This window comes from Gilliamella sp. X-60 (genome assembly GCF_057063585.1).
The window spans coordinates 1-57,671 of record NZ_JBXSQJ010000017.1 but is presented as its reverse complement, the minus strand read 5'-3'; the positions used below and the strand labels follow the sequence as shown (position 1 = coordinate 57,671).

The window sequence follows — 57,671 nt, the reverse complement described above, 5'->3', positions numbered from 1 at the left end:
GCATTAGATCGTCCCGCACAATTTGCTGGAGTTCGAACTGATAAGGATTTTAATATTATTGAAGAACCTCTAGTTATATATTGTCATCAATCCCCAGATTATCTACCCAATCCTGAAGCCGTACTAATAACGGGAATTACCCCTCAAGAAGCTAATCAAAAAGGTGTTTGTGAAGCAGAATTTACTCGCCTAATTCATCAAGCTTTTAGTGAACCAAATACATGTATTCTTGGCTATAATAATATTCGTTTTGATGATGAAGTTACTCGTAATATTTTATATCGTAATTTTTATGATCCTTACGCCTATAGTTGGAAAAATGGAAATTCCAGATGGGATCTGCTTGATGTAGTGCGAGCTTGTTATGCACTAAGACCAGAAGGAATTAATTGGCCAACAAATGATGCAGGCTTACCAAGTTTTCGTTTGGAGCATTTAACAAAAGTGAACAATATTAAGCATGAACATGCACATGATGCGATGTCTGATGTTTATGCGACTATTGCAATGGCTAAATTAATAAAAGCAAAGCAGCCTAAATTATTTGATTATTTTTTCCAATTACGTAAAAAAAATAGAGTTGCTGAACTTATTGATGTGGTTAATATCACGCCACTAGTTCACGTATCTGGCATGTTAGGTAGTCACCGTGGAAATCTATCTGTAGTTGCACCTATAACTTGGCATCCAGTACAAAATAATGCCGCTATTATTTGTGATTTAACTGGAGATATTGATCTCTTAATTGAATTACCTGTCGAGCAAATAAAAGAAAAATTGTACACAAAAACTGAAGATCTCCAACTGGGCGAAGCACGAATACCTTTAAAATTGGTTCATACCAATAAATGCCCTATTATTGCACCATTAAAAACCTTATTACCTGAAAACGCCGAACGATTTAACATTGATATAAAGCAATGCTTAATCAACCAACAAAAACTATTACAAAATCAAAAATTATTACAAGATAAAATGCAGGCGTTATTTAATATCGATGATAATAACCCTATTAATACTATTAATTCTGATGTTGATGCTCAAATTTACGGGAAATTTTTTAATAATCAGGATAAGTTACGCTGTGATACTGTGCGAACAACCCCTGTTCATTTATTAGATAGTTTATCAATAACATTTGATGATCCGCGTTTAGCAACACTATTTTTTCGATACAAAGCACGAAATTATCCACAGACATTAACAGAACATGAACAGATTATCTGGAAGAATTATTGTCGTGATAAACTTCATGTTCAAAAAATCCAAGATTACTTATTAACATTGGAACAATATGCAGAAACTTATATTCAACAGTCAGAGAAACTTGCAATCATTAAACAACTTTATCATTATTGCCATTATTTAGTTGGTAATTAATTTTGACGGGCGTATCATATATGCAAATAAACCTACTTTCACACTAACTATAGGCATAATAATCATAATTTTAAATTAAGATTAAATTTACGTTATGAAACATTTTCTAGCTAAGCACGCCACCATCAAACATCGATTATATTCATTGTACTATACACTTTTCAGTTATGGTCGAGGATTGGTCATATTAACTCTCTGTCTATGGGGCGGTGATATTATTTCTAAAATATTACCTATAATGATTCCTGGCAGTATTATCGGTTTGTTAATTCTATTCTTCTTACTTGCCTTTCAACTAATTCCCACCTGTTGGATCAAAAATAGCTGTAATCTATTCATGCGTTACATGACATTACTTTTCATTCCTGCTGCAATGGGAATAATGGATAATTATTCACTTTTATTGCAAAATTGGATACCGATAATATTTGGCTGTGTTGGTGGATCATTCATCGTATTACTTGTAACTGCTTTTTTAACGGAACAATGTCATAAGGTCGTACCAAAAAGAAAAGATGAGGAATATCAACCATGATATGGATGCTACCATTAACGCTTTGTGTTTTTCTCGTTATTCGAAAAATATCGTTTAAAATAAAAAATCCGTTATTTAACCCTTTAGTGATTTCGGTCATAGTTTTAATTCCAATACTACTCATCACCAACACAAGCTATATACAATACGTTGATAACGTGCAAATCATTAATGATTTATTGCCTTATTCTGTTGTTGCCCTCGCCTATCCTTTATATGAACTTATTCCACAAATTAAAGCACGTTGGAAGTCAATTATGATCATTACTTTTATCGCTTCGCTTTCTTCAATGATGACAGGTGTTTGTATTGTATTTTGGCTAGGTGGAAATACTGAAATTGCTGCATCGGTTTTACCGAAATCGGTGACCACAGCTATTGCTGTAACAATTGCGGATAATCAAGGAGGAATACCATCTATCGCTGCACTTTGTGTGATACTAGTTGGTACGCTAGGTGGCATATTTGGCCATCAAATATTGAATTTGGTAAAAATAAAATCAGCACCAGCGAGAGGATTATCAATTGGTGCGATCTCACATGCTGTTGGAACCGCTCGTTGTATCGAAGTTGATTATAATGAAGGTGCATATAGTTCGTTATCCTTGGTTTTATGTGGCATCATGACATCATTGACAGCACCGTTTTTATTTCCAATAATGGTATTTATTTTTAACTGGTTTTAGCATGAAATTAAAAAAGCTTATTGCTTATATAGCTAGTTTCTGTTTGGTTTCAATAATGGCAATTGCCAGTTTAGATTATTGGATCAGCTATAAAACAGCCCCTTATATTTATCATGATGAAAACCAATTGCCCTATCGAGCAATTGGCGTTGTGCTTGGTACCTCAAAGTATGTTCGAGGTGGTGGCTTAAATGATTTTTACCGTAATCGCATTAATGGAGCAATTGATCTTTATTGGCAAAACAAAGTTGATTATCTATTACTAAGTGGTGATAACGCCCTTTTGAGTTACAATGAACCCATTACTATGAAGAAAGATTTGATAAAAGCAGGTATTCCTAGTAATTCAATTGTTTTAGATTATGCTGGATTCCGAACTTTTGATTCTGTTATTCGAGCCAATAAAGTATTTGATGCAAATGATTTTACGATTATTACTCAAGAGTTTCATTGTGAACGAGCGATTTTTATTGCTCTAGCACAAGATATACAAGCACAATGTTTTGCTGTTCCTTCCCCTAAAAGTATGAAGTTAGTCAGAATTCGTGAGATGTTTGCTCGAGTTGGTGCTTTTATTGATCTTTATGTTCTGAAAAAAGAACCTAAATATCTTGGTCCTACAATTCCCATCCTCTCTAATGCCCAGTAGTCATCCTTAGGGATAAAATTACGTCAAAAAGTTTCAGAAAAGCATACGTTTTAGTATAAAAAGAAAGCAAAAAACTAATGGTCTAATAAATTAGATTGCATTATTATGCAAAAAAATGTAATATTTAATCAATTATCGCTTTAAAAAAATGTATAACTAACAATGAATATTGAATTAAACCATATTAACTGTTTTTATGGTAAGCACCAGGCCTTAAATGATGTTTCTCTCTGCTATCCACTTGGTGAGACCATTGTATTACTTGGTCAGAGTGGCGCTGGAAAAAGCTCTTTATTAAAAGTTTTTAATTTACTTGAAATACCGACATCAGGACAGATGACTATTGCCAATTCACATTTTGATTTTTCTGAAAAAATCAGTGAATCAACAATTCGTCATCTTCGTAAAAATGTAGGAATGGTGTTTCAAAACTACAATTTATGGCCACATTTGACGGTGCTAGAAAATTTGATTGAAGCACCTTGCCAAATATTAAAGTTATCTAAAAAAGAAGCTAGCGATAAAGCGATGGCTATTTTAAACAGATTACAAATTGATGATATGGCAAAACGTTATCCTCTTCATCTTTCGGGCGGTCAACAGCAACGTGTCGCTATTGCTAGGGCATTAATGATGGAACCTCAAATATTATTATTTGATGAGCCAACAGCAGCATTAGATCCTGCAATCACATCACAAATTGCTGAAATTATTAATGAACTTTCTGAAACGGGAATTACACAAATTATTGTTACACATGAAGTCGATTTTGCTCGTAAAGTTGCTTCACAAGTCATTTATATGGAGCACGGTAAGATTATTGAGCAAGGACAACTGGAGTGTTTTGCTCATCCTCAAACTGAAGAGTTTAAAGCTTATTTGTCACATTAATTAAAATAAATTTAGGTGGATATATGAAAAAAACGTTACTAGCCATTTTTCTTGCAGGAACAGCGTTTGTAGCTCAAGCAACAGATACTTTAACAATTGGCACAGAAGCAACTTATGCGCCTTTTGAATTTACTAATGAAAAAAATGAAATCATTGGTTTCGATATTGATGTGATTAATAAAGTTTGTGATGAGATAAAAGTCTCATGCAAAATTGTCAATCAATCATTTGATGGCTTGATTCCAAGCTTAAGAACTCGTCGAATTGACGCTGCTATAGCTGGAATTGATATTACGCCAGAACGTCAAAAGCAAGTTGATTTTACCAACATTTATTATGATGATAGCTCAATTCAATTCATTACATTAAAAGATACATTAACTGACCTTCAGCAATTAAAAGGTAAAACTGTTGGCATTCAAAAAGGAACAACTTATCCAAAATATCTGAATGAAAAATTCCCAGATATTAAACAAGTCAGTTACGATAGTTATCAATTTGCTTTTTTAGATTTAAAGGCTAAACGAATTGATGCAATCGTATCAAGTTCAATTGTCGCTGGTGAATGGCTAGGTAAAGATTCTGATATTGTCCCATTAAGTGATAAAATCACTGATCATGAATTTTTTGGTGAAGGTTTAGGTATTGCTGTTCGTAAAGGCAATGATCAATTACTAAATCAATTTAACCAAGCTCTGGATAAACTCAAAGCAAATGGTGAATTAGATGCTATTTATAAAAAATGGTTTAACAAATAATTTTTAAACAGTAAAACTCGACTTCGCTATGATCTCGCCGCATACTTTGCGGCGAGTTTATTTTTTAATTTAACAACGGTTTTTTTATGTCAGACTTTCTAACAAATGGAACAAACTGGATCCTACCTTTGATGGATGGATATATCTTGCCACTAACGCAAGCTACATCAATTACATTATCATTAGCATTGGTATCGTTAGTTATAGGTATGTTTTTTGCCTTTATTTTTACTCTATTAGAATCGGCTCCATTCAAACCAATTGCATGGTTAATGTCTCTGTTTAATTTAACGATTCGAGCTTTACCTGAACTATTAATTGTCGTCGCCATTTATAATGGGTTACCCTTATTGCTCATATTATTAAATGATGGATTTACAATTAATTTTTACTTCGCCTCATTAACAATACAACTCGATATTCAAAATTTTAATATTAACCCTTTTTTATGTGGTGTAGCTGCACTTTCACTATTATATGCAGTCTATGCGTCACAAACGCTTCGCGGTGCATTCAAGGCAATTCCCAACGGACAAAGACAAGCTGCCCAAGTACTTGGACTTAGTAAATCACGCACATTCTTCCGTATTATAATGCCACAAATGTGGCGTCATGCCTTACCTGGATTAAGTAATCAGTGGTTAATTTTGTTAAAAGATACCGCACTGGTTTCGACCATCGCAATTAATGATTTAATGATGCAAACTAAAACCATTATTGCTCGAACAAACCAACCTTTTTTATGGTATATCATCGCAATGATTATTTATCTCATCATCTCTATTTTAAGCAAAAAAGTAATATCACGAATTGAAAAACGTTCAACTTATTTTGAACAACCAACATCAGCAAAAAGTTAATAAGGTCGTATTATGTCTGATAATTTTGTTTATTACCTTAAAATCATACTACAAGGTCTACCTAATACTTTAAGCTTAGGTATTTTGGGAATTCTATCGGCTGGATTACTGGCAATCGTCTTAGCATGTTTATTATCATTAAATTCAAATGTATTAACTAAAGTTATTCGTACTTATATTATTCTATTTACGGGTTCACCACTGCTTGTCCAACTATTTTTAATTTATTACGGACCTTCGCAATTTAGTGATACGTTAAGTAAAATGCCTGTCCTTTATGAACTTATTTCATCATCTTGGTTTTGTGCATACTTAGCCTTAACACTCAATAGTGCAGCTTATACAACACAAATTTTTTATGGTGCACTAAAATCTTTACCTCAAGGACAATGGCAAGCTTGTCAAGCGCTTGGTATGAATAAAAAACAAACATTAAAAGTTGTCGTGCCATATGCATTAAAGCGAGCTCTTTCAACTTATTCAAATGAAGTCGTTTTCGTGATTAAAGGCACGGCCTTAGTATCAATGATTCAAGTGATGGATATTATGGGATATAGCAATCAATTAAATGGTGATTACTATGATTTTTCTATTTTTGTGGTTGCAGGGCTAATATACCTCTTGATAAATGGCTTACTGAGCACCATTATGAGAGTTATAGAGAAAAAAGCCCTCACATTCGAAAACTAATATGAACCAATTTGATTCAACATCCTTTTTGAAAACAGTCCCACATAAACCGGGAATTTATCAGATGTTTAATGATAAAGAGACGATTATTTATGTGGGCAAAGCCAAAGATCTCAATAATCGCTTAAAAAGCTATTTTAATAGCAGTAAAAAAACACTAAAAACAGATATGCTTGTTAGCCATATCCATCGTGTTGAATTTACGATTACCAATACTGAAACTGAAGCCCTACTACTTGAACAAACATACATCAAAAAACATCAACCACGATATAATGTGCTTTTAAAGGATGACAAAAGCTACCCGTTTATAAAACTAAGCAAAGAGAGGCATCCTCAACTATCCCTTTATCGTGGAGCAATTAATCGTAAAAAAGATGAATTTTTTGGTCCCTACCCTAGTGGTTATGCAGTTAAACAGATATTAACACTATTGCAAAAAACGTTTCCAATAAGACAGTGTTTAAATACAACCTATCGAAATCGAACTCGTCCCTGTCTGCAATATCAAATTAAACGTTGCTTAGGTCCTTGTGTGCCAGGTTTAGTCAGTGATGAAGACTATCTAGAGCAAGTTAACTATGTTAGGTTATTTTTATCCGGTCAATCAGACCAAATACTACAAAAAATAACCGAAGATATGCAAAAAGCCAGTAAAGAGCTCAATTTTGAAAAGGCTGCGGTTTTGCGTGATCAACTACAAGCAATAAAACATATTAATGAAAAGCAAGCTATATATAATAATAATGATAATCTTGATGTCATTGGTTTCCATTATGAATCAGGCTTGGCTTGTATATATGTCTTATTTATTCGAAATGGCCAAACCTTTGGACATCGCTCTTATTTTCCTAAAGTACCATCAAATACCGAACTAGAAGAAGTTATTGAAACCTTCTTGGGACAATTTTATTTGCAAGGCAATCAAAATAGAAATATCCCTAAAAAGATTTTACTTAATTTTTCGTTATCTGATAAACAACCAATGGAAGAGACACTGTCACTTATTGCTGATCATCAAGTTAAACTGGTTGATGAACCCAAAGGTGATAATCTTAAATTACTCAATATCGCAACCGTGAATGCTCAAACTGGGGTTAAAAATAAACTACTAGCAAACTCAACTATTAAACAACGTTACGATGCATTGAAAGCCTTTTTGGGGATTGACAAAATTAATCGAATGGAATGTTTTGATATCAGCCATTTTATGGGTAAAAATACCATTGCATCTTGTGTCGTTTTTGATGATAAGGGACCGGTTAAATCTGAGTTTCGACGCTACAATATTACCGGAATTACACCTGGTGACGATTATGCAGCAATGGAACAAGTATTAACTCGCCGTTACAGTAAAAAAGAGCTACCAACTGAAAAAGTGCCTGATATTATTTTTATAGATGGCGGTAAAGGACAACTTAGCCAAGCTCTACAAGTATTTGAACAATTGGATGTTAATTGGAACAAAAATCACCCTATTTTAATTGGTGTAGCTAAAGGCGCTGAGCGCAAAGAAGGATTAGAAACACTATTTTTTGAAGCTCATGGCACGGGATATTACCTTGATGACCATTCCCCTGCACTATTGCTTATTCAACAAATTAGAAATGCATCACATGATCATGCTATCGTAGGTCAGCGTAAAAAAGGGACAAAGCAACTTACTGACAGTGCATTAGAGCATATTGAAGGTATTGGTGCCAAAAGACGTCAAGCGTTACTCAAACATTTTGGCGGATTAAGAGAGTTAAAAAGTGCCAGTATTGACGAAATAGCTCAAGTGCAAGGTATATCAAAATCATTAGCTGAAAAAATTTATCTAAATTTACAACAATAACACATTGAAAAAATAACATATTTCAGGCAACATAACCATTAAGAAAAGACTGTTTTTTATCAATCTCTAATGCATTGATTAATAAAATAAAAAAAGAGTTTATGTCACATGAAAATTAATTTTCCAACAGCCTTAACACTATTTCGAGTTATTTTAATCCCTTTTTTTGTGTTGGCATTTTATTTGTTTCCCTATAAATGGTCTGGTTTTTTTTCTGCATTGATTTTTTTAATTGCTGCCGTGACTGATGTATTAGATGGTTATCTTGCTCGTCGCTTAGGTCAAACAACTAAGTTTGGCGCATTTTTAGATCCAGTCGCCGACAAAATCATGGTAACAATTGCACTAGTTTTAATTACCCAATATTACCAAGCATGGTGGATCTCAATTCCAGCAATTATTATCGTTTCGCGCGAAATTATAGTATCGGCCTTACGTGAATGGATGGCTGAAATCGGCAAACGCAACAATGTAGCCGTTTCATCAATTGGTAAAATCAAAACGATAGCACAAATGACAGCGCTAACTTGGCTACTTTGGCGCCCTTGTGACATTGTTATTTACGCAGGTCTTGCAGCATTATTTATTGCAACAGTATTAACGCTATTATCAATGTTACAATATTTATGGATAGCACATAGCGATTTATTAGAAGAAGAATAACTTTTGGTTAATATTTCCATCTAAATATCTTTTTATATGAGTAGTTTTGTTCAAAAAGTTCGTATAAACAAAATTACTCATCCCCTTTCAAATTAAAAATAACTTTATTTAAACCGTCAATCAGTCAAACATTGAACAGTTAAACGATTAATTTAAAATTTTTATTGACTGAAATCATAAGATCGGTAAAATGCACTGCATTCAAAACGAATTACTTCTTAGTAATCAGCTTTGAGCCCGGGTGGTGAAATCGGTAGACACAAGGGATTTAAAATCCCTCGGCCTTTTTGGCCGTGCGAGTTCAAGTCTCGCCCCGGGCACCACTTCTTACCTATGCGGGAATAGCTCAGTTGGTAGAGCACGACCTTGCCAAGGTCGGGGTCGCGAGTTCGAACCTCGTTTCCCGCTCCAATTCATTAGCTGTTTTTCATATACTGAAGTGTATCCAAACATACCCACAGGACTTAAATTTAATACAATTTTTAGTACACTTTGAGTTCGAGCTAGTACACTTTTATCGTTTTAAACGAACATCTTATTTTATATAATAATTCTGCCTTTTAGTTTGATTTCTAAAGGAGAGTTTTATTATGGCTTTAGCTGAATTGCCGTTCGTAATGCCAAACCAACTCATGGTTTATCCTCTGTATGATATTCCACTGTAAAAATGACTGGAGCATGCGGTTGTGCCCGAATAGGATTTTGATAGCGATTAATGCCTTGCTTTATCGTATTTATGTCTTACATTAATCTTTTATAATCAAAATAATAACGATGGCGTTCGGTGACAGGTTTACTCACTTGCACGTTAATACGATTTTCAATTATCGTTAACTGCCTTGTAATATCATTACTCAGTTTGTTCTCACTGTGCAAGTGCCACTAACTAGCACTAGCCATAATGCAAATTTTGGGTGTTTTTTTGATTACCATGTGGACATTTCTCATTGTTGAAAAATGCTGTTATGATGATCTTATCGAGGATGATTTAAAAGCTAAATGGGATAAAGAAAATATATTAAGAGTAAACATATTAATGCTTAAATATCTTTACTTTAATTTTGTATATTCATGAAACTATTTATTAGTGAGTATCAAATGCGAAAACTCAATTAAATATGTTAAAGTTCGCTATAAAATTATTTTTTTGCTACTGCTTGAATCCAGAGTTTCTTATTTTTGAAATCAATTTTAACTATATTTTTACTTAGAAAATCAAATCCGATCAATCCATCAGACTGGAACTCAGCAGGAAGGGAGTCCAATATAACAGCTTTGATATTATCATTAGCAACATTATTGACAAATTTATAATCACTTTCATCATCATTTATTTTAATCGTTTTAGGTGACAGGGATTGCTCTTTTATGACTGACATAGTGGCTCCACTATCTAAAATCATTTTATAACCTTTTATACCATCAGACATCTCAATGACTAAACCTTCATCATTGAGATGAAAGGGAATTGGAATCCATTTTTTATCTAAGTCAGCAGAAATATCCGTTTTATCCGATACTATTATTTTACTTTCAGGATAATTAATAGTTAACACATAACCATCAAACAAACCTAGTCCAATTACTAGGTGTTCCATATTTTCATTCTCGTTATTATTAGAGTTATCGCTAGAAAAACTTAATCCCCAACTGTTATATTCTACGACTTCCACACGTTTAAAAATAAAGGAATTTAATTTTAAATTATTGATAATAAATGATCTAACCTCTGTAACATTACCAGATAAATCAATACTTCTTATTTTTTGTAAATTTTCAGATTTATTTGGGATTTTATTAATTAAATCTATTGGTGGGTGTGTTTGTTCTGTGGTTGCATTGGTAATTAAAGAAAAGTCGCTTGCAAGCAGCGTATAATGGGTAATAAAAATGCCCTCATTTAAAACTAAACGAGGGCATCAATGCCTAGTTTTTATTTATTAAGCAACACCAGGAATGGTGAAATCCATAATAAGTAATAAAGTTGGTAAAATAAAGATAGATAGAACCGTTGATGCAAAGAAAATGCTTGATGCTTGTTCTTGCTCAACATTCCAATTATAAGCCAAAATAACTGCTGTTGATGCCGTTGGCATTGCCAATAGGAATACTAGCTCTTCTGCTTCCATCCCTGTGATACCAAATAGATATACGGCAATAAGTGCAACAATTGGTGTAATAAAACTTTTCAATACAATATTGATCAATAATGGTTTAGATAATTTCAATTTAACGCCATGAATACCAACACCTACCGCAATAAGCGAAATAAAGTTACAGGCATTTGACATAATATCAAAAGTGTTAAATACAAAATGAGGTAACCATTGGGTTCCATCGGTGACACTAACAATTAGCCCTAAAATCACGGCTAAAAACATCGGTTTCATGAGCGAATTTTTTACCGCACTAAAAATCATATCGCCGGTGACTTTACCGCCAGATAATTTAGTATCACAAAGTTCTAATAAAAAGATTGTCATTGGGATCAATGATAATGCGACAACAAAATTAGCAATCGCGACCGAAATGGTAGAAGCTGCCCCAAGCATCAACGTTAAAAAAGGCACCCCCATTCCGCCCATATTTGGAAAACAGCAAAGCATTGCATTCATTGCTGTTGATTTTAACTCTTTATGCAAAATGTATTTATTGGTTAAAAAGCAAATTATCCATAAAAATGACATAGTGCAGAAAAAGGCAATCATCCAAATACCATTAAATATTTGTGATGGTTTGGCATGAGACGTATGCACAAAAAGCAATGCAGGAAAAACAAAGTTTGATACAAGTCCTGATAATAATTTTTTAGAATCTTTTGAAAAAATTCCTTGTTGTACACATAACCAACCAAGAAAAATTAACAAAAAGACCGGAAGACAAGAACTAACAACTTGCCCAACTGCTGACCAGATTAAATTCATTTTTTAAAACTCCTAAAATAATATTACTTGAAATACAAATTCGGTAATGGGTCGGTAACTTTGGACTAGATTTTTTATTTATGACCGAGCAAAAATAAGGGATAACAAAATCGAATATACACTATTAACTACAAAACTATATTTGCAAAACTACATTCCACCTTGTTTAAAACTTGATATAACTTAACGCTATTTTGTTTTTAGCGTATTAAAATAAAGACATTATTAATATAACAACTCTTGGTATATTTAAACGTCAAATATCGTAACTTGGAAAGTATTATACTTATTCTTCTCAACCTTGTGTAAATCAAGAAAGGCCAACTAACTTAAAAACACCAAAAACATTAAAATTTTTTTTGATAAAAATCAATAAACATAAATTTTACCTATAAAAAAACAAATATAATTTAAACTAATAAAGCAATTATCAAATTATGGTAAAAATCAATATGCGATCGAATTAACCTAAATAGTAATTTTTTTATGCGATCTTTTCGGTCATAAAAACATCATCAATATAGATAATAAATTGACTAATCTATATATTTAATTTACTACTTAAAAATCATGTTACTAGAAACTATATATATGGCAGTGAATAAATAATTCAAGATACTGTGAAATATGTTTTAAATTAATTAATAAAATTTTAATACAATGTAAATCATTTATGTAGCATTGTAAAATCGGTAATACAAATTGTATCAATTTAATTAGGAGAGACTATTTTATCAATTACCACAATATAAAATATGCCACTCAACTATCAGTCTAAATATATCAATAATGATTGCATATCTAATAATTACAGCAAAGGGACGCAATGATTTTTACTCTATTTCTATTTTTTTACACTGATTTTTATTGAATCAAAAATTCTACACTGTATATTTATACATATGCCGTATTTTATCACGAATCTTGTAACGTGGTGTAAATTTGCACGTTGATTTTTAGGAGAATTTTCTTGAGTAAATATTGTCTTGTAATTGGTACCGCTGATGCTACTATCAAAAATCACTTATCTTTGGTTGATATCCCAGTCAGAGCAGGATTCCCCTCACCAGCCGATGATTATTTAGAAACGAAACTTGATTTAACCGAACATTTAGTAAAACACCCTAGCGCAACATATTATATTAAAGTGGCAGGCGACTCTATGATTGGCTATGGTATTTTTAATGGTGATCTGTTAATTGTTGACCGAGCTTTAGAACCGAAAATTGATGATATTGTGATCGCAGCTGTTGATGGTGAACTTACTTGTAAATGTTTGGGAACAATTGAAGATCAACCTTATTTATTGTCGGGTAATGAGCTTTTTCAGCCTATATCTTTGACTGGAAAAGAGGTACACATTTGGGGTATTGTAATACACACCATTCATTCATTACGAAAACGAGCGCATGTATAATTGGGTTGATTGATTGTAATAATTTTTATGTTTCATGCGAACGCGTGTTTAATCCTAAATTAGAAGGAAAACCAATCGGTATCTTATCAAATAATGATGGTTGTGTTATTGCTCGTTCCCATGAATTAAAGCAACTTGTTCCTATGGGAATGCCTGCTTATCAAATTCCCTCTAAAATTCGTCAGCAAATTACTCTACTAAGCTCCAATTACGAACTTTATGGCGATATGAGCCAGCGTGTCTTTGATACTGTACGAAATTATACGTCAAATATTGAACTCTATTCTATTGATGAAGCATTTATCCAATTAAATGGATTTACCGATGTAATATCTCATTGCCTAAAATTAAAAGAAATCATAAAGCGTGATACAGGGATACCTGTCAGTATTGGCATCGCACCGACTCGAACTTTAGCAAAGTTAGCTAATCACATAGCCAAAAAGCAAGCTATTTATCAAAATGTTTATTGTTTACCCACAGAGCGAAAATCGCTCACAAAAATATTAAAAACATTTGCTATCCATGATATTTGGGGCATAGGTCGACATACTGCTAAAAAATTACAAAATTTAGGAATTTATACAGCTTGGGATTTAAAGCAAGCAAATCTAACACAGATTAAACAAAAATTTTCGGTAGTATTAGAACGAACCGTGTTGGAATTACAAGGCACTAGCTGTATTGAATTAGATGATCTATCTTTCCCTAAAAAGAACATTATGATCTCGCGTAGTTTTGGCAAACTAACCGGTGAATTATTTGATTTGCAAGAAGCAATCCGTATAAATGCAAGTCGTGCAGCCGAAAAACTAAGGCAACAACAATCAGTAACTAATGCTGTTCTTGTTTTTTTAAAAACAAATCAATTTTGTACAAACACATCACAATATCATCCCTCCATTGTGATACCCCTTGCTTTTCCAACAAACGATTCGCGATTAATTATTCAAGCTGCGCAAAAGGGTTTACAGGTAATTTATCGGCAAGATTTTTCATTTATGAAATCAGGCGTTATGTTACTGGATTTAAAAGCTAAAAATAGTTATTCCCAACCTGACTTTTTCATTACTGAACCAGCACATTTATTGCAGCGTAAAAGTGACATGTTGATGAAGACAATTGATTCAATTAATCAAAAAATGGGAAAAAACACAATTCAGTTAGGAGGAATCCAAAAATCAGCACCATGGCAAATAAAGCGAGAGTTACTAAGCCAGCGATATACCACTCGTTGGGATGAATTGCCATTGGTTAAATAGCTGATTTACTTTACCGATTATAAAAACTAAATCCAGTTCAACAAAATTATCAGCTTGAGCAAAAAATATTGTATATATTTAAAAGTACAATAAATAGTAACTGTGACTAAAAATATAATAGTACTAATTTTGCAATAAAATATGGGATATTATGATCCCATATTCACAATTGAACTACGAAACCGCCTTAAAGCAATTAAAAAGAACACGGTACCAATTGCCAATAACCATGCGAACGAAGTCCAAACCATACTTAAGCCAGCACCTCGATACAATATTGCCTGCCCTAATTCAACAAAATGGGTTGTTGGAGCAAACATCATAATATTTTGCACAATTTCTGGCATGCTTTCGCGCGGAGTACTTCCCCCAGATAGCATTTGTAACGGTAACAAAATTAAAATAAGTAACATTGCGAATTGCGCAGTAGATTTTGCTACTGTTGCCATAAAGATGCCAAGTGACGTTGTCACAAAAAGATGTAGCGCTGCACCAATTAAAAATAAAGTTACCGAACCTGCAATTGGGACATTTAGCCAACTATGAACAACAAGTAACAACGCTACCCAAGTTGATATTAATACCACAAGCCCCATTGACCATACTTTGGATATCATAATTTCCAAAGGGGTAACAGGCATGGCAAGAAGATGGTCAATCGTACCATGTTCGCGCTCTTTCATTAAGGCAGCACCCGTTAATATAATAGATAATGTTGTCACAATATTGATAATTTCCATGACCGAACCAAACCAAGATCGCGTTAAATTAGGGTTAAAAGCAGTATGCACTTGTATATTAACAGGCAAATTTGTTACCTTACTGTAACGGTTGACATATTCAGTCACTTCACCAGTAATAATTTGCGTTATGTAGCCATTTCCGACAAACGCTTGCCCCATTCTGGTTGCATCAATATTGAGTTGAATTTCTGGACTTTGATTATTTAGCACATCACGCTGAAAATTAGGCGGAATATTTAAAGCAAACGTATAATTATCCGTATCCATACCATGATCGACATCATTCATTGAATATAATTTAACAGGAGTATTAAACATTGGCGGATAAAAGGCTGTAATAATTTGTCTTGATAAGGGGGAGTTATCTTCGTCAACAACTGCAATCGAGGCATGATGTAACGAGTCAGAAGTGGCCGTTGCAGCAATATAAATATCAAAGGTAAAGCAATAGGCAATTAATAGCAACATGATAGGATCACGCAATAACCCCCATAACTCTTTAATCCCTAAGCGATAAATATTAATTAAACTTTGCATAATATCTATCCTTCTTGCTTTTTAAGAAGAAAAATACTGGCACCCAACACAATAGGGATTGTGACCAATAAAGCAAATATTGAATTATGCAGATCGATAAAATCAAGCGCTTTATTAAACACACCACGAGCAATAATTAGCATATGCGTTGTTGGATACACCTCGCCAATATAACGGCCACCGCCTTCTAGAGATGCGACAGGGTTGAGCAATCCTGAAAATTGAATTGCTGGTAACATTGTCCCTACGCAAGTTAAAAAGATAACGGCAATTTGGCTACGGGTGACAGTCGAAGCCAACAAACCAAAACCAGTTGAAATAATACAGTAAGCAAATGCAGCTAGGCACAAAGTAAACAAGCTTCCTTTTACAGGCACACCAAAAATGGTGATTGCCATAAATAACAATAATAAAAAGCTAAACATAGAAATAATGATATAAGGCACTTGTTTGCCTAGCAAAAATTCAGCTTTAGTTACTGGTGTTACATATAAATTGATAATCGAACCCATCTCTTTTTCACGTACGACCGATAAAGCTGCCAGCATTGATGGAATCATTAATAATAAAATAGGTATTACCGCCGGTACCATGGAAGGTAAGCTTTTGATATCAGGATTATAACGGTATCTTGTTTCTATATTTGCCAAGCTAGTTGAGGATTTTCCTGTTACTTCTTTTACTTTTTCACTTAACCAAGCAAGATGCATGCCTTGCACATAGCCTTTGATTGTTTCGGCACGTACTGGCATTGCCCCATCAATCCAAATGGCAATATCAACGGGATCGCCTCGTTGTATGTCACGACCAAAATTTAGTGGAATTTCAATCGCTAAAGCAATGTCATTACTGCGTAACCGCGCATCCATATCGTTATAATCAGTGATAGGTGCCCTTTCAATAAAATAACGTTTAGAGCCCGACAAATTTAGAGTATAATTTTGGCTGATTACACTTTGATCGCGATCAAGCACAGCAAAACGCAGATCCTCAACATCCATCGTAATGCCATATCCCATAACCAACATTAAAATTGCTGAGCCTAATAACGCTAATAATGCTCGCAAAGGATCGCGAGATAATTCAAGAGTCTCACGCCATAGACAACCTATCATACGGGTAAGGCTAAATCCTTGAAGGTGATTGTTTGGTAATGTTTTTGTTGCTTGATTGAGTATTTCTTTTGTTGGTTCAACAGCGTGTTCTTCTGCATTACTATCATCAGCCCCTGCATCAACAAGATAGTTAATAAAGGCCTCTTCTAGTGTTTTAGCATTTTTGGAGCTGATAATGTTATCTGGCGTATCGCTTGCTAATACTTTACCCGCATGCATTAATGAAATTCTATCGCATCTTGCAGCCTCATTCATAAAGTGAGTTGTGATGAACACCGTTACTTTATCTTTTCTAGAAAGTTCGATAATCAAACGCCAAAAATCATCACGAGCAATGGGGTCAACACCTGATGTTGGTTCATCAAGGATAAGAATTTGCGGATTATGCACAACAGCAACTGACAATGAAAGCCGTTGCTTTACCCCTAAAGGCAAACTATCGGGCAGATTTTCTGCGTCCTGTTCTAAACCAAAACGTTTCAGTAATTCTTCAACACGAGTGGAAATTTTACTTTCTTCAATACCAAACAGACGTGCATGTAGAACTAAATTTTGTTTGACCGTTAACTCACTATATAAAGAAAATGCTTGAGACATATATCCTAAATGACGCCTAACATTAATATCACTTGCATCAACCGGTTTACCAAATAACCATGCCTCACCTGATGAAATCGGTAATAAACCCGTTAACATTTTCATGGTGGTTGATTTACCACAGCCATTTGAGCCTAAAAAGCCAAATATTTCACCTTGTTTAATTGAAAAATTAACATGATCAACAGCAATAAAATTACCGAATTGTTTCGTTAAATCTTTTGCTTCTATAGCAAGTTGTAAATCTTTATTAAGATCTAAAGGTGGAATTTCGACAGTTTGATAACCTTGTCTAGCGCTTTCTGGCATGAGCTGAATAAATGCATCATCTAAATTATCTTTTGCTGTCTTAGCTAGTAATGAGTTTGGTGTGCCAGTTTCAAGAATTTTACCGCCATACATCGCAACTAACCAATCAAAGTTTTGGGCTTCATCCATATAGGCGGTTGCCACAATCACACTCATTTGCGGCCTTTGTTTACGAATTTTGTTAATTAACTGCCAAAATTGGGCTCTTGAGAGCGGATCGACCCCCGTTGTGGGTTCATCAAGAATTAACAAATCAGGATCGTGGATTAACGCCGAACATAAGCTAACTTTTTGTTTCATACCACCGGACAGTCGCCCTGCCGGTCTTGATAAAAATGGGTATAATCCAGTACTACGCGTTAATTCATCAATACGGCGACGACGCTCAGCCACATCATTGCCAAACAAACGAGCAAAAAATTGCAAATTTTCTTCAACCGATAAAGTAGGATAAAGGTTTTTGCCCAATCCTTGCGGCATATAGGCAATACGTGTACAAACATTTTTACGGTGCGACTTATCTTTCATATCACCATCTAAAACATACACTAAGCCTTCTTGAATAACATGCGCACCAGCGATCAGCGATAATAAACTCGATTTACCCACGCCATCAGGCCCAATAAAACCCACCATGCATCGCGGTGGAATGGTCAAATTAATATTATTGAGTGCACAGTTTTTTTTGTAATGTAGTGTGACATTGCTTACTTTTGCCACTGCATCATCAATGGATTTAGCTTCGTTTAATAAAACTAAATTCTTATTGTCTGAATCTGACATCTGCTATCTCCAATTATTTGGTTGGACATTTTGCAATATCAGATAAGCCAGCTGGCCATGGCGTTTTAGGATCAAGCTTAACCCAAGCCACACCAGGTAAGCCTGTTTTAACTTGAGTAATATAACATTTTAATAATTCAGGGCTTAATTGTGCTTTAACTCTAAACATCAATTTTTGACGTTCATCTTTTGTTTCAACGGTTTTTGGCGTAAATTGGGCAACGCTTGAAACAAAGGAAATTTTAGCTGAAATCGCTTTATCTGGTAACGCATCTAAAATAAGTCTGACTTCATCACCAATAGCCACCTTACCCGCGACAGTTTCAGGTAAAAAGAAAGTTAAATAAACATCATACAAATTAACTAAATTTAGTACTTTACCGCCCGACGGTAAAACTTCACCTAACTGAGCAATACGATATTGAATACGACCATCAACAGGCGCTATTAAAGTACTATCATCGATATCAGCTTGAATTCTTCTAATATTAGCGCTGGCAACATTGATTGCCGATGTGGCGCTATCAACACCCGCTTCGGCTACAGCAATTGCCGCATCAGCAGCAGTAACTTGTGATTTTGCAGAATCTAATGCTGCTTTAGCATTGTTTACTTTAGCAGTATCATCATCAAATTGTTGAATTGATATTGCGCCTTTTTGATATAGGGCGGTAGTTCGTTGTAGATGTTTTGAGGCGATATCTAAGTCACTTTCTTTTTGGCTTACACCTGCTTGTGCCGCAACTTTATCACTCATTTTTAATGCTACTTGCGCTTTAGCACTTGCCTCATTACTGACCGCTTGTCGATGTTGTGCTTGGGCTTCGTTAAGTTGTGCTTGTAAGGTATCCGTTTGCATGACAACTAAAGCTTGACCGGCTTTAACAAAATCGCCCTCATCAACATTAATTTTTTCTATTCTACCAGCTAATTTAGCTGAAATATTGATTTCAGTCGCTTCAATACGTCCATTGCCACTAATAAAATCTGAACCATATCCATCGGTTTTCAATTGTTGCCATAAAATAAAAATAACAGCAACAATGACAACTGCAATAACAATCCACTTCCTGCTTATATTTTTCATATAACACCTTATTTTTAAAACGATTCATAATAAATTTTAACGAGATAACAAATCGTTATAGTCTAATTAATTGCATTGTTTAAATAGTATCAAATGTTTATGGCAAATAATATCTGTTCATAAAACAATCGCAATAAAAGCTAAAAACTCTAATTTAAGCAGGGCGGTTTTATATATTATTAATAGTTCTGGAATTAATAACATCACTACATGACACACTAATGTATGATATACCTGTTGCTAATTGATAAGTTACCTATAATAAAAGACTTATTATTTTATATTTTCAAATAATTTATTAACAATGTGGTGATGTAATCAACAAATTTAATATTGAATTTAAGTCATAATCAGCTAACTATGCATTAGTTAATGTGCATATTGAATACCATCAAAACGTAAAACATCAATTGGGACAACAGGGTTATTTATATGCAAATGATAAAGTAAATGCTATGCTTATAAAATTCTTAATCGATATATCTTGATTGATTTCTTATAAGGTAATTTTATGACACTACCATCTTTTTTAACACTGTATAACGAGCTAATTTCAACACCAACAATTAGTAACGTTACTAACGAGCAATTAGATTATTCTAATAAACCACTTATCGATAAGTTAGCAAGTTGGTTTGAAGATTTAGGTTTTGTTATTGATATCCAACCCGTTCCTAATACTCGCCATAAATATAATATGTTAGCTACTTATTCAAACAGCGAAAATAAAACACAAGGCGGGTTATTGTTAAGTGGACACAGTGACACTGTTCCGTTTGACGATGGGCAGTGGACTAAAGATCCTTTTAAACTAACCGAAGAAAATAATAAGCTGTATGGGCTTGGTACCGCAGATATGAAAGGCTTTTTTGCCTTTATTTTAGATGCTCTGCGTGATATTGATCTTAAAAAGTTAACTAAACCCATTTATATCCTTGCCACTGCCGATGAAGAAACATCAATGGCTGGTGCGGCATTTTTTGCCAAGAATACCAAACTACAACCTGACTGCACTATCATTGGTGAACCAACATCGTTAATCCCAATTCGCGCACATAAAGGGTTTATCTCTAATTCTATTAAAGTGATTGGTAAATCAGGACATTCAAGCGATCCCGATAAAGGCATTAATGCTATCGAAGTGATGAATTTAGTCATTGAACGCTTGTTAGTGCTAAAACAAAAATTTAAAGAACAATATCATAATGACGGGTTCAGCGTACCTTACCCTACCCTAAATTTAGGTGTTATTCATGGCGGTGATGCGGCCAACCGTATTTGTGGTTGTTGTGAGCTTGTGATTGATATTCGTGCATTGCCCAATAACGATGTTGATTCACTTTATCATGCTCTTTGTGAAGCACTACAACCCGTTATGGATAAATACCCAAATAGAATCGAGATACAGTATGAAGTTGCGCCAATTCCGGGGTACGAATGTAAAAAAGATCATCCCGCATTACAGCACATTGAAAAATTAGTTGGCCATAGTGCCGAAACGGTTAACTATAGCACCGAAGCACCATACTTAAATCAAATCTCGCCAACAATTGTATTAGGACCGGGGTCAATCGAACAAGCACATCAACCGGATGAGTTTATTTCAATGGACTTTTTAAAACCAACCAAAGTAACTATAGAAAGACTAATTAAGGATTTTTGTCTTTAGTTAATTATCTCAATTCGCCGATAACCTCGGCGAAGTTCAATAAAAGAAAGTTGATTAATTAAACGTGAAAGGTTGCAAAATCGGTAGCAATTTCAGTATTAACAAAGACACTTTTTGCTTCATTAACTAGCTTTTTATTATCATTCAAACTATATCTAGGGCTTATATGAGTCATAATAAGCCGCTTGGCATTGGCTTGTTTGGCAATGGTTGCGGCATGAGTGGTTGTAGAATGCCCACGTTCGAGTGCTTTATCTTTTAGTGCGTTTTCTTGTGTTGCTTCATGAACAAGCAAATCCACATTATTAGCAAGCTCAATCGATGCTTGGCAAGGTATGGTATCACCTAAAATAGCCAACTTTTTGCCTTTTTTTACTTTACTTTGATAATCAACTCCACGAATAATGCGCCCATCATCTAAAGTTACCGTTTTACCTTTTTTTAGATCACTATAATAAGAACCAACCTGAATATTAGCTTGCTTTAATTTATCGATATCAAGCTGAGCTGGTAGATCTTTTTCAATAATACGATAACCAAAACACGGCACACGATGTTGTAATAACTTTGCTTCAACTTGAAACTGATTATCTTCAAAAACAATACCGTTTTCTTCAAGTTCAATAATATTGAGCGGATAGGTTAACCAAGAATAGCTAATTTCAATAACTGTTTCGACAAGCTGCTTAATTCCTTTCGGAGCAATCAATGTTAAAGGTGATTGATTTTGCATCAAAGAACGGGATGTTAAAACGCCCGGTAGCCCAAATACATGATCACCATGTAAATGCGTTAAAAAAATGATCTCAAGTTTAGCAAGGCTAAATTTGGCTTTTTGCATTTGCATCTGAGTTGTCTCGCCACAATCAAAAAGCCATAACTTCCCCCTATTTTGTCTAAGATCAAGCACCATACTACTTACATTGCGCTCTGCTGTTGGGGAACCAGCACTTGTCCCTAAGAAAGTTAAATTCATAAAGATTTAAACATTTTTACGCTCAATAGTTTGCTCACCCCAGAACAACTTATCGGCTTTAGTTTTAGAAAACGCAAGTTTCAACACTTCATCATTACCTTCCGACCAAATTTGTTCGGCAAGTTTTTCATCATGGTTAGCTAGCTCAAAAATCGCCTCTGCAATTTCAATCGAGGTTTCACGAACAGAAGCCCAAGATTTAATATCATGTATTTCTTTTTTATCGATGTTCATTTTGCTACTCCTTTGGATTGAATTAGATGTAAAATAAACCTATTTATTGCAAAATACAATAGGCTATATACGTTATGATAACAATTATTTCTCCAGCAAAAACTTTGGATTACCAATCACCATTATTAACCCAAAATCATACATTACCTCAATTTATTAACTCAACTAAAATACTCATTGAAGATTGCCAAAAATTAAGTGTTGAGAATTTGACTAATTTAATGTCTATTAGCGAAAAATTAGCCGAACTTAATTATGAAAGATTCAAAAATTGGCATAGTGATTTTAATCTTGAAAATGCAAGACAAGCCATACTTGCTTTTAAAGGTGATGTTTACGAAGGATTACATGTTGAAGATTTTACTGATAAAGATCTAAAGTTTGCACAATCTCATTTAAGAATATTATCGGGTCTTTATGGTATTTTAAGACCACTTGACCTAATTCAACCTTATCGTTTAGAAATGGGGATCCGCTTAAAAAATGGCGATAACACTAATCTTTATCAATTTTGGAGCGATAAATTAACTCAACACCTTAATAGCGAACTAGCCAAATCATCACATCGCACATTAATCAATTTAGCCTCAAACGAATATTTCAAAGCGATCAAACCAAAACAATTAAACGCAACTATTATTCAGCCCATCTTTTTAGATCAAAGCAAAGATACCTATAAAGTTATCAGTTTTTATGCTAAAAAAGCACGCGGACTGATGAGTCGATACATTATAAAAAATTGCATTGAAAAGAGTGACGATATTAAAAGTTTTAATCTAGAGGGCTATCAATTTGATTCAAAACGCTCAACTGACTTAGAATGGTACTTCATACGCAATCATCAATAAAATAATAACTATGGAATTTCTGACTACATTATGGGCGCAGTTTTTATCTACCCTGCCCCTTTTTATGCTAATTTTATTAGGTTTTTTAGCAGTTAAACTAGGTCGTTGGCAAAAAACAGTCACCGATAGTTTAACCAAATTTACCTTTTATATTGCATTTCCCATCATGCTATTTCAGATCATGAGCCATTTTTCTGAACATTCGCAAATCGATATAAAACTGTTATTAGTCTTTTTTGGAGGATCCTTTATTGTCTTTGCGATTGGTTGCCTAATTGCATCTAAATTATTTAAGTTAAATGGTTCAGAAAGTACAATGTTTGCTATGGGTAGTATTTACACCAATACCGTGTTTGTTGGTATTCCTATTATTAAAATGTTATTAGGCGATAATGCTATCCCCATTGTTGCCATTATCGTTATCTTTAATGCGTTAATTTTATGGACGCTTGCGACGGTTTCTATTGAATTTGTGCAAATGGGAAAATGTTCAACTAAAGGGCTTGTTAAAGCCTTTAAAAATGTTTCAAAAAATCCCATTATTATTGGAATTTTTACAGGCATTGTAGTGAATTTTATTGGTTTACCGTTACCTAACTTTATCGATAAATCAACCAAAATGGTGAGTGAGATGACAGCACCTCTTTCATTAATTGTTTTAGGAATGGGACTGGCTGAATATAAAATTCGCGATAAACTTTTAATTACAACAGCTATCTGCACATTAAAATTGACTGTGTTACCTATTGTTACTTATATTGTAGGTAAGCTCATCGGACTACCAAGTTTAGAATTGCAAGTGGTGGTATTACTCAGTTCGGTTTCAATTGCGATAAATTGTTATATGATGGCAAGGCAGTTTGAAGTGTTGCAAGGTCCTATTGCTTCAAGCTTATTAATATCAACGACGCTATCTTCTATTACAACACCGTTAATTTTATCAATTATGACACATTTACCTTAAACGCTTATTTGTAGCAAAACACCAGATTGCTTACACTTCATGATTCAAATCATCCGCTAACAATGCATAATGCGTTTTACTTAAAATCAACTTATTTGGTTTAACCATATTATAAAAGTGAATAAATCACTTTCTATCTTTTGAACCTAATAAATAAGATACTGCAGAGTCTTAATTAATCACCAAACGGTATAGAATCCTGAATATTTTTTACAAAACATATCACCTGAAAAATGAATGTTTGGCTTGCCGTCTTAATAGCTCTTTAATCTATTTTTCAATTTTAATCAGATATTTAACGACATAATTGATGTTTTTATAACACTTGTTGTTACCGGTTAAGAAGACAAATAGCTTCAATCAGGTTTTTTTAGCAGGTTACAAATGGTCGGACGACTCACCAAAACGTTTAGCCAAATCAGTGGCGGTTATTTTTCTTTATAATATAAGCCCATATCGCCAATCTTTGATTTGGTGTTAGTTCTGTTTTTATGTCTATTTATGACGGTCGTTTCTCAAATTACTGTCAATAACGCGAGTAATTCCTACAGATTATTGTTTTTAACTTAATGAGCGATTTTTAACTTTGTAGTGTAGCAGTAGTGCCAACATAATGACTACACTACCTAATATAAAGCGTACCCAGTCTAGTGATTGGTGCCAAATCACCACATTCACCAAAATCCCTGTTGGAATAACCATATTATTCATAATAGCCAAAGTGCCCGAATCCACTTTAGTTGCACCATAATTCCACAAAAAATAACACACACCAGAAGCAACTACGCCAAGCCAAATAATAATTCCCCATTGCAAACTAATTGTTGGTAATTTTGATGCATCACCAAACAACAGCCAGCCTAAAATAGCAACAACCACAGCCCCTAAATAAACCCACGCAAAAGCTTGATGTTGGGGCATTGGATAAACTTCCATAATCCTTTTATATCCTACTTGACCTAATGCAAAAACGATATTAGCGCCCTGGATCAATAAAAAACCAATAATAAAATTAGCACTAATATGATCATAGCGAATAATAGCCGCGCCAACTACCGCAATAATTGCCATTAAAAGATAGCTAAGTCTTAATGAATGATGCTGCAATAAATCATAAATAACTGTGACATAAATTGGTGTAAAAATAGTAAATAACAGGACTTCAGGCACCGAAATATATTGAAAAGAATTATAATAAAAAAAGTACATAATCCCTAATTGACATGCCCCCACTCCCATTAAAAGCAACATCTGCTTAAAAGAAATATTTTTAAAACGTAAAAATGGAATAAAAGTCATAAAGGCAAGTAGCACTCGCATCACAACAGCAAACCAAGAATCCACTTGTCCACTTAAATAAACCGCAATAAAACTAAATGAGAATGACCAAATAATTGTTACAAAAATAAGATAAAGCATAATTGATAAATATAAAAAATAACTAGATATAGATCGTATCAATTGGCTTAACACTTGTAAACTTTATATCATAAAAATTGATTACTATGAGAAAATAATTGACAACCTGTAAGAACTTTGTCGCTATATACAGTGATTTGATAAACCATGGTAATGAACATGCATAAAAAATAATTCAATAAATAAAATTAAATGTTAGCGATAAAAAATTGACTAACGTAGCCTCTTTGGTGAAAACCCAAAACGTTGTTTAAAGTAAAAAGCAAAACGAGAGCCTGATTCATATCCCACTTCTTGGGCAATTTGTAGGATCGTTTTTTGGGTAGTTTGTAACAGCATTAAACCAAAATTCATTCTTATATCTAAGATAATTTTGGATAAATTATATCCTTCTAAAGCAAGATGTCGCCTTAAAGTTGATTCGCTCATAGCAAATTGTTTAGCAATTTCTGCTGCCTGCCACTTTTTGTCTGGCTGCTGGTTAATAATTTCTCGAATTTTTTGGCTAATTTTTGGGTTATTATTCAGGGGAAAATACACACCAAATGCAGATAATCTGATTAATAATTCAATAAATAAATGTTTAACAAGATTAGAATTGCATTGGTTATGTGTCAATAATTCTGTTTTAATCTGTATCAATCGAGTAATAAAAGTTTCAGGTAATATTGTTTCAACTTTAATTTTTTTAAGAATTTGACTACTCTGATAAAGATGAGATAAAGCAAATTGGTCTATTAACTGTGCATGCCAAGAATAACAGATGGCTTGATAATCCTTATCATCAATATAAAAATTATTTATATTCATTAAATTACCTGCTGGAATTAGGACTAATTGACCTGTTTTTACCTTAAAATATTCGCCCTCACATTCAATCTGTTTTTCGCCATTTATGACATAGACAATCATAGGATCATTGCTTTGAATCTGCTTTAGGGTTTGATTGCAACGTTGTGTTATATAAGTCACTCGACCAATTGAAGCAAAATCCATAATCCTAATAGCCTATTAACCAATATCAACGTGAGTAGGAGTAAATCATATCTGCCTTCGCTATTTGATGCGAATTAGCAATAAAACCAATTAGAGCTGGTGTGGTTTGTTCATCAACCTCAATGTGATCAATGTCTAGTGCATAAAGTGTAAATTGATATCGATGAGTCGAATTTAGCGGAGGACATGGACCACCGTAATTTATCACGCCAAAATCATTACGTACTAACCTACTTCCTTTAGGTAATAAATTGGGATTATTTCCTGCTGATTGTTTAATAAACGGCGTTTGTACAGGAATATTAACAATCACCCAATGCCACCAACCAGAACCCGTTGGTGCATCAGGATCATACATAGTTAATACTAAACTTTTTGTCGCTTTGGGTAGATTTTGCCATGAAATTTGCGGAGATATATTTTCGCCTTGGCAACCAAATGGATTGGATATAAACCGAGCAGTAAACCCTTTATCGATAAGATCAGTGCTAGTTAATTGTAATTGTGCCGCATAACTGCAACTTGTGCTCAATAATAATGTACTATAAATAATGGCTTTCGCTTTGTACAAAATACGCATGTTAGCCTCTTTTGACTATTAAATAAAAGCCATCATAAGGAATTTTCAATCTATAATCAGCACAAATTAGCTTAAATATGACACAAATTCGATTAATATTATCATTCTCTTGCGGCTAATACTCGTTCAACAGTATCAACAATGGCTTGAGTTTGTGAGTCAATTTCAATGTTGACTTTATCTCCGACTTTTTTAGCGTCTAATGTGGTAATTGTAAGTGTTTCAGGAATTAAATGGATATGGAAGCAATTATCGTTAACTTCGCCAACGGTCAAACTAGCGCCGTCGATTCCAATAAAGCCTTTATATAATACATATTTGCTAAATTGTGGTGGCAACTTTAACGCCATATGGCAGTTTGTTGCGGTTTTTTGAATATCAATAATGGTTGCGGTGCAAGAGATATGCCCAGACATCACATGTCCACCAATTTCGTCACCATATTTGGCGCTACGCTCGATATTGACGTAATCATTGATTTTTTTATCACCTAATGTAGTCAATGCTAGGGTTTCTTCCATAATATCAAAAGATACGACATCTTTATCAAAGCCTGTCACAGTTAAACAACAGCCATCATTGGCTATTGAAGCACCAATTTCAATTTTATCGGTTAATTGATGCGGTAATTTGACTTTATATGTTCTTAATTTATCTTGATCTTTAATATCAATAATTTGACCCACTCCTTGTACAATTCCTGTAAACACAATATTTCCCCCTTTGCTATATCAATTTTTAATGGCTATTTTAGCCTAATCAAATCATAATTTCCTAATGATTAAATTAATTGTATAGGCAAATCATATTAAGTCCTGACTTTATTTATTATTATTCAATAAACACAAAAATAAAACTTGGATAAAACGATATTCGTTTCTATCTTCTATCGTTATAATCATAACTAAATTTTTTGTTAATTAATGTGATGTTTACCTTAACGTGTTAATTATTGTAAGTAAAAGGCTGCATTTTATCTTAATGCGGTTAGATTTCGTTTTTGCTAATTAAGGATTATCTATGTTGAAACTTATTTTAGCCATTTCAGTTGGCTCTGTGGCAGGTGGTTTATTGCGTTGGTTTTTATCGCTTAAATTGAATATTATTGCTTTTGCAATTCCGCTAGGCACACTACTGTCTAATTTAATTGCAGGTTATATTATTGGCTTTGCTATTGCTTTCTTTAATCACTCTAATCTTTCAGCCGAATGGCGATTACTTGTGATAACGGGTTTTTGTGGTGGTCTGTCAACCTTTTCAACTTTTTCAGCCGAAATTGTTAACTTTTTACAAGGAGGCCGAATATTTTGGGGATTAACAACAATATTTATACATGTTGTTGGATCAGTTTTAACAACTTTTTTAGGAATCTTGTCATATCAATGGTTGCGTCCGTGATGTTGTACTATTTATAAATAATACAAAAAATGTTCATAAATAGAGTTTACAACGGCAAAACACTGTATTAATATACACTGTATATAAAAACAGTATCGAGGTTATTATGTTAATTGAACATTCATCGCAACAACTTATGGCTATTCACTTTGAATCGCCTTTCCAACAACTGTTACAACAACAGCGACCTTTATTAAAATCATTGAATAAAGCTAAAAAATGGCAATTATGGCTATCAAATCGGCCAATGTTAAAACGTGCATGGATCAATACTGCTGGACTCGACAAACAAAAAGTTATTCATTTAAGTAATTTAAAAAATGAAAATTTAATATCGACGATAGAAAAGGCTTTACGAAGCAAAACCTGTAGTTATATCGTTGCTTGCATTAACGATCTTAATGAACACGACAAACAACGCTTACAACAAGCGGTATTATCAAGTAATACCTGCTTACTTTTGGTTCACGATGAACAATTTAAACAATCCATTCAATACCACTAAATACAAGAATATTGCTAGCAAGATAAATGTAAATTTTTTCGATTTTAGAATGTGAAATTTGAACGTGAATACGCTATTATTAACGTTGTTAAAATCATCATAAATATTGTCAATAAAAGCTGAACATTATTAAATGTTCAGCTTTTATGATGTTAACTTAAAATAGCCATTTATTGAATAATTTCAGTATAAAATTAATATTAAATAAGTTAATGCAATAAATTTTAATGGCTCGCTTTAATTGAGTTAATAAATCATGATTCAAATTTAGCTTTACATGCTGTTTAACAAGGACCGATAAAACAGCCAATCATCATCAGTGGAACAACAATTGGTAATATAATTAACCCGGCTACGTCGCCAGTAATATCATCATTTGAGTCTAGTTCATGCTTTGGTCTAACTGATACTTTAATTGGTTTTGGCAATAAATATTGATCGGATATCGTATTGGCTTGTTTATAGACTTTTCCTTTAATTTTAAAGTGCACTTGATAATAACCATCTTTCAAAATTAATTTTGATTTATATTTTGCCAATAAGTTTTTATTGTTTAAGATTTTTGTTTCTGAGATAAAACTACTATATCGAGCAATAATTTCATCACTTAAACTTTCTTGATAAAATCTAATTGATACACTTTCAATATCATCTTTAGTTTCAGACAAAAATCCACGATAGCTTTTGAGTTCTTTAATTGCATCATGGCTAGTAAATTGGTAAGAGTATTCCTTTGATTCGGCAATAACCCCAGCACTTTCATCAACAATTAATTTTATAATCGTATCATGACTAGGCAAGCTTTGTAATTGCTTGTGCGCACAACCATAAAGACAAAAAATGAGAATAAAAACAAACTTTTTCACTATAGTTTCCTACTTCAAATATCTAAATAGAGATGAATCATCATTTTATATTGTCTGCTTTTTTATAAAATCTCTTGATTTTTATAATAGAATAATGACTAAGCAAAATTGTGGCGCTGAGTTATTTTCGATATCCAATCAAATTTTCGACGCATCTTGTTTGGCTTGATTAATGATTGCTTTAGCTATCCATTGCGATAGCGATATTACAGACTGATCATCAAGCTTCCAGATATCTTTAAACATCATAAATATTTCAGAGCCATAAATGATTGAAATAGCATAAATTACTTTATCATAAAGTTCTTCAGGCAGTTCAGTTTTAAGAGGTAACAATAGTGTTGAAAGGATTTCTTTGCGATTACCCCGCACCAAGTTTTCGGTTTGTGGTGATAATGAGGCTCGTTCTGTTGCCCATTGTTGTAATGAGACCTTTATCGCAGCACGCAATGCCCCTTCATGTTTTAACATTTGTGGAAAAGCAAAAGCTAAAAAATCATGAATACGTTCTTCTGCATTTTGTTTTTTTGATCGCCAACTAAAAATAGGTTCTAATGAACTTTCAACCACAGCTGTAATTAAAGCACTTTGTGTCGGAAAATAGCGGTATGCGGTTGCTCGGGATATACCAGATTTATCAGCAAGTTCGGTTATAGTGAGTTCACAGCCCTGTTCTAATGCTTCTAATGCAGTATTAATTAAACGTTCATAAGTCCGTTTTTTTACGCCAGTATATATTGAGGAAGGTACTAAAGTCTTTTGAATCATTGATATATCTTTAATTTGTAGTAATCGTAAACATGATACCGCATTTTAATAAATTAGTTAAAATTTATCACCCCACAAAAAATGAGACTTAAGTCTTATTTTTGATATGTAATGTATGACAATTCATCATCCTTTTGTTACAAGTATCTACCTAATTAACTTATTTAGGAATAATAAATGGCATCAACTCGTACAATTTATTTAGTTACAACATTAGATACAAAAAGGGAAGAAATCGTTTATATCAAAAATCTTCTCGATTTGAAAAAACTCAACTGTAAAATTGTCGATATTTCTACACAACCTCATCAATATAATCATTTAGCCGCTATCGTCGCAGAAACCGTTGCTAGTTACCATCCAAATGGTAAACAAGCTGTTTTTTGCGGCGATAGAGGCAAAGCAATTGTTGCAATGGCTGATGCGTTCAAATTATTTTTGATGGCTCAAAATGATGTAGAAGCCATACTGGGTTTAGGTGGTTCAGGTGGAACAGCATTAATTACTCCTGCTATGCAATCACTCGCTGTTGGAATTCCTAAACTGATGGTATCAACAATGGCATCTGGCGATATTTCGGGTTATATTGGTGCAAGTGATATTGCAATGATGTATTCGGTTACTGATATTGCTGGAATTAATGTTATATCAAGAAAAGTTTTAACCAATGCGGCTAACTTTATTGCTGGCTCGGTTCTATTTAAAGCCCAAGATACGATTGAAGATAAGCCTGCCATTGGATTGACTATGTTTGGTGTCACAACGACATGTGTTCAATCGGTATCAGATAAATTACACGATCAATATGATTGCTTGGTTTTTCATGCTACAGGCAGTGGTGGCAAAGCGATGGAAAAACTCACTGATAGCCATTTATTGCATGGGGTACTTGATATCACAACAACTGAAGTAGGTGATTATTTATTCGATGGCGTTTTAGCTTGTGATGAAGACCGTTTTGGTGCCATTGCCAGAAGCCAAATACCTTATATTGGATCGTGTGGCGCACTTGATATGGTAAATTTTGCTAGCCCTGATACTATCCCACAAAAATATAAAGATCGTCTGTTTTATCCACATAATCCACAAGTGACCTTAATGCGAACAACGCCAGAAGAAAACAAAAAAATGGCTAATTGGATCGCAAATAAACTTAATCAATGCCAAGGTTATGTCACTTTTATTATTCCTGAAGGTGGATTTTCGGCTTTAGATATTGAAGATGGTGCTTTTTGGTCACCAAAAGCTAATCAAGCATTTATTGATGAATTTGAAAAAACCTTTATCCAAACTGAAAAAAGAAAGTTAATAAAAACCTCCTATCATATAAACTCACCGCAGTTTTGTGATCTGATCATCAACGAATTTACAAAGATAATGAAATAAATATTTGGAGAATATAATGAGTAGTCAACGAACTCAATTGTTAAAAAAATTCCACGATATGATTGCTAAAGGTCAACCAATTATAGGTGGTGGTGCAGGTACAGGATTATCAGCAAAATGTGAAGAAGCTGGTGGTATCGATCTTATTGTTATTTATAATTCTGGACGTTACCGTATGGCTGGTAGAGGTTCATTAGCTGGATTACTTGCTTATGGCAATGCTAACGAAATTGTAATGGATATGGCTAAAGAAGTATTGCCGGTAATCAAACATACGCCGGTGCTAGCGGGTGTAAATGGCACAGATCCTTTTTGTCAATTTGACCAATTTTTAGATCAATTAAAGGAAACGGGATTTGCTGGCGTACAGAACTTTCCAACTGTTGGGCTTATTGATGGTAACTTCAGAGCAAACCTAGAAGAAACAGGAATGGGATACGCTTTAGAAGTTGAAATGATTCGCAAAGCACATGCAAAAGATCTGCTTACAACACCTTATGTATTTAGCGAACAAAATGCGATCGATATGGCTAAAGCGGGTGCAGATATTTTAGTACCCCATATGGGACTAACAACAGGTGGAAGTATTGGTGCAGAAACGGCACTGAAACTAGCTGACTGTGTGCCGTTAATCAATCAATGGGCAAAAGCGGCTAAAGCTATTCGTCCAGACATTATTATTTTATGTCATGGTGGCCCTATTGCTACTCCAGAAGATGCTGAATATATCTTAAAAAATTGTCCTGATTGTAATGGATTTTATGGCGCAAGCTCGATGGAGCGTTTACCAACAGAAATTGCATTAAAGCAAACGACAGAAAAATTTAAATCGATTCAACGACACTAACAATAATATAAGCAATAACGGTGCGACTTACGCGTCGCACTGCTATTTTTTAAATAGTTGCGCGATTAATTAAATGCTAATTTGAGAAAACGTTATAATATCAATATCCACGCATATTTGTTATATGGTGATTTAGATTTAACAGAAACAAAAATCCTACCTATGACAATCTATGCATAGATAGCGTTAACAAATTAGTAAATAGCAAAACTATCAATCAACTTTCAGTGCTATCTTCAATTTAAAATAATCGTTTAATAAAATTATTCAAATAATAAAAAATAAGATTAGCCTAACAATTCATCCCCAAAAAGATTAAAATTGATAAATATTATTGGCAAACTGGCGAATATTTTTACCGGTTCAGCCTTAAATTAATCGCAGAGTAATAGTGCTAAGCAGGAACAGATGAATACGCCCCAAAAATGGTTAAGATTGTTAATTAATGAGGATTGCTCATTTGAGCAACTATTAGCCAAGCTTGCGCAAGCCTTTAACAGTACATTCACCTACAAAAATGATAGCAGTATCGCTAAAGCTAAGTTAAATGATTTTACTATAGTGGTTTATGACAAAATCGATCGCATTTTTGATATTGTTCTTAGTCCATCTTATATTCTTACCTTTATGATAACGGAAGATGAATATCTTAAGAGCCACGATGAGTATATTCAAACCACCTTAACCAATCATGGTATCACTTATCAATGCTCACAAGCCAAAGATCATGCCTATCCCATTGAACTTCCTTTTTGGCAAGCCCCCAACGATGACATTGTCATAAATTCCAAAGGCGATACGTTAACCGCCTATTGTAAAATATGGTATAAACCTGCAAAGTATTCTAAATTTACGGGTATATTCCAGTTTTCTAATGTTTGGGCAATGCGTTTTGAACGAAACAAACAGTGCACTTACTACAGCCATTGTGATAGCGATGATGTTAATTCTTGTTATTGGGTTATCCCTGAATCATCATGGCTTGAGCAATTAGTCAATGAACGACAATCTCATTTCCCTAATTGGCAACAATATGATCGCGGTGACTATTGGCATTACATTATTCAAAGTGATTCATTCTACGTAGAAGTCATCGCTAAACAGATCAAAATATCAAAAAAGCAATTAAAAGGTATTTTTTAAGATAAAATGGCAATATATAAACGTCAAATCATAACTTGATATTCAATATACTATGAATCATCTAAATTTTTTTATAAACAACTTTATAAAGAAAGATAAAAAACAACGATATCACTTTCTAATTAATGGAAAGTGGCAGAAATTTGCCAATAACATCAAACATCTTGATAAACATTTGAATCACCATTGTGTAAGAATTGATAACAATGCTTTTGAAAAATTTACTCAAATTATAAAGCACTATACCATTAAATCAGGATATTATTATGATGCCTATACCAATGGGATAGAAATATCAACCCATTGTCTAGATAATATTCATGATGATAGCCTACTTATCTGCCCTGATAACAATATTGCATTCTATTTTCATCATGATAATTGGATATGGTTTTGCCAGATAAAACTTTGAGCAACATCATAGATAAAACAGGTAACCCAAAATATGCACTCATTTAATGATATAAATCAGTTTTTAACCGACTGCATTAATCTACAGGATAATTTATTAAATAAACTCTATTTATTAGCTAATCAGCCTAAAGCCGTTGAATTAATTAAAACACATTTAACCCAAAAGTTTGATCCCTTGTTATTACACTTGATCAAACAATTTCCAGAAGCAATCAAAATAAGCTTATTACCTGAAATTATCAACATTATGCGATATTTAGATGGCAATACAAAATTATGCCAAGAGATTATTTTAAGTATCGATACACAGTGGCTAGAAAAACATATTTGGAATTATATTACACCTATTTTAGGGCAACAGGATTATCAAACATTTGGTATATTGATGTATTTATTCAATTCATTTAGCCAGAAGTTATCAAAAAAATTGGCGATTTTAGCTTTACAAAGTGACGGTAAAGATGTGCAAGAAATCGGTGAATTCTATTTATCAAATAATAGATGTCTTTTAGATGATGTTTGAAGTAGTTAATGATGCAAGTTGAGTGTGACAACATTTACATAAGATAACTTTGATTATTTAGAGCAACTGCATGTTAGTGTTCAAGTATTTAAACGATAAGATAAGAAAACAAAACCCAATCACCGCCACGATTGGGGGCGCTGTACGTGGGGTTTGAGGCTTTGGCAGAAGCTGCCCATACATGCTTAAACAAGTATAGGTGAAAAAATAAATGGCGTAAATGTTGATTTTAATATAAAAACTTTCTTGATATGCTGATTACAACAGAATCGTTTTTTGAGTTAATTGTACAAAGTAAAAAAAGGGTTAATCATGCAGGGATTTTTTGATAGATTAATGCTTGGTGAACTAAAGGATGTAATGATCGCTGGCTATGTTGATTATGCTACTCTACCGATTTTTCACCCGCTTTATGATAGATTATATTTTATTATTGATAAAGTTATTTTTGAGTTATATTTAAATGAAGCAGGTATTATACAATATAATGAATTAACAGAAATTAAAGCATGGTTTACTTTAGATGATGATGACAATTTTTCATTAATGTCAATTTATTCACAATTATTCAAAACCGAGCAGGCCGTAATTATCACCGATATAACATACTCATCAATACCCTTTTCCTCAATGAGTATAAATTACTTCAATGGTCAAGACTGTGGTCATTTACTTTTTGACCCAAATCATTTTTTTGGTTTTACATTTTTATAAAGGTTATAAATGTTAGATATTATTGATTTTATTGAATCATCATATAAAGATAATCCAGAGTTAAAACACAAACTAGCATTAGTCAAAAAATTAATTACCTACTTGTCTGAACATGATATTGAAAGATCTGTTAATGAGATTATACCTATCTTGGGCAGTAATACAGGTTATAGTGAATATCGAATCATTAATGACTGTGAATCGGATAACCCTTCCCTGTGGTCTGAGTACCAATATAATGGCGAAAAGGTAAGGCTGAATTCTGGCGATATTGTACTCACAATGAAAAAATAAATTTTTGATAATGGGTTAGCACTATCGATAAGTAAATTAAGCAATAAATTAAGTGATAAAATGAATATAAAAAAATAAACGCACTATTTAAAAATAGACGTTTATTTTATTAGATTAATTTTGCTGGCAAGTTAAGTATTTATGCAGTTGCATTATTGCTATTTATTTCAACCACCAAAACATGACCTTGATCTTTCAAAAAGTATTCATCATCTTGTGGAGCGCGTAATGACATCATTTTATTATCGCCCACATCCATGGTATCGCCTGGACTCATTGTTGCACCGCTATCACGTAGATACTCTAGGATATTACCAAACATTTCAAAATAATATTCCCCCTCATCATGGTTATTGGCTAATACAGCAAAATCAGGTAAGCCAAAAACATCCGCACCATAAGTACGCATCCATACCCCTTTAACACCTTCAACTTCATATTTCACAAATCCGCAAAAGAACGAGGGTAAGCAATGGCGTAAACTATCAATTCCACCTTTATCTGTAACCAATCCACGAATAGTATTTATTGGTAGCGAAGAATGCCCATTTCCGTTAATCACAGCCAAAGCGTTAAACTCCTCCAAACCAGCAGCTAAACGGGTTAAAGCTAGGTATTGCTCAAGCACATCTTGCTCATACCCAACATAATATAAAATTAAATGGCTATCATTATTGCGAATTTGCGCTTTGATATCCTGATTATAATGTGCAGGTGCTACACAAGTTTCTAAAGCCTCAGCAGGATATGGGGCATTGATTCCAAATAGCTTAATCACATGTTTTCCCCAACCAACTAAGATATAACATCCATCATCTAACTGTCCAAATGGCTGTTGACATTGAATGTCTTTCATTGATGAATCTATATTGCGTAATTTATTTAATAAATTATCTTCCTCAAAACAAAATTGCCCTTTAAACACAACACCTAATGCTAATGCTTCCTTAATATCTGGGTTTTCAACTAGTGCCCCGCTAGCTTGTTGTGGCTGTGACTTTTTACCAAATAGACGTGAAAAAATATTCATTTATTCTTCCTTAATATTAAATTTTTCTAAAATCGATGATTATCAAGAGGATGTTAATCGTTATATAAATAAATCTGATTTATTGCTGAAGATTACTCAACAAGGTATTCCATCACCAACACCATTCCACCATTTTGTAAAAAAGATTCTTGTGCTGATGGGCTACGTAATAACATTTTTTTGCCTTCAGTATCTTCTGTAGTATGACCTGCTTGTATCGCTGCCCCACTATCCCGCAAATAAAGCAATAAATTATTGAACATGTTCATATACTTCTCGCTATCTTCATAACTATTGGCTAATATAGCCAAATCGGGCAAACCAAAAGCGTCTGCACCATAAGTACGCATCCATACGCCATCAAAATGGTCAACATTAAATTCCACAAATCCAATAAAAAATAGTGGTAAACAATTACGTAACAAATAGACACCTTGTTGTTCATTTGCCAGTGCGCTAGCAACATGTGTTGCTAAAATTTGATGAGCCTTTGCATTAATAAGCGCGCTCATATCGCAATATTCAAATCCAACAGCAAACTGTGTTAAAGCAACATATTGCTCAACTAAATCCTCTTCAAATCCAACATAGTATAAAATTACATGGCTTTGGTGATTAGAAACTTGTTGCTTAAGCTCTTGCGTGTTTTGACTATTTTCAATACACGGCTGTAAAATTTCGGAAGGACAAGGGGCATTAAAACCAACAATTTTGATAATATGCTGCCCCCATGCCACAAGGGTATCAGCGCCATCAGTTATTTGTTCAATGGATGATGGTAATCGGATGTTTTTCATTGACAAATCGACTTTGCGTAATGTTTTTAATAATTTATGTCGATTAAAAGAGAGATTGTCATTGAATAGCACTACCAAAGATAGAGGATTTTCAATAGAAGAATTTGCAACTAAAATGTCATCCGATTGCCGAATTTTATTATCCCAACGACTAAATAGACGGGAAAATAGACTCATTTTATATTCCTTATTAAATTTATTTTTTTAAATTTATTATCCCAATTTATTACCAAAATAATAAAAGGCTATTTAATGCAGTTTTTGATACATTATATGTATATTACAAAGTATTTCAAACAATACGTAATCCATTTCTCAACAAACTAACCTTCGGTAATCTTTAAGTTCACCGATTAAAAAATCGATTAAACAACGTGTTCTAAGTGGTAACAATTTACGGCTTGGGTAAATAGCATAAATATTCAAATCCTCGACATTATAATCTAGCAAAACACGAACCAACCTCTTCATTTTAATATCTTGACCAATAATAAAATCGGGTTGTAGTGAAATACCGCCATTTTGTAACATAATTTGGCGACAAGTATCGCCATTATTACAATAAATATTCGCTTTTAAATTAACTGAGTCATAAATATTATCTTTGTAAAAATGCCATTGTTCTTTTTTAGCCCATTGGCTATACATAATAATTTTATGATTTAATAATTCATCAGGATGATTAGGCATGCCATATTTGGCAACATAATCTGGTGAAGCTGCTGCGATAATTTGTGTGGTTGCCAGTTTTCGACTAATTAGTGATGAGTTTTCTAATCGACTAATTCGAACAGCAAGATCATACCCCTCTTCAAGTAAGTCAACCACACGATCAGACAGTGTAATATCCAACTCTATATTGGGGTATTTATCGATAAATTTTTGCCATAAAGGCGCTAAATATAAAATACCAAAACTAACAGGTACATTAATGCGAAGCATACCTTGGGGACTTACTTTATTCAAGCTTATTGCGTTTTCTGCCTCTATGGTTGCATTAATAATAGCTTTTGCTTGCAAGTAAAACGTTTGTCCTTCGTAAGTAATGACCATTTTCCGGGTAGTTCGTTGCAACAATCGCACTTGCAAACGATCTTCTAACGATTGAATATAACGCGACACAGCCTGCTTAGACATATTCAATTTATTTGCAGCCTCAACAAAGCTATTACAATCAACAACGGTTACAAATACTGTCATTTCTAATAATTTATTTGACCTATTCATCTAACTCCACCCTATTATTCCATTTTATGAGACAATAAGTCACATATTACCCTATTTATACATAAATAAATAACCATTAATATAAATACATAACTATCGAACAACGTTAATTTATTTACTTATAGGAACAATAATATGAAACCATATCAAACTGATATTGCATCACTTTTATTACGTATAGCGTTAGGCGCTATGTTTTTGGCGCATGGATTAACTAAACTCCTTGTTTTTACCCCTAATGGCACAGCTCAATATTTTGAATCACTGGGCTTGCCAGGATTTGTCGGTTATTTAACAGTTGCTTTTGAAATTGGTGGTGGCGTGTTATTACTGTTAGGGGTGCTAACTCGTATGATCAGCTCACTCGCTGTTATTCAAATGATTGTCATTAGTTTCATTCATTCAGTAAATGGCTGGTCATTTAGTAATGCCGGTGGCGGTTGGGAGTATCCTGCTTTTATGGCACTAAGCGCCTTTAGTTTGGCGTTGTTGGGAAGTGGTCGATTTAGTGTATTATTTAAAGATACGAAGTATGAGTGAGATAAGATGAAAGTTATTTTTTGTTAGTACTATACCGTAGTTTTTCTAATTACTGTAAACAATGCGAATAATTCCTACACATAGTATATAAATTATTTTTTCTAAACCGCCTATACGGCGGTGAACGATTGCGCTCAGAATTACAGTTATCTGTTCGCTTTCTAAACCGCCTATACGGCGGTGAACTGTATGTAGATACTAAAATTAATCATTTCGACTTTCTAAACCGCCTATACGGCGGTAAACGATACGCGACAGGCCAGCATTTAGATCATATCTTTCTAAACCGCCTATACGGCGGTGAACTGAGTGTGATTTTTTATACGGTGCGCTTAGACTTTCTAAACCGCCTATACGGCGGTGAACTAGAAGCCAATATACTATAAAGCTTGTTTGGCAAAAGGCAAATAAGATTTTTATTTTTAAAAACCCTTTTTTATCAGCAATATTTAATTATTTGTTTTTATTTGCTTTTATTTATTGATAAAAAAAGGGTTAGATAAAGTTTTCATTTTTTGACAATGAGCAAATATTATTGTAAAACTAACAGTTAGATAGAAATTTGATTTTATTTGTTTTTTATTTTCCCATAAACTATTGATACGTTGTATTTCCCTCAAGATAAAAATATCCCTTATTGCCTACAATCAATAATAAAATTACAATAATTTTTCTTTAAATCACTTACAGCAAAAAAACATGATCACTTACCACGATGCTACATTAGAAGATTTACCATTTATTGTCGATGTTTATAATTCAACAATTGCTGGTCGCCAAGTGACCGCTGATACGGTGCCTGTTTCTGTTGAAAGTCGATTAGAATGGTTTTACCAACATAACCCTCAAAATCGTCCGCTTTGGTTAATAAAATATCAAGATCAGCCTTGTGGTTGGATTAGCTTGTCTTCGTTTTATGGTCGCCCTGCTTTTTATAAAACGGTTGAGATTAGCTTATATCTTCATCAAGATTTTCGGGGTAAAAAAATTGGTCAATTTATGGTGGATAAAATTGAACAATTCGCTAAACAAGTAGGAATTGAGGCAATTTTTAGCTATGTGTTTCGACATAATTTACCTAGTGTTACTTTATTTAAAAAAATGCAATATCAACAATGGGGGCTTCTTCCAAAAATTGCAGAATTGGATAATGTTCAGCGTGATTTAATGATATGGGGTAAACGGTTAGATTAACCCACCTATTATCAATAAAATTCAACTATTCAAAAGGGTTTTTAATGAGTACCTTAAATGATATTAAATATTACGCTAGTCAATCTAAAATCACTTCGACTTTAGTGGTAATAAATATCCTTTGCTTTTTTGTCTTCCGGTTACTTGATAGTCGTGGTTTTTCGACACTTTATGAAAATCACTTTCTGATTGATTGGGGTGCCGATGTTGCAGGATTGACCTTTTCTGGCCAATATTGGCGTATGTTCACCAATTTATTTATGCATGTCGGTTTTACCCATTTAGCTATGAATATGCTGGCATTATGGAGCATTGGACCAATTTTAGAAAAGCGCATTCCCGCCATAGCTTTTTTGGGTATTTATCTTTTTTCAGGTCTAGTGGGAAGCTTATCAAGTGATATAGCCACCATTAATCAAAATATAATCAGCTGTGGTGCTTCGGGTGCTATTTTAGGCATTATTACCGCCTTATTAGCTTATTGCTTAGTGTGTAAGGCTAATATACAAGAAATGCCAGTCAAAGCGATGCTGATCAGTTTAATTTTGACGGCAGGATTAGGCTTATTACCTTCGATCGACAATATGGCACATATCGGTGGCGCTTGCGCTGGGTTTGTGCTTGGTGGGCTGATTTCGTTATGCATTAAAACGTTCAAATATCCAAGCAAGTTAACCTTACTTATTATTAGTTTACTATTTATTGTTACGGCATTAGGGTTATATATAGTCTATATGCACTATGCTTTACCCAGTGATTATTATATTTACAATTAAAAACAAAAAGGCACTGATGATAAACAATCAAACAGTGCCTTTTTATACAGCTCAATTCTAGAAACTATTTAAGATTCGAGCCGGTTCGACTTTACAAGCACGCCTAGCGGGATAATAGCTAGCAATTAAGCTAAGTAACATGGAAGTTATAAACACTACTAACACATCAAATAGATGAATTTCCGAGGGTAAAAAATCGATAAAATAGATATTACTATTCAAGATTTTATGCCCCATTAATGACTCAATAACTCCCATAATATTCGACAGTTGCCAAGACAATACCACGCCCAAAATTACCCCGATTAAGCTACCAATTAATCCAGAAATCACCCCATACCAAATAAAAATATGTTTAATTAGTTGGTTGGTTGCACCTAGCGTTTTTAATATAGCAATATCGCGCTGTTTATCTTTTACGGCAATCACTAAAGTTGACACAATATTAAAACAAGCCACGCCAATAACCACAATCATGGCCAGATACATGATTTGCCTGATCATTTGAATATCACGATACATAAAGCCAAATGAGTTTTCCCAACTAGTAAATGATAGGTTTTCTTCTAGATTTAACGAAGCTTGTCCAATAATCTGATTAGCTTGGTAAACATTATTTACATTAATCATGATACCTGTGACACTGTCACCTATATTAAGTAACTTTTGCGCATCGGTTAAGGGTAGTAAGGCAACATTATTGCTTAAACTACCGCTTAACTCTAATATACCTACCACCTGCAAACGAACCCTTTTCGGTGGCTTAAGTTGGTTTGGAGTGCTCGAAGCAGGAATTAATAAAGAAACCCATCCCCCTTCACTCACCGACAAGCTTTTGGCAATTCCCGCACCAATAATGATGCGTTGGCTATCAGGTTTGAAATCTTGCCATTTATTATTCAGCACATAATTAGGCAGTGCACTGATTTGCTTTTCTTGTTCAGGATCAATCCCTTGTACTTCAACAGCACCGAGTCTACTACCATTTTCAATAAGCCCAGTAAAACTTACAAAGGGTACTGCCGATACAATATTGTTACTGTTTGTAAGCTCTTGTTGCACATGACGCCAATTATCTAAATTGCCATATTCTGGATATAATTGACCATGTGGTACGACCGATAAAACTCGATTATGTAGCTCCCGCTCAAAGCCATTCATAGCACTTAACCCAATAATTAATGCAGCAATACCAATAGCAATACTAAGTGTTGAAATAATCGAAATTAACGACACCATACCACTTTTGCGACGTCCTTTCCGAAATTTGAGAGCGGTAATTAAAGATAAATTCATATTAATTATCCATTAATTGATTATCTGATAATGTGCTATCAGAAAGTTGCCCGTCTCTCATTACCCATTGTTTATCAAGTTTATTGGCTAATTCAAGATCATGTGTAACAACCAAAAACGCAGTACCGTGTTCACGGTTTAATTTAATCAACAGTTCAAAAATAGAATCTGCCGTTGATTTGTCAAGGTTACCCGTTGGCTCATCAGCCATCACTAAAGCTGGGTTATTAATTAATGCACGCCCTATTGCCACGCGTTGACGTTCCCCTCCCGAAAGTTCAGAAGGTCGATGATGAGCTCGTTTGACTAAGTTAACTGACTCTAGCATTGCCATAGCCCGCTTTTTAGCTTCATTTGGCGACATACCACCAATTAACAATGGCATTGTCACATTTTCAAGTGCCGTAAAATCAGGCAATAAATGGTGAAATTGATAGACGAAACCGATTTCTTGATTGCGTAGACGTGCCTTTTCTTGTTCAGATAATTGACTTAGCTGATGAGAATTAAAAATAATTTCGCCTGAGGTTGGTTTATCAAGTCCACCGAGTAAATGCAATAAGGTACTTTTACCTGAACCGGAACTCCCAATAATGGCGAGTAATGATTTTGGATAAATATCAAACGAGACATTTTTTAATACCTCGGTCACCATTTTGCCTTCTTTATAAGTTTTATAAAGATTTTTAGCTGAAAGCAATTTTTCTGTATTATTCATAACGTAAAGCCTCGGCAGGTTGGATATTGGCGGCGCGATATGCAGGATAAAGAGTTGAAATTAACGATAACATAAGCAATCCGATAATAATAAAAATAATTTGCGTTGGTTCAACCAGTGACGGTAGCAAAATACCAGCTAAAGATAAACCTAACACTTGCATGATTTCATTTAAGTTAACAGCAAGTAGCAATCCTACGGCACTACCTAATAGTGTACCGATTACGCCCGAACTTGCGCCTTGAATAATAAAAATTAACATAATTTTAAATCGCGATAGCCCTTGGGTTTTTAAAATAGCCACTTCACCTTGCTTTTCCATCACCAGTAAGCTTAACGAAGTAATAATATTAAAAGCGGCTACAATTACAATCAGGCTAATAAGTAACCCCATGACGTTTTTTTCCATTTTAATGGCTTGGAATAATTCACCACGTTTTGCTCGCCAATCGTTAAACACTAAGCCTTCAGGTAATTGAGTATTCGTTACTAATGCAATATCAAGCGGTTTATCTAGAAACAGACGCCAACTGCTAATCATATTGGCTGGATAACGTAATAGATTTTTAGCGTCAGATTGATTGACATAAATAAGCGCTTGATTGATGTCATGGTTAACAGAAAACAACCCTACAATGTTAAATAAACGCTGCGACGGTATACGACCAACTGGGGTGATTTGACTAGCATCTGTCACCATTAAGCGAATTTTGTCGCCAACGGTTACGCCTAATTGATTGGCTAATGTTTGCCCAATAATGACATTGTACTGCCCCGCTTGTAGATCAAATACCGATCCGCTATAGATATAATCATTGATAGGATCATTATCTTCTGGTGTAATCCCCATCAACGTACTCACAGTGATACTTTGTTCACTTTGCAATACCACATCACTAGTGACTAACGGCGTGATACGATTAACGCCTTTAATCTTTTCAAATGATGAACTAGGGTTAGCACTTGGATCAAGTCTACCTTTAATAGAAGTGATTTGCGCCTGAGGAAAGAATCTTAGAATACTGTTTTGCATCTGGTCTTCTAATCCATTCATTACAGATAACACAACAATTAGACCAATAGAACCCAACATAATGCCAATCATCGACAACCATGATACAAAGCGACCAAAGCCATCCGTTTTTTGGCCATAGACATAACGCAAACCAATATAAAATACTAATGGACGAAATATTTTTGACATAAACGTATATATTACCTGAAACTTTTTGACAAAGTTTTGCTAGTTAAATGCAAGGTGCTTATCATACAGGATTAAACAGTTATAGAAAACAACCACGTAATTACGTTATAATCTGGTGATAATTTTTCAACGATATCAACAAATTCATCATGCCTAAAACAGTTAATATTTCAAACATAATTCCCCAAAAATCAGGTGAAGTAAAGCAAATTGGGCAGCTTGTTGGCTCATCCTTATCACAATTTTGTGCAAAAGCAATAGACGCACATGAAGGTTTAGTTGTGATTGTGACTGATGATATGCAACAAACCTCGCGTATTTACGAAGAACTTAAACAATTTTCACCATTTCCTTCTATTATCTTTCCTGACTGGGAAACATTGCCTTATGATAGCTTCTCACCCCATCAAGATATCGTATCAGAACGTCTGTCTTGCCTTTATCATCTTGGACATTTAACCAAAGGGGCATTAATTTTGCCCATTAATACCTTAATGCAAAAAGTTTGCCCACAAAGCTATTTGGGTGGACATGTGTTTATGATGAAAAAAGGCTTACAAATTAGTCGTGAACATTTACGTCTTCAACTTGAAAATGCTGGCTATCGCTCAGTCAGCCAAGTGATGGAGCATGGCGAATATGCCACTCGTGGTGCTTTGTTTGATATCTACCCTATGGGCAGTGATAAACCCTATCGTATCGATTTTTTTGATGATGAGATCGACAGCATTCGCACTTTTGATGTTGAAACGCAGCGCACCTTTGATGAAATCACTGAAATACAATTGCTACCAGCGCACGAATTTCCTTTTGATAAAACGGCTATCGAACTGTTTCGTAGTCAATGGCGAGAACAATTTGAAGTCAGATTAGATGCAGAAAGTATCTATCAACAAGTGAGCAAAAATATTTTGCCAACGGGTATTGAATATTGGCAAGCACTGTTTTTTAACGAACCGTTAACACCACTATTTTCTTATTTTTTAGCTAATACCTTAATTATCAATACTGTTAATATTGAGCAATATGCTAATAAGTATTGGCAAGACATTACTCAGCGTTATGAAAGTCGCAAAGTCGATCCTATGCGACCATTACTTGCACCAAGTGTTATTTGGTCTAAAACTGACGAAATTTTTGCCAATTTTAAAAACTATCCAAGAATGATTGTATCGCATGTGGCAACAACTGAATCAAGTAAAAATATTAATTTACCTTATGCAACATTGCCTAACATTGCTATTGAGATCCAACAAAAAGATCCTTATTTGCAATTTCAAAAATTTGTTGATGATTTTTCAGGAAAAATCATCTTTTCGGTTGAATCAGAAGGACGCAAAGAAGCTTTACAAGAAATTCTTGGCAGAATTCGTATTCATCCAACTACCATCAAGCAGCTCGATGAACCCAACAATGCGAATAGCCGATTTTATTTAATCGTTGGTGCTAGCGAGCAAGGTTTTATTAATCAGCAAGATAATTTTGCGTTTATTACCGAAAATGAGTTACTAGGTCGACGTGTTATTCGTCGTAAAAAAGAAAGTAAACAAGCCATCAATACCGATTCACTTATTCGAAGTTTAGCTGAACTCACACCGGGTAAACCCGTTGTTCATTTAGAACATGGCGTTGGCCGCTATGCGGGGCTCACCACATTAGAAACGGGCGGTATTACAGCAGAATATCTCATTTTGTTATATGCTAATGAAACCAAACTTTATGTGCCGGTTTCATCATTAAACTTAATAAGTCGTTACTCTGGTGGCGATGAAGAAAACGCTCCACTGAATAAATTAGGCACTGATGCTTGGAGTAAGGCTCGGCAAAAAGCGGCCGAAAAAGTGCGTGATGTCGCAGCGGAGTTACTCGATATCTATGCTGAACGTGAAAGCAAACCTGGATTTCAATTTCAACAAGACCGTGAGCAATATGAACTATTTTGCCAAGGATTCCCTTACCAAGAAACTGATGATCAACAAAATGCTATTGGTGCAGTAATTGGCGACATGTGCTCGCCTTATGCCATGGACCGATTAGTCTGCGGTGATGTGGGTTTTGGTAAAACCGAAGTTGCTATTCGTGCTGCGTTTTTAGCCGTGATTAATCATAAACAAACAGCTGTTTTAGTGCCAACAACCCTGCTTGCTGAACAACACTACGAAAGCTTTTGCGACCGTTTCGCCAATTGGCCTATCCGTATAGAGAGTCTGTCTCGCTTCAAAACAGCCAAACAACAAAAAGCCATTATAGAAGCTCTTGGCGAAGGCAAAATTGATATTGTGATTGGTACGCATAAATTGCTACAAGAAGATATAAAATGGAAAGATTTAGGTTTACTAATTGTTGATGAAGAACACCGCTTTGGCGTTCGTCAAAAAGAACGCATTAAAGCAATGCGAGCAAATATCGATATTTTAACGCTAACAGCAACCCCAATTCCACGAACGCTAAACATGGCAATGAGTGGTATGCGAGATCTTTCGATTATCGCAACACCACCTGCTCGACGACTGGCGGTAAAAACCTTTGTTCGAGAATATGATGATCTTGTGATTAGAGAAGCCATTTTACGTGAAATTTTACGTGGTGGTCAGATTTATTATTTACACAATGACATCTCTGATATCGAAAAAGTCAGCGAAAAACTGGCAGAACTAGTGCCCGAAGCACGCATCACCATTGGACATGGGCAAATGCATGAACGCGATTTAGAACGTGTGATGAATGACTTTCATCATCAACGCTTTAACATACTTGTTTGTACTACCATTGTTGAAACCGGTATCGACATTCCTAACGCCAATACTATTATTATTGATCGTGCCGATAAATTTGGTTTAGCTCAGTTACATCAACTCAGGGGGCGAGTTGGACGTTCTTACCATCAAGCCTATGCTTATTTATTAACGCCACACCCTAAATTGCTCACTAAAGATGCTAAAAAGCGCTTAGATGCGATCGCATCCCTAGAAGATTTAGGTGCAGGTTTTGCCTTAGCTACGCACGATCTTGAAATTCGGGGTGCAGGCGAGCTATTGGGTAGTGATCAAAGTGGGCAAATTGAAACTATTGGCTTTAACCTTTACATTGAACTGCTTGATGATGCAGTCAAATCACTAAAAGAAGGCAAAGAACCCACACTGGAATCATTACTTAATAGCCAACAAACCGAAGTAGAGTTAAGATTGCCAACATTAATTCCTGATGACTTTATTCCTGATGTCAATACACGCTTATCGCTATATAAACGCATTGCAAGCATCACCGATCTTGCTGAACTCACTGACATTCAAGTCGAAATGCGAGATCGCTTTGGTCAATTACCCGATGCCGTGCTGTTTTTATTAGAAACCACCAAAATCCGTTATCATGCAAGCCAATTAGGTATTACCAAAATCGAATTTGGCGAAAAAGGCGGTTATATTGAATTTGGGAGTGACAATAAGGTATCGGTCGATTATTTAATTGAAATAATTCAAAAAGAACCAAAAAATTATCGCCTAGAAAGTTCAAATAGATTGAAATTACAAAAATCAGAATTACAACGCATCGATCGCATTGAATATATTAAAAATTTATTGATTGATTTTGCAGAACATCAAGAATAATAATTTAAAATATCATGAATAATTAAGAGAACTATAATGAAAAAAAACACACTTGCTATAGGAATAATTGCTGTATTGGGTATGGCTTATGTAGGTACATCATGGTACACCGGTAGCATGATTGAAAATCATATCGACAACCAATTAGCCCAAGTCACAAACAAAGTTAATCAGATTCAAAACGTTTTCACATTTTCCGTTACGAAAAGTCGTTATGAAAAGGGTATCTTTTCAACTAAAGTACATCTAACTGTGACAGCGTCACCAAATGAATCTATTATCCAAGATGCTACTTCAAAAATCTTATTTGATGACGATGTCACTATCCATCATGGCCCTTTCCCTATTGCTGCGCTTGCCAAAGGGACTTTTGCCCCACAAATGGCTTGGTTAGAATATGAAATGAGCCAACAAGCTAATCCAACGCTTTGGAAACTAGCCGGCAATCGGCCATTTATTAGTGGGCATACAGGTATGAGTTATGGCGAATATATCACCGTTAAACTTGCAAGCAAAGCGATTAAAGCCTCACAGAACGAAATCCCGGCCATTCATGATGGTATCTTAGATATCAGTAGCGGCAGTTATACCTTTAGTAGCTATACCAATGGTTCTGACATCAAGACTGAAATCAAACTGGATAAATTAGTTTTTCTTTCTGACGATACCCATTTTAACTTTGATGACTTTAATCTGTCATTAAAGCCACTCAGTACCACTGAAGACATCGATTATGAATTTAATATTGGCAATATTAAATACAGTTTTGATAGTTTTATCTCAAAAGGGAATTTTGATGTCAACAATTTCAAATCCAAAGGTCGCGTTAACTACAAAAATCAAAATATTGATGAGCAAAGCAGTATTGATAAAATTACATTAAATATGAAATCATCCACCCCAAAAATCGAGTCGGTGATTATTAATAAAATCGTGATGAGTCAAAAAAATGTCTTAAATGACACCAACAATACGATTGAGGGTTCGCTTGTAAGTAGTATTGGTTCGATTATTTATGGTCAACAAAATCTGGGCAATGGTTCGCTTGATATTAACTTCAAGGGGGTTGATAAACAATTTTTAAATTATCAATTTAAAACACATGCTCCTGACATAAGTGAGAACGACAAACATAATATCGAATTTTCGTTAAATAAATTCAATTGGCACAATGCTGGTGGCGATATCAATGTTAACTTTTTGTTTAATATATCAGATATTAATAACGCAAGTATTAATGAAAAAGATTACGACAAAATCAACACATTTAAATTCAAGCTCGAAGCACCATATGACGTGTTAGCTCGTTTATCAGCACAAATCGAAAACCCTAACGCTAGCCATGTTACAGCAGAACAAATTGCAAAAGAAAACTTTGTAATAAAGACCAATTCAAAAAAGCTTTTTAGTCAATCACCATTTTTTACCTTTAATAAAGATCAAACAGAAGGTTTCTATTCTGATGTGCAGTACACAAAAGGTAGTCAAAACGTAAATGTAAATGGGCAATTACTAGATAAAAAAGATTTTTTTAAAAATTTATAATTTGTTTTTGTAACACTCATATGGTTATAAATTGTTTCAGTTATTTTGGTTAACTTGGCGATTATTTTAAACTCAAGCTTAATGGTTAATAATGTATTCATCATAATACAGTAAGGTATCAATTTAAACTTGTGTTAAATGCGTTTTACAAAAAGTCAAAAAACTATCGCCTAGAAAGCTCAAATCGATTAGAATTATAAAAATCAGAATCACCGCAAATCGATCGTATTGAATATATTAAAAATTTGTTGGCTGATTTTGCAACTCATCAAAAATGATAATTTAAAATATAATGAATAACTAAGAGAACTATAATGAAAAAAACCACACTTGCTATAGGAATAATTGCTGTATTAGGGATTGCTTACGTAGGCACTGCATGGTACACCGGGAACATGATCGAAAATCATATCGACAACCAGTTGACACAAATCACAAACAAATTTAACCAGAGTCAAGACGATTTTGTAGTGTCCGTGATAAAAAGTAATTATGAAAAGCATATCTTTTCAACTAAATTACATTTAACCGTTACAGCATCACTGCAAAATGCTACAGGAGAAGATGCTCAACCGGAAACCCTATTTGATGATGATGTCACTATCCATCATGGTCCCTTCCCTGTTGCAGCCCTAGCCAAAGGAACCTTTGCCCCACAGATGGCTTGGTTAGAATACGAAATGGCCGAGCAAGCCAATCCAACACTTTGGAAACTAGCGGGTAACCAGCCGTTTATTACTGGGCATGCAGGTATAAGTTATGGTGAATATATCACCGTTAAATTAGCAAGCAAAGCGATTAAAGCCACTCAAAACGAAATCCCAGTCATTGATGGTGCATTTGAAATTGGAAAAGGTAATTACACCATTAGTAGCTATAGCTCGGGCTCTGATATTTCAACTAAAGTGGAAATCGATAAAATCTCATTAACCTATCCTATATCATTAAGATCAAATCCTGTTTCGATTGTTATTAATAAATTTGTTATGGACCAAAAAAATGTCTTAAATAACGCTACCAACACCGTTGATGGTTCGTTTTTTAGTCGCGTTGATTCAATTATTTTTGGTCAACAAAATTTGGGTAATGGTTCATTAGATTTTGATTTTAAAGGTCTTGATAAACAACTATTTAGCAATCAATTGGGAATGGATTATCCTGACTCAGGCGATACTAACAAAAAACACAATATCCAATTTTCGTTGAATAAATTCAATTGGCATAATGCTGCCGGCGATCTTAATGCTAACCTAAAGTTTGATATTTCTGATGTTGATAGCTCAGCCATTGATAAAGCTGATTACGAAAAAATCAACTCCCTTAAATTAAAGCTGGAAGCACCATTTGATGTGTTAGCTCATTTGTCAGCGCAAATTGAAAACGCTAACGCTAGCGAGGTAACGCCAGAACAAGTTGCTAAAGCAAAACAAAATCTACAATTTATGTCGGCATTTTTAGTCGGTAACGCTAAATTCTTAACTTTAAGCAATGACAAAACTCAAGGTATCTATTCTGATGTTAGCCTAACCAAAGATAGTAACGAAGTTAGCGTAAATGGCAAAACAATGACAAAAGAAGAATTCTTTGATCACTTATAGCTAGCCAATTGCTTTATCAAACTAACCTATTCCGCCTATTATTCAGGCGGAATTTTATTTTATAACTAAAACAAAAAGTATACTTATGAATATAAATTCATCATTTATAACCGAAAATCAATTCAAACGCACCATGAAAACTCGGCATCTTATTATGCTATCACTTGGTGGCGTTATTGGTACGGGTCTCTTTTTTAACACTGGCTACATTATTGCTACCGCAGGTGCAATTGGCACAATTATCGCATATCTAATTGGTGCATTAGTGGTCTACCTAGTCATGTTATGCCTTGGAGAACTCGCTGTCGCCATACCAGAAACAGGTGCCTTTCATACTTATGCCTCGCGGTTCATTAGCCCTGCAACGGGTTATACTGTTGCTTGGTTATATTGGTTAACTTGGACTGTCGCACTCGGCTCAAGCATTACCGCAGCAGGATTTTGTATGAAGCATTGGTTTCCAAATACACCTATTTGGGTCTGGTGTTCTACTTTCTGCACCGTGATTTTGGCATTAAACATCGTTACCGCACAATTTTTCGCTGAGAGTGAATTTTGGTTTTCGATTATCAAAGTGATCACCATTATTATCTTTATTATTGCTGGTGCAGCAGCTATTTTTGGCTTTGTCCCTATGAAAAATGACATCCCTGCGCCCTTTTTACACAATATTACCGATAATGGTTGGTTCCCGAATGGCATTACCCCGATTATTATGACGATGGTATCGGTTAATTTTGCCTTTTCAGGCACGGAACTTATTGGTATTGCCGCTGGTGAAACAAAAGAGCCAGAAAAGACCATTCCGTTAGCAATAAAAACCACAATTCTAAGACTTATCATCTTCTTTATTGGCACCGTTTTTGTCTTAGCAGCCTTATTGCCAATGGATCAAGCTGGCGTTATCGAAAGTCCCTTTGTTACCGTTTTTGAAAATATCGGCTTACCTTATGCTGCCGATTGTCTTAATTTTGTAATTTTAACCGCCATTTTGTCAGCTGCAAATTCGGGACTTTATGCTTCTGGACGCATGTTGTGGTCGCTTTCCAACCAAGGTACATTACCAAAATGCTTCAGTAAACTTAATCAGACAGGCGTTCCAGCCTTTGCTATTTCCATCAGTATGTTAGGTGGCTTATTGGCATTACTCACAAGCATTATTGCGCCTAACACGGTTTTTGTTGCCTTGACAGCTATTTCAGGATTTGCCGTGGTGGCCGTTTGGCTAAGTATTTGCGCTTCACACTTCTTTTTTAGAAAAAGTTTAACTCGTGAGGAGCAAAACAATCTAAAATATAAAGCCCCATTTTACCCACTTGTACCTATTTTAGGCTTTATTTTATGTTTAATTGCTTGTATTGGACTCGCATTCGATCCAGAACAACGTATTGCACTTTATTGTGGCATTCCTTTTGTGGTTGTCTGCTTTATTGCCCACCACTTTACCCAAGCCCATCAAAAGCGAGTGGCAAAAAATGAAAAATAATAATCCAATTAGTACACTATTAAAGCAAAAAAAACACATCATTATTGATGGCGCACTAGCCAGCGAGTTACAACGTCGTGGCTGTGATCTTAACGACAGTTTATGGTCAGCAAAAGTGTTAATCGAAAGACCAGAACTGATCCGCCAAGTCCATTATAACTATTTTAAAGCTGGTGCTGATTGTGCGATTACCGCTAGTTATCAAGCCACACCATTAGGGTTTGAACAAAAAGGAATTACATTTGATGAATCAATCAAATTAATTAAAACTAGTATTGAACTTGCAAAGCAAGCTAAGCAGCAGTATTTAAATGAAACAAACCCAAATAAAATATTACTAATTGCTGGTTCAGTCGGTCCTTATGGAGCATATCTTGCTAATGGTTCAGAATATACGGGTAACTATCAACTTACCGAAGCTGAATTTATTGCTTTTCATCGTGATCGCATTGAAGCTTTGATTGACGCTAAGGTAGATATCCTTGCTTGCGAAACCCTGCCTTCATTTTCCGAAATCAAAGCATTAGTTAAATTGATACAGCAGTTTCCAATAATCAACGCTTGGTTTTCGTTAACGTTAAAAGATGCCCAGCATCTTAGCGATGGCACGGCATTATCACAAGTTATCGATTATTTAAATAATATCGAACAAATTGTGAGCATTGGTTTTAACTGCATTGCATTAGAAAGCGTAACACCAGCGTTACAGGTACTAAATAAACTTACCACCAAACCGCTAATTGTTTATCCAAATTCAGGTGAACAATATGATCCAACCACCAAACAGTGGCACAAAAATTATCAACATAATTGCACTTACAGCAATCAACTGCCAACTTGGGTTAAATTGGGCGCTAAATTAATTGGTGGCTGCTGCCAAACAACACCTAATGATATTGAAGATATTGTGGGGTTATTAAAAGATTATTAATTTTAGAGTGGTTGGTTTTGATCGTTATGGAATATTATGAGCTGGTCATCATATCCCCAACAGCCTCAAATCTAACCACAGCAAAACAGCCAACGCTGTCAAAAAAAACTTTGATTTGCTTTATCTTATATAAATAACAATAAAGCGTTAAATGCTATATATTGACAAATATCGCAATTTCTAAATCACCTACACAGCGGTGAACTTGGAAACTTAATGAGCTTTATTTTAAAAATATTAAAAAATTACAATTTTCCGCTGATAATGTATAGCGCAAGAGTTCAGGTTCCGAAATTTTTGTTAATAACCATTTTGGTGTACAAACCATTACATCAAAATAATCAGCCTCATTACTATCGGCTAAACCTATAGATAGATTTAATGTGATACAAAAATTATCATTTTCTTCGGGAATATATATAGTTGGATCATCATCAATGTAACCAAATGATTTTAATATTATTTTTATTTTTAATTATTAATATTCAAATGCGCATTACCTATCTTTATTCTTCGACCGTCAAACTCATTCTCCGCCAGCACCGTGACCTTTTCACCCGATAATAATGCCCCCTCCGACGTTAATTGTGGGCGGTTATTTTGTAAAAATAATTCAGGATTCTATACCGTTTCATTTTAACTACAGGGCAACCTGTCACCATTACCAATAAAAAGGGCAAGTTAATTGTTCAACTTGCAAAGTAGATGACATTGTTCATAAATTGTTAGTTCAGTTCTACGATCTACTTCGCAGAACTGAATTATTAAAAATATTATTCTTCTAGTACATAAGATTTATAAGTTCCATCATCATTTTCTAACCAAAAACGAGAGCATTTAGTACAAACAAGCACTCTAATTCTTTTTGAGTCTACTTTTAAAATAAAATCATCAACGTCAATTTGATTATGATTTTTTTCTAATATCCATATAATTTCATCAATTATTTTTTCAGCAATAAAAGAATATTCATAATCATTATCACTATCAGATAAATGCATTACATGACCACATTTACAAATAAATTTAGGCATTATTGAGCTCCTTTATTGGGTCTGTCATAACGAGTAATTTGACCTTTAGAATCTTGAAAGAATAGAGTATTTATATTTTTTGCTCCCGGTTTTCCCCATGTGCGATTTACAATACTTTGTATGTCAGTCTTTGATAGATCTGCCTGAATAATAATAGAGTTTGTTTGTCTATTTTTATTTTCAATTGTCCTTAATATTGATTTCTCAGTCATTATTTTAGAATTTGGTGTATAAACATCAACTTTACCAATTCCCTAAACATAAAGATCTTGAGTTTTAACCTTATTTTGATTAACTTCCTTTTTAACAACAACACCATAACCTAAGTATAAGAAACCACTACCAGCTCTTATCTCATTAGCATTTGGTGTTGAACCTTGTTCAAAAATAATCGTTCCGGTTTTACCCGAATTAATATTACCAATTAAATTACTATCAGGCGCAAGTACAATTTGATTGCCTTTATCTAAAATGACATTTCCAGTTGTTCCTGTTGAATTGTCTTTAGGAATAAAATTAGAAGTTACTACCGGCGCTAATGTTAAAACACCATCAACAACTTTTAATACAGCATCAGTTGTAAATTTACCCTTATTGTATATTTGAGCAACTCCTTCACCTAATGCATGACTTCCTTTTTACAATCTTTATATTACTGTTGTAATTTAATTGGTGATAGAGCTTGATTTACAAATTTAAAAATAAATAATAGATTCTCCCACCATATATGCGGGATTATGATTCATTATTAAATAATGTCTCCCCCACACTTGAATTACTTATATAAAATTTGGTTAAATTATAATTTTTAATATGCACATACATAATTCATTATGAGTTTAAAACTCAGATTTGTTTTTTTTATTTTCATATTCTTGTATATATATATCTAAAGGGTATGCTGTTCCCAACTCATATATTTTCCCACTATCTTTATCAATTATGAATGGACAATTACCGATTAATTGTGTTGAAAAATCACCAGTTTCTAAAAATTCTCTGGATTGAAAACAAAAAAGCCATCCTTCAGAAAACCTGTCTATCATAGTAATTTCTACAGGAATATCGTATTCAGCTAAATAACTTTTAGCTTTATTTATCGCTTCAATAAAAGTAATCATCAATTAGTCCTTAAAAATTTGAAAGATTTAAATTTGATCATATCTGCAGCTTTACCTGTTTGTTTTTGAATGGTTAATTGGATTTACTAAAAAAAAGCTATCCATTGCGAAAAAATTCAAGTTTTAGTAGCTTAGATTTTATGACGGAATTCTAGTGTAATTAAAATTATCAAAGTAATGTTTAACCTGCATTGCAGGTTATAAACAATAATGCATCTGTTTATGGTGACAGAATTAACTATAACCTTTAAAATAGCAAGAATAAAAATATAGGATGTGATCATTAAATAACATGTAATCCAATAGAATTTGCTATAGCTTCTATTTTCCTCTCTAAAATAAGCTCCTGTTCACAATCATGCTTTAATATAAAAAAAGAATGAGTCAAATCAAAACCTGTCAATGTAAACAACTCTAATGATGGAAAAACTATTGTGCATAGAGGTTTTTCTTTCATAGCATCAAGGATATAATGGTTAAATTTATTATATGAATCAATTGGAGCAATTTTACCTTCATCATTATATAAACTAACTTTTTTATTAGATAATTCGTATAATTTTTTATAGAAACTTACAAACTTTTGTTCAATGGAATTAAATAGGTTTAATTTTCTTGGATCCTTAATCGCATCAACATATGCGATTAATTCAGTATTATAATATTCATCTTCATCCAAAAAATGATCAAAATAAGAAACATGAATATTCAAATAATATTTTTTCAAAAAATCATTATCATCTAAATTTGTCGACAACAAAAAATCTATAAAGTTTTTTTCTCTCATGGTCTTAAATATACTCCATTTTCATTTAATGTACCCATTCTATTTCCTGCTTTATCAAATAATTTCCAGGCACTTCCTCCGTGAGGATTACTTGATGATCTTTCAGGAGAAATTCTCCACCCAGTTTTAGGATCTACCCATTCACCTTTTTTATTTGAACCAGAAACTCTTTTATTAAATTGTTTAAGATCTATTTTATCACCTTTTTCTAGCTTACCTTTATAATTGACATATTCATTTTTAGTTTCTGAATTATTTTTATCATTATCATCAGGCGGTAATCCAGAAGCCCCTCCTGCTGAACTACTTCCAACTCCTGTTAACGTATTATTATCTTTATTACCATCTTTCTCTTTTAGGTAATCATTATAATAACGTTCATAAATTTTTAGTACTGCATCTTCAAGGAATTGATCTCCCATTGGATCGACTAATGCAAGTTCAATTAGTCGCCTTTGTTCCAAATTTAGACTTTCTAAAAATGCTTTTGATTCCGCCGCGGTAAGACCTTC

General features: G+C 34.0%; 56 protein-coding genes, 2 tRNA genes and 1 pseudogene (1 of these 59 running past the window's edge). 34 read left to right on the top strand and 25 right to left on the bottom strand.

The annotated features are described in order from the left end of the window. The 12 genes from sbcB to ACYIAM_RS09460 form a co-directional block, all read left to right on the top strand. On the top strand, positions 1-1,380 hold the 3' portion of the coding sequence (gene sbcB, locus ACYIAM_RS09515; RefSeq protein WP_483748087.1) for an exodeoxyribonuclease I. The gene continues 66 nt to the left of window position 1, outside the view; the window shows 1,380 of its 1,446 coding nt (coding positions 67-1,446); its start codon lies beyond the left edge, outside the window; it ends in the stop codon at positions 1,378-1,380. 94 nt (positions 1,381-1,474) lie between these two features. Continuing rightward, a complete protein-coding gene (locus ACYIAM_RS09510; protein ID WP_483748086.1) occupies positions 1,475-1,915 on the top strand; it encodes a CidA/LrgA family protein in 441 nt (146 codons plus the stop codon). Then, positions 1,912-2,601 carry a CidB/LrgB family autolysis modulator gene (locus ACYIAM_RS09505; protein ID WP_483748085.1) on the top strand — a complete coding sequence of 230 codons (690 nt, stop codon included), beginning with the start codon at positions 1,912-1,914 and terminating at the stop codon, positions 2,599-2,601. Before ACYIAM_RS09510 ends, ACYIAM_RS09505 begins: the two co-directional genes overlap by 4 nt. A gap of 1 nt (position 2,602) precedes the next feature. Next, positions 2,603-3,250, top strand: coding sequence for an ElyC/SanA/YdcF family protein (locus ACYIAM_RS09500; RefSeq protein ID WP_065637560.1), 648 nt, complete (start codon positions 2,603-2,605; stop codon positions 3,248-3,250). 162 nt (positions 3,251-3,412) lie between these two features. Next, positions 3,413-4,141 (top strand): arginine ABC transporter ATP-binding protein ArtP, encoded by a 729-nt coding sequence (gene artP, locus ACYIAM_RS09495; protein ID WP_483748084.1) that lies wholly within the window; start codon positions 3,413-3,415, stop codon positions 4,139-4,141. Positions 4,142-4,164: 23 nt separating this feature from the next. Further along, positions 4,165-4,899, top strand: a complete 735-nt coding sequence (locus ACYIAM_RS09490; RefSeq protein ID WP_483748083.1) for a transporter substrate-binding domain-containing protein — start codon at positions 4,165-4,167, stop codon at positions 4,897-4,899. A gap of 131 nt (positions 4,900-5,030) precedes the next feature. Beyond that, positions 5,031-5,759, top strand: a complete 729-nt coding sequence (artQ, locus tag ACYIAM_RS09485; protein WP_483748092.1) for an arginine ABC transporter permease ArtQ — start codon at positions 5,031-5,033, stop codon at positions 5,757-5,759. A gap of 12 nt (positions 5,760-5,771) precedes the next feature. After that, complete coding sequence (artM, locus tag ACYIAM_RS09480; RefSeq protein WP_483748082.1) at positions 5,772-6,449, top strand: arginine ABC transporter permease ArtM; 678 nt, start codon at positions 5,772-5,774, stop codon at positions 6,447-6,449. Position 6,450: 1 nt separating this feature from the next. After that, positions 6,451-8,286 carry an excinuclease ABC subunit UvrC gene (gene uvrC / locus ACYIAM_RS09475; protein WP_483748081.1) on the top strand — a complete coding sequence of 612 codons (1,836 nt, stop codon included), beginning with the start codon at positions 6,451-6,453 and terminating at the stop codon, positions 8,284-8,286. A gap of 108 nt (positions 8,287-8,394) precedes the next feature. After that, positions 8,395-8,949: a CDP-diacylglycerol--glycerol-3-phosphate 3-phosphatidyltransferase gene (gene pgsA / locus ACYIAM_RS09470; protein WP_174786729.1), complete on the top strand. Its 555-nt coding sequence runs from the start codon at positions 8,395-8,397 to the stop codon at positions 8,947-8,949. A 235-nt stretch (positions 8,950-9,184) separates the two neighbouring features. Further along, positions 9,185-9,272 (top strand) — tRNA-Leu (locus ACYIAM_RS09465). A gap of 12 nt (positions 9,273-9,284) precedes the next feature. Beyond that, positions 9,285-9,360 (top strand) — tRNA-Gly (locus tag ACYIAM_RS09460). A gap of 219 nt (positions 9,361-9,579) precedes the next feature. Here ACYIAM_RS09460 and ACYIAM_RS09455 read toward each other — a convergent pair. From ACYIAM_RS09455 to ACYIAM_RS09445, 3 genes are all read right to left on the bottom strand, one after another. Then, positions 9,580-9,678, bottom strand: a complete 99-nt coding sequence (locus tag ACYIAM_RS09455; RefSeq protein WP_483748091.1) for a hypothetical protein — start codon at positions 9,676-9,678, stop codon at positions 9,580-9,582. Between the two features lie 410 nt (positions 9,679-10,088). Beyond that, the gene (locus ACYIAM_RS09450; protein ID WP_174797424.1) at positions 10,089-10,547 is read right to left on the bottom strand and encodes a pepsin/retropepsin-like aspartic protease family protein; all 459 of its coding nucleotides are present in this window, start codon (positions 10,545-10,547) and stop codon (positions 10,089-10,091) included. Positions 10,548-10,889: 342 nt separating this feature from the next. Beyond that, positions 10,890-11,873 (bottom strand): AEC family transporter, encoded by a 984-nt coding sequence (locus ACYIAM_RS09445; protein WP_065637570.1) that lies wholly within the window; start codon positions 11,871-11,873, stop codon positions 10,890-10,892. Positions 11,874-12,843: 970 nt separating this feature from the next. On the opposite strand from ACYIAM_RS09445, the gene ACYIAM_RS09440 reads away from it, so the two are divergent. After that, positions 12,844-13,290, top strand: a complete 447-nt coding sequence (locus ACYIAM_RS09440) for a LexA family protein (protein ID WP_202984988.1) — start codon at positions 12,844-12,846, stop codon at positions 13,288-13,290. Further along, complete coding sequence (locus ACYIAM_RS09435) at positions 13,236-14,552, top strand: Y-family DNA polymerase (protein WP_483748080.1); 1,317 nt, start codon at positions 13,236-13,238, stop codon at positions 14,550-14,552. Before ACYIAM_RS09440 ends, ACYIAM_RS09435 begins: the two co-directional genes overlap by 55 nt. Before the next feature lie 149 nt (positions 14,553-14,701). On the opposite strand, the gene ACYIAM_RS09430 is transcribed toward ACYIAM_RS09435, so the two are convergent. Genes ACYIAM_RS09430 through ACYIAM_RS09420 form a run of 3 tightly spaced genes read right to left on the bottom strand, consistent with a single transcriptional unit; the run spans position 14,702 to position 19,723 of the window. Then, positions 14,702-15,832, bottom strand: a complete 1,131-nt coding sequence (locus tag ACYIAM_RS09430; RefSeq protein WP_483564158.1) for an ABC transporter permease — start codon at positions 15,830-15,832, stop codon at positions 14,702-14,704. Between the two features lie 5 nt (positions 15,833-15,837). Continuing rightward, positions 15,838-18,636: a ribosome-associated ATPase/putative transporter RbbA gene (rbbA, locus tag ACYIAM_RS09425; protein ID WP_483748079.1), complete on the bottom strand. Its 2,799-nt coding sequence runs from the start codon at positions 18,634-18,636 to the stop codon at positions 15,838-15,840. A gap of 13 nt (positions 18,637-18,649) precedes the next feature. After that, positions 18,650-19,723, bottom strand: a complete 1,074-nt coding sequence (locus tag ACYIAM_RS09420; protein ID WP_174797428.1) for an HlyD family secretion protein — start codon at positions 19,721-19,723, stop codon at positions 18,650-18,652. Positions 19,724-20,234: 511 nt separating this feature from the next. Here ACYIAM_RS09420 and argE point away from each other — a divergent pair. Further along, the gene (gene argE, locus ACYIAM_RS09415) at positions 20,235-21,392 is read left to right on the top strand and encodes an acetylornithine deacetylase (protein ID WP_483748078.1); all 1,158 of its coding nucleotides are present in this window, start codon (positions 20,235-20,237) and stop codon (positions 21,390-21,392) included. Positions 21,393-21,450: 58 nt separating this feature from the next. On the opposite strand, the gene rnz is transcribed toward argE, so the two are convergent. Continuing rightward, entirely contained in the window at positions 21,451-22,368 is a 918-nt protein-coding gene (gene rnz / locus ACYIAM_RS09410) for a ribonuclease Z (RefSeq protein WP_483748077.1), read from the bottom strand. A 6-nt stretch (positions 22,369-22,374) separates the two neighbouring features. After that, entirely contained in the window at positions 22,375-22,602 is a 228-nt protein-coding gene (locus ACYIAM_RS09405; RefSeq protein WP_174797431.1) for a YccJ family protein, read from the bottom strand. A gap of 74 nt (positions 22,603-22,676) precedes the next feature. Between ACYIAM_RS09405 and yaaA the strand changes: the two genes are divergently transcribed. Further along, a complete protein-coding gene (gene yaaA / locus ACYIAM_RS09400) occupies positions 22,677-23,450 on the top strand; it encodes a peroxide stress protein YaaA (RefSeq protein ID WP_483748076.1) in 774 nt (257 codons plus the stop codon). 10 nt (positions 23,451-23,460) lie between these two features. After that, complete coding sequence (locus ACYIAM_RS09395; protein WP_483748075.1) at positions 23,461-24,414, top strand: AEC family transporter; 954 nt, start codon at positions 23,461-23,463, stop codon at positions 24,412-24,414. Between the two features lie 561 nt (positions 24,415-24,975). Here the strand turns inward: ACYIAM_RS09395 and ACYIAM_RS09390 are convergent. The 4 genes from ACYIAM_RS09390 to ACYIAM_RS09375 all read right to left on the bottom strand — a co-directional run bounded on the left by ACYIAM_RS09390 (position 24,976) and on the right by ACYIAM_RS09375 (position 28,119). Continuing rightward, positions 24,976-25,833, bottom strand: a complete 858-nt coding sequence (locus tag ACYIAM_RS09390) for a carboxylate/amino acid/amine transporter (protein ID WP_483748090.1) — start codon at positions 25,831-25,833, stop codon at positions 24,976-24,978. Between the two features lie 213 nt (positions 25,834-26,046). Then, complete coding sequence (locus ACYIAM_RS09385) at positions 26,047-26,829, bottom strand: AraC family transcriptional regulator (protein ID WP_174797439.1); 783 nt, start codon at positions 26,827-26,829, stop codon at positions 26,047-26,049. 25 nt (positions 26,830-26,854) lie between these two features. Next, positions 26,855-27,409 carry a YbhB/YbcL family Raf kinase inhibitor-like protein gene (locus ACYIAM_RS09380; RefSeq protein WP_483748074.1) on the bottom strand — a complete coding sequence of 185 codons (555 nt, stop codon included), beginning with the start codon at positions 27,407-27,409 and terminating at the stop codon, positions 26,855-26,857. Between the two features lie 101 nt (positions 27,410-27,510). Then, positions 27,511-28,119: a riboflavin synthase subunit alpha gene (locus ACYIAM_RS09375; protein ID WP_483748073.1), complete on the bottom strand. Its 609-nt coding sequence runs from the start codon at positions 28,117-28,119 to the stop codon at positions 27,511-27,513. Between the two features lie 310 nt (positions 28,120-28,429). On the opposite strand from ACYIAM_RS09375, the gene crcB reads away from it, so the two are divergent. Both crcB and ACYIAM_RS09365 read left to right on the top strand, forming a co-directional pair. Continuing rightward, positions 28,430-28,807, top strand: coding sequence for a fluoride efflux transporter CrcB (gene crcB, locus ACYIAM_RS09370; RefSeq protein ID WP_483748072.1), 378 nt, complete (start codon positions 28,430-28,432; stop codon positions 28,805-28,807). Positions 28,808-28,913: 106 nt separating this feature from the next. Further along, on the top strand, positions 28,914-29,312 hold the full coding sequence (locus tag ACYIAM_RS09365; protein ID WP_174797443.1) for a SulA-like leucine-rich domain-containing protein: 399 nt from the start codon (positions 28,914-28,916) through the stop codon (positions 29,310-29,312). A 284-nt stretch (positions 29,313-29,596) separates the two neighbouring features. Here ACYIAM_RS09365 and ACYIAM_RS09360 read toward each other — a convergent pair whose 3' ends face one another. Together ACYIAM_RS09360 and ACYIAM_RS09355 are read right to left on the bottom strand one after the other, a co-directional pair. After that, a complete protein-coding gene (locus ACYIAM_RS09360; protein WP_483748071.1) occupies positions 29,597-30,178 on the bottom strand; it encodes a hypothetical protein in 582 nt (193 codons plus the stop codon). A 138-nt stretch (positions 30,179-30,316) separates the two neighbouring features. Then, complete coding sequence (locus ACYIAM_RS09355; RefSeq protein WP_483748070.1) at positions 30,317-30,946, bottom strand: TetR/AcrR family transcriptional regulator; 630 nt, start codon at positions 30,944-30,946, stop codon at positions 30,317-30,319. A gap of 177 nt (positions 30,947-31,123) precedes the next feature. On the opposite strand from ACYIAM_RS09355, the gene ACYIAM_RS09350 reads away from it, so the two are divergent. The 6 genes from ACYIAM_RS09350 to ACYIAM_RS09325 all read left to right on the top strand — a co-directional run bounded on the left by ACYIAM_RS09350 (position 31,124) and on the right by ACYIAM_RS09325 (position 36,267). Next, a complete protein-coding gene (locus tag ACYIAM_RS09350; protein WP_483748069.1) occupies positions 31,124-32,332 on the top strand; it encodes a Tm-1-like ATP-binding domain-containing protein in 1,209 nt (402 codons plus the stop codon). 16 nt (positions 32,333-32,348) lie between these two features. After that, a complete protein-coding gene (locus ACYIAM_RS09345; protein WP_483748068.1) occupies positions 32,349-33,179 on the top strand; it encodes a phosphoenolpyruvate hydrolase family protein in 831 nt (276 codons plus the stop codon). Positions 33,180-33,587: 408 nt separating this feature from the next. Further along, positions 33,588-34,322: a hypothetical protein gene (locus ACYIAM_RS09340; protein WP_483748067.1), complete on the top strand. Its 735-nt coding sequence runs from the start codon at positions 33,588-33,590 to the stop codon at positions 34,320-34,322. A 445-nt stretch (positions 34,323-34,767) separates the two neighbouring features. Further along, entirely contained in the window at positions 34,768-35,259 is a 492-nt protein-coding gene (locus tag ACYIAM_RS09335; RefSeq protein WP_483748066.1) for a hypothetical protein, read from the top strand. 312 nt (positions 35,260-35,571) lie between these two features. After that, positions 35,572-35,973, top strand: a complete 402-nt coding sequence (locus ACYIAM_RS09330) for a hypothetical protein (protein WP_483748065.1) — start codon at positions 35,572-35,574, stop codon at positions 35,971-35,973. A gap of 9 nt (positions 35,974-35,982) precedes the next feature. After that, a complete protein-coding gene (locus tag ACYIAM_RS09325) occupies positions 35,983-36,267 on the top strand; it encodes a hypothetical protein (RefSeq protein ID WP_483748064.1) in 285 nt (94 codons plus the stop codon). Between the two features lie 139 nt (positions 36,268-36,406). Here ACYIAM_RS09325 and ACYIAM_RS09320 read toward each other — a convergent pair whose 3' ends face one another. The 3 genes from ACYIAM_RS09320 to ACYIAM_RS09310 form a co-directional block, all read right to left on the bottom strand. Then, a complete protein-coding gene (locus ACYIAM_RS09320) occupies positions 36,407-37,297 on the bottom strand; it encodes a DUF4261 domain-containing protein (RefSeq protein WP_483748063.1) in 891 nt (296 codons plus the stop codon). A 92-nt stretch (positions 37,298-37,389) separates the two neighbouring features. Then, positions 37,390-38,271 carry a DUF4261 domain-containing protein gene (locus tag ACYIAM_RS09315; RefSeq protein ID WP_483748062.1) on the bottom strand — a complete coding sequence of 294 codons (882 nt, stop codon included), beginning with the start codon at positions 38,269-38,271 and terminating at the stop codon, positions 37,390-37,392. A gap of 138 nt (positions 38,272-38,409) precedes the next feature. Continuing rightward, entirely contained in the window at positions 38,410-39,321 is a 912-nt protein-coding gene (locus tag ACYIAM_RS09310; protein ID WP_483748061.1) for a LysR family transcriptional regulator, read from the bottom strand. Positions 39,322-39,456: 135 nt separating this feature from the next. On the opposite strand from ACYIAM_RS09310, the gene ACYIAM_RS09305 reads away from it, so the two are divergent. The 4 genes from ACYIAM_RS09305 (at position 39,457) to ACYIAM_RS09290 (ending at position 41,831) form a co-directional block, all read left to right on the top strand. Then, the gene (locus ACYIAM_RS09305; RefSeq protein ID WP_483748060.1) at positions 39,457-39,861 is read left to right on the top strand and encodes a DoxX family protein; all 405 of its coding nucleotides are present in this window, start codon (positions 39,457-39,459) and stop codon (positions 39,859-39,861) included. A 128-nt stretch (positions 39,862-39,989) separates the two neighbouring features. Beyond that, entirely contained in the window at positions 39,990-40,247 is a 258-nt protein-coding gene (locus ACYIAM_RS09300; protein ID WP_483748059.1) for a hypothetical protein, read from the top strand. A 313-nt stretch (positions 40,248-40,560) separates the two neighbouring features. Further along, on the top strand, positions 40,561-41,055 hold the full coding sequence (locus ACYIAM_RS09295; protein ID WP_483748058.1) for an N-acetyltransferase family protein: 495 nt from the start codon (positions 40,561-40,563) through the stop codon (positions 41,053-41,055). A gap of 44 nt (positions 41,056-41,099) precedes the next feature. Next, complete coding sequence (locus tag ACYIAM_RS09290; RefSeq protein ID WP_483748057.1) at positions 41,100-41,831, top strand: rhomboid family intramembrane serine protease; 732 nt, start codon at positions 41,100-41,102, stop codon at positions 41,829-41,831. Positions 41,832-41,888: 57 nt separating this feature from the next. Here the strand turns inward: ACYIAM_RS09290 and lolE are convergent, their stop codons facing one another. The 3 genes from lolE to lolC are packed head-to-tail and all read right to left on the bottom strand — an operon-like array spanning position 41,889 to position 45,040. Continuing rightward, positions 41,889-43,127 carry a lipoprotein-releasing ABC transporter permease subunit LolE gene (gene lolE, locus ACYIAM_RS09285; protein ID WP_483748056.1) on the bottom strand — a complete coding sequence of 413 codons (1,239 nt, stop codon included), beginning with the start codon at positions 43,125-43,127 and terminating at the stop codon, positions 41,889-41,891. Between the two features lies 1 nt (position 43,128). Continuing rightward, complete coding sequence (lolD, locus tag ACYIAM_RS09280; protein ID WP_483748055.1) at positions 43,129-43,845, bottom strand: lipoprotein-releasing ABC transporter ATP-binding protein LolD; 717 nt, start codon at positions 43,843-43,845, stop codon at positions 43,129-43,131. Continuing rightward, a complete protein-coding gene (lolC, locus tag ACYIAM_RS09275) occupies positions 43,838-45,040 on the bottom strand; it encodes a lipoprotein-releasing ABC transporter permease subunit LolC (protein ID WP_174797478.1) in 1,203 nt (400 codons plus the stop codon). The genes lolD and lolC overlap by 8 nt, the downstream gene beginning before the upstream one ends. Positions 45,041-45,198: 158 nt before the next feature. Here lolC and mfd point away from each other — a divergent pair, with 158 nt between their 5' ends. From mfd to mmuM, 5 genes are all read left to right on the top strand, one after another. Further along, positions 45,199-48,657, top strand: a complete 3,459-nt coding sequence (mfd, locus tag ACYIAM_RS09270) for a transcription-repair coupling factor (protein WP_483748054.1) — start codon at positions 45,199-45,201, stop codon at positions 48,655-48,657. Positions 48,658-48,693: 36 nt separating this feature from the next. Beyond that, positions 48,694-50,202, top strand: a complete 1,509-nt coding sequence (locus ACYIAM_RS09265) for a YdgA family protein (protein ID WP_483748053.1) — start codon at positions 48,694-48,696, stop codon at positions 50,200-50,202. Positions 50,203-50,516: 314 nt separating this feature from the next. Further along, positions 50,517-51,800, top strand: coding sequence for a YdgA family protein (locus tag ACYIAM_RS09260; RefSeq protein ID WP_483748052.1), 1,284 nt, complete (start codon positions 50,517-50,519; stop codon positions 51,798-51,800). A gap of 85 nt (positions 51,801-51,885) precedes the next feature. Next, the gene (gene mmuP, locus ACYIAM_RS09255; RefSeq protein ID WP_483748051.1) at positions 51,886-53,286 is read left to right on the top strand and encodes an S-methylmethionine permease; all 1,401 of its coding nucleotides are present in this window, start codon (positions 51,886-51,888) and stop codon (positions 53,284-53,286) included. Continuing rightward, positions 53,276-54,217 carry a homocysteine S-methyltransferase gene (gene mmuM / locus ACYIAM_RS09250; protein ID WP_483748050.1) on the top strand — a complete coding sequence of 314 codons (942 nt, stop codon included), beginning with the start codon at positions 53,276-53,278 and terminating at the stop codon, positions 54,215-54,217. Before mmuP ends, mmuM begins: the two co-directional genes overlap by 11 nt. 223 nt (positions 54,218-54,440) lie before the next feature. On the opposite strand, the gene ACYIAM_RS09245 is transcribed toward mmuM, so the two are convergent. The 5 genes and pseudogenes from ACYIAM_RS09245 to ACYIAM_RS09225 all read right to left on the bottom strand — a co-directional run. Beyond that, positions 54,441-54,677, bottom strand: coding sequence for an Imm8 family immunity protein (locus tag ACYIAM_RS09245; RefSeq protein ID WP_483748089.1), 237 nt, complete (start codon positions 54,675-54,677; stop codon positions 54,441-54,443). Between the two features lie 313 nt (positions 54,678-54,990). Beyond that, a complete protein-coding gene (locus ACYIAM_RS09240; RefSeq protein WP_483748049.1) occupies positions 54,991-55,251 on the bottom strand; it encodes a hypothetical protein in 261 nt (86 codons plus the stop codon). Between the two features lie 839 nt (positions 55,252-56,090). Continuing rightward, on the bottom strand, positions 56,091-56,372 hold the full coding sequence (locus ACYIAM_RS09235; RefSeq protein ID WP_483748048.1) for a YrhB domain-containing protein: 282 nt from the start codon (positions 56,370-56,372) through the stop codon (positions 56,091-56,093). Between the two features lie 283 nt (positions 56,373-56,655). Beyond that, entirely contained in the window at positions 56,656-57,159 is a 504-nt protein-coding gene (locus tag ACYIAM_RS09230) for a hypothetical protein (protein ID WP_483748047.1), read from the bottom strand. Further along, positions 57,156-57,671: pseudogene (locus ACYIAM_RS09225) on the bottom strand (hypothetical protein); the annotation flags it as partial. The gene ACYIAM_RS09230 and the pseudogene ACYIAM_RS09225, both read right to left, overlap by 4 nt.

Bases quoted from the DNA above. Each gene is read 5' to 3' on its own strand.
- ACYIAM_RS09510 (WP_483748086.1), top strand. From the start codon at position 1,475: ATGAAACATTTTCTAGCTAAGCACGCCACCATCAAACATCGATTATAT.
- ACYIAM_RS09505 (WP_483748085.1), top strand. From the start codon at position 1,912: ATGATATGGATGCTACCATTAACGCTTTGTGTTTTTCTCGTTATTCGA.
- ACYIAM_RS09500 (WP_065637560.1), top strand. From the start codon at position 2,603: ATGAAATTAAAAAAGCTTATTGCTTATATAGCTAGTTTCTGTTTGGTT.
- artP (WP_483748084.1), top strand. From the start codon at position 3,413: ATGAATATTGAATTAAACCATATTAACTGTTTTTATGGTAAGCACCAG.
- ACYIAM_RS09490 (WP_483748083.1), top strand. From the start codon at position 4,165: ATGAAAAAAACGTTACTAGCCATTTTTCTTGCAGGAACAGCGTTTGTA.
- artQ (WP_483748092.1), top strand. From the start codon at position 5,031: ATGGATGGATATATCTTGCCACTAACGCAAGCTACATCAATTACATTA.
- artM (WP_483748082.1), top strand. From the start codon at position 5,772: ATGTCTGATAATTTTGTTTATTACCTTAAAATCATACTACAAGGTCTA.
- uvrC (WP_483748081.1), top strand. From the start codon at position 6,451: ATGAACCAATTTGATTCAACATCCTTTTTGAAAACAGTCCCACATAAA.
- pgsA (WP_174786729.1), top strand. From the start codon at position 8,395: ATGAAAATTAATTTTCCAACAGCCTTAACACTATTTCGAGTTATTTTA.
- ACYIAM_RS09450 (WP_174797424.1), bottom strand. From the start codon at position 10,547: ATGGAACACCTAGTAATTGGACTAGGTTTGTTTGATGGTTATGTGTTA.
- ACYIAM_RS09445 (WP_065637570.1), bottom strand. From the start codon at position 11,873: ATGAATTTAATCTGGTCAGCAGTTGGGCAAGTTGTTAGTTCTTGTCTT.
- ACYIAM_RS09430 (WP_483564158.1), bottom strand. From the start codon at position 15,832: ATGCAAAGTTTAATTAATATTTATCGCTTAGGGATTAAAGAGTTATGG.
- rbbA (WP_483748079.1), bottom strand. From the start codon at position 18,636: ATGTCAGATTCAGACAATAAGAATTTAGTTTTATTAAACGAAGCTAAA.
- ACYIAM_RS09420 (WP_174797428.1), bottom strand. From the start codon at position 19,723: ATGAAAAATATAAGCAGGAAGTGGATTGTTATTGCAGTTGTCATTGTT.
- argE (WP_483748078.1), top strand. From the start codon at position 20,235: ATGACACTACCATCTTTTTTAACACTGTATAACGAGCTAATTTCAACA.
- rnz (WP_483748077.1), bottom strand. From the start codon at position 22,368: ATGAATTTAACTTTCTTAGGGACAAGTGCTGGTTCCCCAACAGCAGAG.
- ACYIAM_RS09405 (WP_174797431.1), bottom strand. From the start codon at position 22,602: ATGAACATCGATAAAAAAGAAATACATGATATTAAATCTTGGGCTTCT.
- yaaA (WP_483748076.1), top strand. From the start codon at position 22,677: ATGATAACAATTATTTCTCCAGCAAAAACTTTGGATTACCAATCACCA.
- ACYIAM_RS09395 (WP_483748075.1), top strand. From the start codon at position 23,461: ATGGAATTTCTGACTACATTATGGGCGCAGTTTTTATCTACCCTGCCC.
- ACYIAM_RS09390 (WP_483748090.1), bottom strand. From the start codon at position 25,833: ATGCTTTATCTTATTTTTGTAACAATTATTTGGTCATTCTCATTTAGT.
- ACYIAM_RS09385 (WP_174797439.1), bottom strand. From the start codon at position 26,829: ATGGATTTTGCTTCAATTGGTCGAGTGACTTATATAACACAACGTTGC.
- ACYIAM_RS09380 (WP_483748074.1), bottom strand. From the start codon at position 27,409: ATGCGTATTTTGTACAAAGCGAAAGCCATTATTTATAGTACATTATTA.
- crcB (WP_483748072.1), top strand. From the start codon at position 28,430: ATGTTGAAACTTATTTTAGCCATTTCAGTTGGCTCTGTGGCAGGTGGT.
- ACYIAM_RS09365 (WP_174797443.1), top strand. From the start codon at position 28,914: ATGTTAATTGAACATTCATCGCAACAACTTATGGCTATTCACTTTGAA.
- ACYIAM_RS09355 (WP_483748070.1), bottom strand. From the start codon at position 30,946: ATGATTCAAAAGACTTTAGTACCTTCCTCAATATATACTGGCGTAAAA.
- ACYIAM_RS09350 (WP_483748069.1), top strand. From the start codon at position 31,124: ATGGCATCAACTCGTACAATTTATTTAGTTACAACATTAGATACAAAA.
- ACYIAM_RS09345 (WP_483748068.1), top strand. From the start codon at position 32,349: ATGAGTAGTCAACGAACTCAATTGTTAAAAAAATTCCACGATATGATT.
- ACYIAM_RS09340 (WP_483748067.1), top strand. From the start codon at position 33,588: ATGAATACGCCCCAAAAATGGTTAAGATTGTTAATTAATGAGGATTGC.
- ACYIAM_RS09335 (WP_483748066.1), top strand. From the start codon at position 34,768: ATGCACTCATTTAATGATATAAATCAGTTTTTAACCGACTGCATTAAT.
- ACYIAM_RS09330 (WP_483748065.1), top strand. From the start codon at position 35,572: ATGCAGGGATTTTTTGATAGATTAATGCTTGGTGAACTAAAGGATGTA.
- ACYIAM_RS09325 (WP_483748064.1), top strand. From the start codon at position 35,983: ATGTTAGATATTATTGATTTTATTGAATCATCATATAAAGATAATCCA.
- ACYIAM_RS09320 (WP_483748063.1), bottom strand. From the start codon at position 37,297: ATGAATATTTTTTCACGTCTATTTGGTAAAAAGTCACAGCCACAACAA.
- ACYIAM_RS09315 (WP_483748062.1), bottom strand. From the start codon at position 38,271: ATGAGTCTATTTTCCCGTCTATTTAGTCGTTGGGATAATAAAATTCGG.
- ACYIAM_RS09310 (WP_483748061.1), bottom strand. From the start codon at position 39,321: ATGAATAGGTCAAATAAATTATTAGAAATGACAGTATTTGTAACCGTT.
- ACYIAM_RS09305 (WP_483748060.1), top strand. From the start codon at position 39,457: ATGAAACCATATCAAACTGATATTGCATCACTTTTATTACGTATAGCG.
- ACYIAM_RS09295 (WP_483748058.1), top strand. From the start codon at position 40,561: ATGATCACTTACCACGATGCTACATTAGAAGATTTACCATTTATTGTC.
- ACYIAM_RS09290 (WP_483748057.1), top strand. From the start codon at position 41,100: ATGAGTACCTTAAATGATATTAAATATTACGCTAGTCAATCTAAAATC.
- lolE (WP_483748056.1), bottom strand. From the start codon at position 43,127: ATGAATTTATCTTTAATTACCGCTCTCAAATTTCGGAAAGGACGTCGC.
- lolD (WP_483748055.1), bottom strand. From the start codon at position 43,845: ATGAATAATACAGAAAAATTGCTTTCAGCTAAAAATCTTTATAAAACT.
- mfd (WP_483748054.1), top strand. From the start codon at position 45,199: ATGCCTAAAACAGTTAATATTTCAAACATAATTCCCCAAAAATCAGGT.
- ACYIAM_RS09265 (WP_483748053.1), top strand. From the start codon at position 48,694: ATGAAAAAAAACACACTTGCTATAGGAATAATTGCTGTATTGGGTATG.
- ACYIAM_RS09260 (WP_483748052.1), top strand. From the start codon at position 50,517: ATGAAAAAAACCACACTTGCTATAGGAATAATTGCTGTATTAGGGATT.
- mmuP (WP_483748051.1), top strand. From the start codon at position 51,886: ATGAATATAAATTCATCATTTATAACCGAAAATCAATTCAAACGCACC.
- mmuM (WP_483748050.1), top strand. From the start codon at position 53,276: ATGAAAAATAATAATCCAATTAGTACACTATTAAAGCAAAAAAAACAC.
- ACYIAM_RS09240 (WP_483748049.1), bottom strand. From the start codon at position 55,251: ATGCCTAAATTTATTTGTAAATGTGGTCATGTAATGCATTTATCTGAT.
- ACYIAM_RS09235 (WP_483748048.1), bottom strand. From the start codon at position 56,372: ATGATTACTTTTATTGAAGCGATAAATAAAGCTAAAAGTTATTTAGCT.
- ACYIAM_RS09230 (WP_483748047.1), bottom strand. From the start codon at position 57,159: ATGAGAGAAAAAAACTTTATAGATTTTTTGTTGTCGACAAATTTAGAT.